The following is a 56,246-nucleotide window of genomic DNA, read 5'->3' on the forward strand; positions in this document are numbered from 1 at the left end:
GGCGGTGATGATCGAGTCAATCGAGAAGACGAGGTCGAGCAGCAATATCTGGAAAATCGCGCCGGCCAGCGAAAGCTGCAGCGTCTCGCCCATCATCGTGTCCTGGTGATCATCGAGATCGACCGTGTGGTGGATCTCCTTGGTCGCCTTCCAGACGAGAAACAGGCCGCCGGCGATCAGGATCAGGTCGCGCCATGAAAACCCGTGGCCGAAGGCGGTGAATATAGGCGTCGTCAGTTGGACGATGATCGAAATGGTGGCCAGCAGGATCAGCCGCATCACCAGCGCGGCGGAGATGCCGAGCCGCCGGGCGCGGGCTCGCTGCGCTACCGGCAATTTGTTGGTCAGGATCGAGATGAAGATCAGATTGTCGATGCCGAGCACGACCTCCAGCACGATCAGTGTCAGCAGCGCGACCCACGCAGTCGGGTCGGAGACAAAGGCGAAATGCGGCGCCAGGAATTCGACTAGCTGCATGGAGGTCGTCCCCTCTACGATCTAGAGCAGTTTCGCCGGCAATTGGGTATTGCAAGCGTCTATATCAATGTCACGACCAGAAGGATGGAGCCGTTTCCTCGAGCCGCGGGCCGCGGCGAAACGGCGCGATCCGTTCGGTCAGGCCGCTACGGTCGGAAATGTCGACGCCGACGCCGCACAATGTCGCAGGTCCCGTCGACGCCTCGAAGCGGCCCTTCGGCACCTTGGACAAGAACCGGTTGAGCGGCTCCTCCTTGTCCATGCCGAGCGAGGAATCGTAATCGCCGCACATGCCGGCATCGGAAATATAACCGGTGCCGCCATTGAGAATCTGGTGATCGCCGGTCGGCTGATGCGTGTGGGTGCCGACAACAAGACTGGCACGGCCGTCGACGAAATGAGCGAAGCACATTTTTTCCGAGGTCGCCTCGGCATGGAAATCGATGACGATTGCATCGGCCTGCTCGCCAAGCGGACAAGCGGCAAGTTCGCGCTCGCCGGCCTGGAACGGATCGTCGAGCTCGGGATGCATGAACACCCGACCCATGATGTTGGCGACCAGCACGCGCGCGCCGTTCCTGGCGATATAGACGCCTGAGCCGCGCCCCGGCGTACCCTTGGGGAAATTGGACGGGCGCAGGAAGCGCTCTTCGCGCGGCGCGAAAATCAGCGCATCGCGCTGGTCCCAGACATGGTTGCCGGTGGTGACGACATCGGCGCCGGCCGAGATCGTCTCGCGAAAAATCTCCTCGGTGATGCCGAAGCCTCCGGCGGCGTTCTCGCCATTGACGATGACGAAGTCGAGTTTGAAATCCGAGATCAGGCCGGGCAGTTGTTCCCACACCGCCGTACGTCCTGTCTTGCCGACCATGTCGCCGAGGAAGAGAAGTCTCATATAAGCGCGATCCCGAACCGAAGGTCAGCGAAGCAAAAAGCTGCATGACTTTCGGAAAAGACCATGCGTCCAGGAACTTATCTACAATTTCGGCGCGAACCGGCGCAACCCGCTCTCGGTGAGTATTTCGGGAATGATCACGTCATGCGGCTCGTCCGGCACCAGGGCCACCTCCTGGCAGTCGAAGGCAATGCCGATCAGCCGCGGCTGCTGGCCCTTGTCGGCCAGCCGCCCGATCGCCCGATCGTAATAGCCTGCGCCGTACCCGATTCGGTGCCCGCGCGCATCGAAGGCGGCAAGCGGCACCAGCATAAGCTGCGGATCGAGCACCTCGGCTTCCTCATGCGGCCCGACTGTGCCGAAACCCATGTCGATCATCGGCGCGCCGCGCACCAGTTCGCGAAAAACGATGGTGGTCTTGTCGAGGATGGCCGGCAGGCAGAGCCTTGCCCCCTTCTCGCGCAGGGCAAACATCAGCGGCCGGACGTCGACTTCCGAGCGCATCGGCCAGAAACCGGAGACGATCTGGCCCGGCTCGACGGTGATCCGGTCGCGCGCCGTCTCGGCCATTTCGAGTGCTGCCTCCACACGCCAGAAAGGATCGAGCGCATCGCGGCGCCCGAGGGCTTGGTTGCGGAGATTTTTTTTCAGGTCTTTTGGGGATGCCATGCGCCGACGGTAGCAAAGGTCCGATTTGGATGGAGTTTTACAAGCGACGTTTTGGAAGAGCGGGGCGAACTTGTCGTTCGTGAGCACCGCACAAAGCGGCGCGACGACAAGATCCGCCAGATGGCCTTTTCGAGAGGTGACGATCCACACAACCGGTGGAGAGAGCGATCCCGGGAACCTACAAAGTAGGTGGGCGCCGTATGAGAAAACCCACGGGTCTTCCCAGGGACAGCTCCCTAGGGATCATTAAGGCCCCGGGGAAAATGTTCTCCTGCCGGGAAGCGCAGACCGTCATGCCCAATATAGGCTGACGCCAGACCAAGCGCCAGAGAGGCGACATGTTTCGAGGCCTAATTCGACGCAGGACCCCTCGACGAGGGCCGCGCCGGCAAGATCCCCGCTTCGCCAGCGGCGCCTTGCGCAGCGAAGGCCGCGTCCTTAGGGTCGCGCGATGAACTCGGGAGCAAAAATGCGTTTCGAAGGCACGGCGGCCTATGTTGCCGACAAGGATCTGATGGTGGCGGTCAACGCGGCGATCGCGCTTGAGCGGCCATTGCTGGTCAAGGGCGAGCCCGGCACCGGCAAGACCGAACTTGCCCGTCAGGTGGCGGCAGCGCTCGGCCTGGATCTGATCGAATGGCACATCAAATCGACCACGCGGGCGCAGCAGGGCCTGTATGAATATGATGCCGTCTCGCGGCTGCGCGACAGTCAGCTCGGCGACGAGCGCTTCAACGACATCCGCAATTACATCAAGCGCGGCAAGCTGTGGGACGCCTTCGCCGCCGGCAAGAAGGTGGTGCTTCTGATCGACGAGATCGACAAGGCCGATATCGAATTCCCCAACGATCTGTTGCAGGAACTGGATAGGATGGAGTTCTTTGTCTACGAGACCGGCCAGACCATCCGCGCCACCGTCCGGCCGATCGTCATCATCACCTCCAACAACGAAAAAGAGCTGCCGGACGCCTTCCTGCGCCGCTGCTTCTTCCACTACATCCGCTTTCCCGACGTCGAGACGCTGCACAAAATTGTCGACGTGCACTATCCCGGCATCAAGCAGAACCTGGTACGCGCCGCACTCACGCAATTCTATGAAATCCGCGATGTGCCGGGCCTCAAGAAGAAGCCGTCGACCTCCGAGGCACTCGACTGGATCCGCCTGCTGGTTGCCGACGACATCGCGCCCGAAGACCTGCGCGCCGACCCGAAGAACGCGCTGCCCAAGCTGCACGGCGCCTTGCTGAAGAACGAACAGGACGTGCATCTGTTCGAGCGCCTGGCTTTCATGGCGAGACGGCAAGGGTGAGGGGCGGTCGACGAAAGCCGCCGGACAGCGCTTTCCCGTCGTTGGACCGTTGCCGCCAGCGAGGCGTGAAGGCAGCTTCGTGTTGCCGAGTTCAGAGGGAAATGAAATGACCGAGATCACCGTCCGCCCGCTTGCGCAATCCGACCATGCCGACTGGCGGCGTCTGTGGACCGCCTATCTCACCTTCTACGAAACCAAGCTGCCGGAAGACGTTTACGCCGTCACCTGGAAGCGGCTGTTCACGGCGGGCGAGTTCGAGCCAAAGGGTTTTGTCGCCACCCTCGACGGCAAGGCCGTCGGCCTGACGCACTATCTCTACCATCGCTCCTGCTGGTCGCAGATAAATAACTGTTATCTGCAGGACCTGTTCGCCGACCCCGATGTGCGCGGCAAGGGCGTCGGCGCCGCCCTGATCGAAGCGGTCAAGCAGGAAGCCGGCAAGATCGGCGTCAAGAACGTCTACTGGATGACCCACGAGACCAACACCACCGCACGCAAGCTCTACGACCACGTGGCGCGCAGGACCGGCTTTATCGAATATGATCTTCTATGATGAAGCCAACGATTGAAATAACCACCTGTGCGCAATATATTGCGCATAATCAGGGGCGACAGTGCCGCTGATCGAGGCCAACACGCGCAAAGATTGTCACGAGGCTTTTACGTGACGACTGGGTGAACGTACGCGGCGGCAAACACGAGAAGTACGAGCATCCGGAAAGGCCGGAGATCATGATCATTGTGCCGCGGCATCGCGAACAATCTCTGGGTGTTGCGCGGTCGATCGCCCGGCTTGCTGGATGGATTTAAGGACGAATCATGACGCACTATGTCGGAATTCTTGACGGCGCAGATGAAGTCTGGGGAGTGCGGGTGCCCGATCTTCCCGGATGTCACGGCGGTGGCGCAAGTCCCGAAGAGGCGATAGCCGATGCGACTTCTGCCGTTCGCGAATGGGCAGAGACACGAATGGCGAAGAACTTGCCCTTGCCCGCCGCGCGCACTGTGGCAGATCTGCTCCGACTGGGCGAAGTCGATAGCGCTGCCGGTGAATCCGCCGTGATGATCCCTGTGCTGATCGATTCCGGACGGCCTGTCCGGGCCAATCTGTCGCTCGACGCAGGTCTTTTGGCGGCAATCGACGAAGAAGCGGGTCGGCGTGGTCTGACGCGTTCCGCCTTTATCGCCAGCGCCGCACGGGAGAAGATCGAGGGACACAGATAAAGTTGGACCATGTTCTTCCCCTTCTTCCTTGAACTGAAAGCCGCGCGCGTTCCGGTCTCGCTCCGGGAATATCTGTCGCTGCTGGAAGGGCTGGAGGCCGGGCTGGTCGACTATGATGTCGAGGGCTTTTACTATCTCGCCCGCGCCGCGCTGGTGAAGGACGAGCGACACATCGACCGCTTCGACCAGGTCTTCTCGCACGTCTTCAAGGGCGTCGAAGCGCTGGCTGGCGAAACCCAGGTCGATGTCGCAAACATCCCGGAGGAATGGCTGCGGAGGCTCGCTGAAAAGCACCTGTCGGACGAGGAGAAAAAACTGGTCGAGGCGCTGGGTGGCTTCGAAAAGCTGATGGAGACGCTGAAGAAACGACTGGAGGAACAAAAGAGCCAGCATCAGGGCGGTTCGAAATGGATCGGCACCGGCGGCACCTCGCCCTTCGGCGCCTATGGCTACAATCCCGAAGGCGTGCGCATCGGCCAGCATGAAAGTCGCAACCGCCGCGCGGTAAAAGTCTGGGACAGGCGCGAGTTCAGGAATTTCGACGATGCCGTCGAGCTCGGCACCCGCAACATCAAGGTCGCGCTGAAGCGGTTGCGCCGCTGGGTGCGCGAAGGCGCCGAAGAGGAGTTCGACCTGCCCGGCACCATCCACGCCACCGCCGAGCGCGGCTATCTTGACATCAAGACACAACCCGAACGTCGCAATGCCGTGAAACTGCTGATGTTCTTCGATGTCGGCGGCTCAATGGACGACCATGTCAGCAGTGTCGAGGAGCTATTCTCGGCCGCCCGCGCCGAATTCCGCCAGCTCGAATATTTCTACTTCCACAACTGCCTCTACGAAGGGGTATGGAGGGACAATCGCCGCCGCCATGCCGAGGTGATTCCGACGTCCGATCTCCTCCATAAGTATGGCCCCGACTATAAGGTGATCGTCGTCGGCGACGCCTCGATGAGCCCTTATGAGATCGCCCAACCCGGCGGCTCGGTCGAGCACTGGAACAAGGAGGCCGGCGCCGTCTGGCTCGGCCGATTGCTGCAGCAATGGCCAAACGCGGTATGGCTCAACCCCGAAGCCGAAAAAAACTGGGGTTTTACCCATTCGATCGCCATGATCCGCGATATCTTTGGCGGCCGCATGTTTCCGCTGACGCTCGCCGGCCTCGAAGCGGCGACGAAGCAACTTTCAAGGAAGCACTGAATGGGCCCACGCAAAACAGGACGGTCGACCTGTTTCCTTTGCCTGCAATGCGGTGTCCAGTTCGCGGCGACAGCGACGCCGCCGCAACATTGCCCGATCTGCGAAGACGAGCGGCAATATGTGCGCTGGGAGGGCCAGGCCTGGATCACGCCGGAAGAGCTCGCGGCCGGCCATCGGATCGTGATGAGGGACGACGCCGGCGTGCTCGGCTTCGGCATAGAGCCGCGCTTCGCCATCGGCCAGCGGGCGTTGCTGGCGCAAACGCCGCACGGCAATGTGCTGTGGGACTGCATCTCGATGGTCAGCGACGAGGCGGTGGCCGAGATCAACCGCCGGGGCGGCCTGGCCGCCATCGCCATTTCGCATTGCCATTATTATTCGGCAATGGTCGAGTGGAGCGAGGCGTTTGGCGGCGTGCCGATTTATCTGCACGCCGATGATCGTCAGTGGATCATGCGGCCGCATCCGGCGATCATCAGCTGGGAAGGCGAAACGCGCGCCATAAACCCGTCGCTGACGCTCATCCGCTGCGGCGGCCACTTTGCCGGTGGCCAGGTGCTGCACTGGAAGCGCGACAGCGGCAATGCCATGCTGGCCGGCGACATCCTGCAGGTGACGCCGACGCGCCGTCATGTCACCTTCATGTACAGCTATCCGAACTATATCCCGCTCAACGCGACGAAAGTGCTCGGCATCAAGGCCGCGCTGGAGCCTTTCACGTTCGACCATATCTACGGCGCATGGTGGAACCAGAATGTCATCGGAGACGCAAAGGCGGCATTTTCAGCATCGGTTGCGCGCTATCTCGCGGCCATCGCCTGAGGAATTCGTCGCAGCAGGATAGGAAATACGAGCAAACGCCGTAACAAATGCCTATTTCAGGCGAAGTTGGGAAGGCAACCCAAATAGCGACATAAGCTAAGAGGAAAAAATGGACAGCCACACCTACCCCGTTACCCGCACCGATGCCGAATGGCGCGCCCGGCTGACGCCCGAGCAATATGCGGTGATGCGCAACCACGGCACCGAGCGGCCGGGAAGCTGCGCCCTGCTGCACGAGAAGCGCGCCGGCACCTTCTCCTGCGTCGGCTGCGACCAACCCTTGTTTGAATCCAAGCTGAAATTCGAGAGCGGCACCGGCTGGCCGAGCTTCAACGATCCCGTGCCGGGCTCGGTCGAGACCACCGTCGACCGCAGCTACGGCATGGTCCGTACCGAGTGCCATTGCGCCCGCTGCGGCAGCCATCTCGGCCATGTCTTCGACGACGGCCCGCCGCCGACCGGCCTGCGCTATTGCATCAACGGCGTGGCGCTCAAATTCGAGCCGGCCGCCTGATCGTCAGGCCACAACCACCAGGATCAGCCACAACGTCGCGCCAAGCGTCATCAGCGAGGCCTTGGCGCCACTCGAATTTCCGGCAGTTCGCCAAACGGCAAAGGTCAGGAAGATGTTATAGGGCACCGGCGCGAAATGCACCGCCAGGACTAGCGCAAGCGGCAGCTTCAGCCCAAGCAGAATGAGCGCCGCCACCGACAACGCGACGTTGATTGCTGTGCCGACAACGACCATATCGCGCCAGAACAGCCGATCGAGCGGCACGCCGCCCAGCCAGCGTGAGCGAAAGAAGGCGGCAACGCGCGACATGATCGTCATCGATCGACCGGCTCCCTCGCTCTGCTCACCAGAGCGGTTCGAAGGATTGCGTCTGGAAATCCTGCTTTATTCCTGACCCCGAACTTCGGCAATCGCGCGCTCGAAACGTGAGGCTTCCGTAACCAGCCAGTCGGTCATCGCCGGCCAATTGTCTTCGGCAAAACAATTCACCCGCCACATCGAATTGATGCCGAGGCCGTCGCAACTTTGTTCTGGCCTGAGCTTCAGCCTGTCTTCGATGGCCGGCTGGAACGGCTTCAACCGTGACCAGGCTTGCGTGGCACCGAGCTTCTCGTTGCGGCCGAAGAAGACGCCGACATGATTGTGCGCAGGCGCGACATACATGGAAATGACCAATGCGAAGTCGGGCAGCCCACGCTGCCAGAACCACGGTCCGCGCCTCGCCAGCAGAGCCCTTTCATCCGGATGCCGTTCCGCGAACAGCGTCCAGAAGCTGCGTTGGCGGAATTCAGAGGCGCGGCGGGCGCCAAAATCGAATTCGCTCATGGTTCGATGCTCGCTCCAGCATCAGGCCGAGACTGTTGCCGAGACGGTTTCGAAAATTCGCTCTGGCGGGTCGTATGGTGGTGGTTTCGAGAACCGGAGCGCAGCGGACTTTTAGGTCCGTGAGCATCGGAAGCGCCGGAAACACCATCGGATTGCCGCCGGAGTAGAATTTCCAGACAGTCTCTACACCATTCCAAGCGCGGCCTTGTAGAGGTCGAGAATGGATTCCTCTTCTTGCCGCTCGGCCTGGTCTTTCTTGCGCAGCCGGATGATCGACCGCATCGCCTTGGTATCGAAGCCGGTGCCCTTGGCCTCTGCAAACACTTCCTTGATGTCGTCGGCAATCGTCTTCTTCTCTTCCTCGAGCCGCTCGATGCGTTCGATGAAGGCGCGCAGCTGGCCGGCGGCAACAGTCTGGCTGGTCTCGGTGATGTCGTCGGCCATATTCTTCTCTCCGCATCGTTTCTCGCCGCGACTCGGGGGTGACCCGAGCGGCGAATTGCAGCGGTTCGATGCCCGACCGCGCGCGGCGGGTCAAGGTGCTATCGATGCGGCATGAAGGGGTTGGGCGCGCCTTAAGGTGTGTTGAGATTCAGGTCAGGCCGAGTCGAAAACGATGGCTGCCGAGAACCGGAGCAGAGCGTACCTGAGTACGTGAGCACCGGAAGCGCAGGAAGCCGGCGTTTACAGGCCGGCATCACCTGAATCTCAACACACCTTACCCGAATGCGATCAGCAGATCCTTGGCATCGATCTGGTCGCCGGCCTTGACCAGCACCTCGGCTATGGTGCCGTCGCGTTCGGCATGCAACGCCGTTTCCATTTTCATCGCTTCGATCGACAGCAGCACGTCACCGGCCTTTACCGCCTGGCCGGCAGCGACCGCAAGCGCCGAGACGACGCCAGGCATGGGCGCGCCGACATGCGCCTCATTGCCCGGCTCCGCCTTGCGCCGTACCTTGGCAGCGGAGGCGCCATGCGCCCGGTCCGGCACCTTCACCCGGCGCGGCTGCCCGTTGAGCTCGAAGAACACGGTGACCATACCCTTTTCGTCGACATCGCCCATGGCAAGGCAGCGCACCACCAGCGTTTTGCCTTTTTCGATATCGACGAAAATCTCGTCTTCCGGCTTCATGCCGTAGAAATAGGTCGGCGTTGGCAGCACGCTGACCGGCCCGTAGGTCTCCTGCGCGGCGGCAAAATCGGAAAACACCTTCGGATACATCAGCCACGACGCGAACTCGAACTCACTGAGCTTGCGCTCGAGTTTTTCCTCGACCTCCGTGCGACTGGCCTTGAGGTCCGCCGGTTTGAGCAGCGAACCTGGCCGCACCGTGATCGGCTTTTCGCTCTTCAGCACCTTCTTCTGCAATGACTTTGGCCAGCCGCCCGGCGACTGGCCGAGATCGCCGCGCAACATCGACACCACCGAATCCGGGAAGGCGATGTCCCGCGCCGGATTCTCGACGTCGGCGACGGTCAAGTCCTGGCTCACCATCATCAGCGCCATGTCGCCGACGACCTTGGACGACGGGGTCACCTTGACGATGTCGCCGAACATCAGATTGACGTCGTGATAGGTCTGCGCCACTTCATGCCAACGTGTCTCCAGCCCGAGCGAGCGCGCCTGTTCCTTGAGGTTGGTGAACTGCCCGCCCGGCATTTCATGCAGATAGACCTCCGATGCCGGCCCCTTCAGGTCGCTTTCAAAGGCGGCGTACTGGTTGCGCACCGCCTCCCAGTAGAACGAGATGTGCCTGATCCATTGCGGGTCGAGACCCGGGTCGCGCTCGGTGCCTTTCAGCGCCTCGACGATCGAACCCAGGCACGGCTGCGAGGTGTTGCCCGATAGCGAATCCATCGCCGCGTCGATGGCGTCGACGCCGCTCTCCACCGCCGCCAGCACGGTTGCCGCCGACAGGCCGGATGTGTCGTGGGTGTGGAAGTGGATCGGCAGGTCCGTCGCCTCACGCAGCGCCTTGAACAGCACGCGGGCCGCCGCCGGTTTCAAAAGCCCGGCCATATCCTTGACGGCGATGATATGGGCGCCTGCCGACTGCAGTTCCCTGGCCAGGCCGACATAATATTTCAGATCGTATTTGGCCCGCGCCGGATCGAGTATGTCGCCGGTATAACAGATCGCCGCTTCGATCAGCTTGCCCTCGGCGCCGACCGCATCCATGGCGACGCGCATGTTCTCGACCCAGTTCAGGCAGTCGAAGACGCGAAACAGGTCGATGCCGCCGGCAGCGGCCTGGCGGACGAAATGCTGGACGACGTTGTCGGGATAGTTGGTATAGCCAACGCCATTGGCGCCGCGCAGAAGCATCTGCAGAAGAAGGTTGGGTGCCGCCTCGCGCACTTTGCTCAGCCGCTCCCATGGGTCCTCGGTGAGAAAGCGCATGGCGACGTCGAATGTGGCGCCGCCCCAGCATTCGAGCGACAACAGCTGCGGCAGAGCACGCGCATAGGTGCCGGCAATTCCGGCGATGTCATAGGTGCGCACACGCGTCGCGAGCAAGGATTGATGCCCGTCGCGCATTGTCGTGTCGGTGACCAGCACCTCTTTTTGCTCGCGCATCCACGCGGCGAATTTCTCCGGCCCGAGCACGTCGAACTTCTGCTTGCTGGCTTGAGGCACATTGCCGTTGAGATATGGCACCACCGGCGGCGCCGCATCGGCCTTTGGCTGCGGCCGGCCGCGCGTCTCGGGATGGCCATTGACCGAAACATCGGCAAGATAGTTGAGCAGCTTGGTCGCGCGGTCCTGCCGCTTCACACTGGCGAACAGTTCCGGCGTCGTGTCGATGAACTTGGTGGTGTAGGAATTGTCGGCGAAGCTCGGGTGATTGATGATCGCCTCGAGGAAGGTGAGATTGGTCGCCACGCCGCGGATACGGAATTCGCGCAGCGCCCGGTTCATGCGGGCAATGGTCTCGGCCGGCGTCGGCGCCCACGCCGTCACCTTTTCCAGCAGCGGATCGTAGAAGCGGGTGATCACCGCGCCCGAATAGGCGGTGCCCCCATCAAGGCGGATGCCGAAGCCGGTGGCACCGCGATAGGCGGTGATGCGGCCATAATCGGGGATGAAATTATGTTCGGGATCTTCCGTGGTGATGCGGCACTGCAGGGCGTGACCGTTGAGCCTGATGTCCTTTTGCGCCGGCACGCCCGATTCCGCCGTGCCGATGGCAAAGCCGTCGAGTATATGGATCTGCGCCTTGACGATGTCGATGCCGGTCACCTGTTCGGTGACGGTGTGCTCGACCTGGATGCGCGGATTGACCTCGATGAAATAGAATTTTCCGGTGTCGGCATCCTGCAGGAACTCGACCGTGCCGGCGCCGATATAGCTGGTTTGGCGCGCAATTCTCAGCGCGTAGCCGCAAAGCTCTTCGCGTTGTGACATTTCGAGATACGGCGCCGGCGCCCGCTCGACGACCTTCTGGTTGCGGCGCTGGATCGAACAGTCGCGCTCGAACAGGTGCACGGCGTTGCCTTGGCGGTCGCCCAGCACCTGCACCTCGACATGGCGGGCGCGCTCGATCAGCTTTTCGAGATAGACCTCGTCCTTGCCGAAAGCCGCCTTCGCCTCACGCTTGCCTTCCATGACCTCGCGGGCGAGATCGGCCTCGGAGCGGATGGCGCGCATGCCGCGGCCGCCGCCGCCCCAGGATGCCTTGAGCATCACCGGGTAGCCGATCGTCTTGGCGAGTTCCCTTACCGCCGCCATGTCGTCCGGCAAGGGATCGGTAGCGGGAATTACCGGCACGCCGACTTCGATCGCGAGATTGCGCGCGGCGACCTTGTTGCCCAGCCTGCGCATCGTATCGGGTTTTGGCCCGATGAAGATGATGCCGGCCTTGGCGCAGGCCTCGGCGAATTCCGGGCTCTCCGACAGCAGCCCGTAACCCGGATGGATGGCGTCGGCGCCCGAAAGCCTGGCGACGCGGATAACCTCCTCGATCGACAGATAACTTTCGATCGGCCCCATATCCCTGGCCAGATGCGGCCCGCGCCCGACCTGGTAACTTTCGTCGGCCTTGAAGCGATGCAGGGAGTATTTGTCCTCCTCTGCCCAGATCGCCACGGTTTTAAGGCCGAGCTCATTGGCCGCGCGGAAGACGCGGATGGCTATTTCGGAGCGGTTGGCGACAAGGATCTTCGAGATTGCCAAGGACAGGGCTCCGGACGCGGGGAAGGGAACTGCCGGACATGATTACCGCGAAAATGCTGCAGTGCAAACAAAATCGAAAAGAGGGATTAAACCGATTTAGTATGGCCTAGTGTCGACCCGGACAACGCCTGGGGCAGTCCGGATCCAGGCATTTGGGAAACCCCCATGAAAAATGCCCGGCGCGAGGCGCCGGGCATTCTCATACAGCAACGTCCGGTTATTTGCCGGGTTCGTTCTCGACATAGGTGTACTTGCCGTCGTCACCCTTCTTCCAGGTGTACATGACGTAGTCCGGACGGGTGATATCGCCCTTTGCATCGTAGCCGATCTCGCCGATCGCAGTCTTCCAGGGGCCGGCCGACTTGATGGTCTCGGCTACCTTCTGAGCGTCATCGGCTGAGCCGGTCTTGGTGATGGCGGCCGCGATGATTTCCATCGCTGCGTAGGAGTAGAGGGTATAGGCCTCAGGCTCGAAGCCGGCCGCACGGAACTTCTCGACGAGTTCCTTGGCGTTCGGATTCTTGCGCGGATCCGGAGCGAACGTCATCAGCGTGCCCTCGACGGCGTCGCCGGCGATGGAGGCCAATTCGTTCGAGACGATGCCGTCGCCGGACATGAAGGTTGCCTTGAGGCCCTGGTCGGCGAGCTGGCGTATGATCAGGCCGGCTTCGGTGTGCAGGCCGCCATAGTAGACGACCGAGACGCCCGCATCCTTCATCTTGGCGATGAGGGCCGAGAAATCCTTGTCGCCGACATTGATGCCTTCATACATGGCCTCAGTCACGCCGTTGGCTGCGAGCGCCTTCTTGGTTTCGTCGGCGAGGCCCTGGCCATAAGGCGTCTTGTCATGGATGACAGCGATCTTGGCATCCTTGAAGTTCGCCGCGAGATAGTCGCCAGCGACCTTGCCCTGCTGATCGTCGCGTCCGCAGGTGCGGAAGGTGTTCCACATGCCACGTTCGGTGAACTTCGGATTGGTCGCGGCCGGCGTGATCTCGAGGATGCCGTTCTCGGCGTAGACTTCCGACGCCGGGATCGAGACGCCGGAGTTGAAGTGGCCATCGACGTACTTGACGCCGTCGGCGACGAACTTGTTGGCGACCGAGATGCCTTGCTTGGGATCGGAGACGTCGTCGCCGACTTCAAGCTTGAGCTGCTGGCCAAGAACGCCGCCCGCCGCATTGATATCGGCGACTGCCTGTTCGGCACCCTTCTGAAGCTGGGCACCGAACGCTGCGTTCGGACCGGTGATCGGACCGGCAACGCCGATCAGGATGTCAGCCCACGCGTTGCCGCTGAACGCGACAAGCGCGGTCAGTGCGACGGCGGACAAAAGTGACTTTTTCATTGAAACGCTCCCATTTACCGAGTGGGCGTGGATGTTGCTTTCATGCGATGCCCACTCTTGCTCGCAGAAAGAGTACTTTGCCGATTTTCAGGCACTTGTCACGCCGATTCATCCCTGAAACGCCGTTAATGATAAATGTCAACCTTTCGGTTTCCAGCTCAAAAGAGAGGCTCTTTCGTAAAGCCAATTATACTGCGTTACCATCTGGTTCGTGCGCGTGTATTGGTAGCCAATGAAGCCCAATATCATCAGCACGATGGTATCGACCACGTAGTAATGCAGCGAAAACATCGTTCCGCCGAACAGCGCATGATGGATGAATCTTACGCCGATGCCGAGCCCCAGCATATAGGCGAATAGCTGGGCGAAGCTGCGCCATGTCTGGGCACACGCCTTGCCCGTCATCCAGGCCGCCCAGCCGCCGAGCAGGCAGGTGACGAAAAAGAACTGCCAAATCGAGGGTTCCTCATAAAGAATGCCCTGCATGATGAAGACTCCTGAAACTCAGTGATGGCCGCCCTCGAGATAGGCGGCGCGCACTTCCGGATTGGCGAGCAGTTCCTTGCCGGTGCCGCTCATCGTCACATTGCCGTTGACCATGACATAGCCGCGCGTGGCGAGCTTCAGTGCGCCGAAGGCGTTCTGCTCGACCAGGAACACGGTCAGTCCCTGCGTGCGGTTCAGCTCGCGAATGGCGTTGAATATCTGCTTGACGATCAGCGGCGCCAGGCCTAGCGACGGCTCATCCAGCAAGAGCAGCTTCGGCCTTGCCATCAGCGCGCGGCCGATCGACAGCATCTGCTGCTCGCCGCCCGAAAGCGTGCCGCCACGTTGGCTGACGCGTTCCTTGAGCCGCGGGAACAGCGTAAAGACCCTTTCGACATCCTCGTCGTAATGCTTGAGACCGTCGAGGCTGGCGCCCATCTGCAGGTTTTCCATCACCGTCATGCGCGGAAAGATGCGCCGGCCCTCCGGCGACTGCGCGATACGCATGCGCGCGATCTCGTGGGTTGGCATCTGGGTGATATCGGTGCCGGCGAAGGTGATAGTGCCGGCACGAGCGCGCGGAGCACCGAAGATGGTCATCATCAGTGTCGATTTGCCGGCGCCGTTGGCGCCGATCAGCGCCACGATCTCGCCCTGTTTGACGGTGACGTCGACGCCGTTCAGCGCCCTGATGTTGCCGTAGTAGGTCTGGACGCCCTTGATATCGAGCAGCGTTGTGCCGGCCATTATTTCCGCCCCCCACGCCGATTAGAGGTGCCGGGAGTTTTCGACTTCGCCGGAGCCTTGCCCGGCTTTGCCGTGGAAGATTTCGCGGCCGATTTGGCTTTGGCCGGCGATCCGGACTTTGCAGCAGCAGCGCTCGACCTTGCATCGATCTGCCCGGCCTTCGAAGCGCCCTTTGACACTGTGACGCGTTCGCCCTCGCTATGGCCGACCGTGTCGGCCACCGGTCCGGCAAGATAGGAAGACGATGTGCCCGGTCCATGCGCGGCATCCGGACCCGTATCCAGTTGCTCGATGACGTCCTCGTCGCCGACTTCGGTCAGTACCGTCTCGACGTCCTCGTCTTCGACGCCGAGATAGGCGGCAATGACGCGCGGGTCGGTTCGTACCGATTGCGGGTTGCCGTCGGAGATCTTGCGCCCGTATTCGAGGACGACGACATGGTCTGAAATCTGCATGACCACCGCCATGTCGTGCTCGATCAAAAGGATCGAGGTGCCGGTGTTGTCCTTGATGTCCATCAGCAGCGCATTGAGCGCCGCCGATTCCTTCGGATTAAGGCCGGCGGCCGGCTCGTCTAGGCACAAAAGCTCAGGGCCGGTGCACATGGCGCGAGCAATTTCGAGCCGTCGCTGCGCGCCATATGGCAGATCGCCGGCAGGATCGTCGGCGCGGTCGACGAGATCGGCCTTCTCCAGCCAGTGCTCGGCGAGTTCAACGGATTCCGCCGAAGCCTGTCTGTATCCGCTATAACCGAACAGGCCGAGAACGGTATAGCCGGACGCCTTCATCAGTTTGTTGTGCTGGGCCACCAGCAGGTTCTCCAGCAGCGTCATGCCCGAGAACAGGCGGATGTTCTGGAAGGTGCGCGCCACCTTGGCCCGCGCCGGGATCTCATGGTTCGGCAGGCGTTCGAGCAGGAAGGTCGAGCCGTCGCGCCGGTTGAGCGTGATCATGCCTTCCGACGGCTTGTAGAAACCGGTGATGCAATTGAACACGGTGGTCTTGCCGGCGCCGTTGGGGCCGATCAGCGCGGTGATCTCGCCACGTTTGGCCTGGAATGACAAATCGCCGATGGCGATGAGACCGCCGAACTTCATCGACAGATGCTCGACCTGCAGGATGGCATCGTTCACGGAGGGGCTCGCGTTCATCAGCCGTGTCCCTCCTTGGTGAAGGACCCGGACACCGCCCTGCGCACCTTGAGGAAGGCTGTCGGCTCGCGGCTGCCGACGAAGCCACGCGGCTTCCACAGCATGACGATGACCATGGCCATGCCGAACAACAGCATGCGATAAAGCTCCGGCGTGAAGTCGGGGCCGAACCCGGGTATGACCTTGATGTTGCCCCAACTCAGGCCGGTCTTGAGGAAATCCAGTTCGCGCAGGATTTCCGTGCCGCCGATCATCACCATGGCGGCGACGGCAATGCCGACCAGCGAGCCCATGCCGCCAAGCACGACGATGGCAAGGATGATCGCCGATTCCAGGAAGACGAAGGATTCCGGGCTGACGAAGCCTTGCCGCGCGGCGAAGAACGAGCCGGCAAAGCCACCGAACATCGCGCCCGTGGCAAAGGCCGTGAGCTTGGTGGTGGTGGTGTTGATGCCGAGCGAGCGGCAGGCGATCTCGTCCTCGCGCAGCGCTTCCCAGGCGCGGCCGACCGGCAGGCGCCTGAGCCTCACCGTGACGAAGGCGGTCAGCAGGCAGAGTCCAAGGATCAGGTAGTAGAGGAAGATCTTGTAGTAGGCACCGGACTGCGCGATGCCGAGCACCTTGGAGATGTAGTTCGGGTCGGAGACGTTGAACGACATCAGGCCGAAGAACGAGACCTTCGGGATGCCGGAAATCCCGGCCGAGCCGTTGGTCACTTCGCGCCAGTTGATAATCACCAGCCTTATGATCTCGCCGAAAGCGAGCGTCACGATCGCGAGATAGTCACCGCGCAGGCGCAACACAGGGAAGCCCAGCATCACGCCCCAGAATGCAGCCATCAGGCCGGCGGCGGGCAGTAGGATCCAGAAGGAAAGGCCGTAATGCGTGCCGAGCAACGCATAGGCATAGGCACCGACGGCGTAGAAGGCGACATAGCCTAGGTCCAGCAGGCCGGCCAAGCCAATAACGATATTCAACCCCCAGGCCAGCATCACGTAGATCAGGATCTGGATGCCGAAATTGTCGACATACTTCAGCGAACCCTGGAAACCGGCCGCCATGGACCCGGCATATAGCGCCAGCACCAACACCACGATAATCGGGTAGAGCGCCAGTGCGGTTATGCCCAATGCCGAGAAATGAGAATGAATGAAGGCCCGGAACCGATATATCAGCCAGGCTAGCGCATAGATGATTGCAAGTGCCCGCAGGAACCGCACAAAATCGGAAAGTTCCGGCCCTAAAGCCTCGGTCAGGAAGCCCCTGAGCGCGAGCAGAATAACGGCGACGGCGAGCGCCACGATGAACGCGGGAAGGCGGAAGAATCGCGAAGCCAGGCTGACCGGCAGCAGGCCGGTAGCGACGTCGACGATCTTCTGGTTCGCCAGGAAGGGCTGGCCATAGGCGACATAAAGGAAGCGTCCGGCCATGGTGGCGATCACGACGCCGGCGAGCAAGCCCCAGCGCTGCACCAGGATCAGTTCGTTGGAGATGTTCTGGTCGGTCTTCAGGCCGATGAACAGCACGAACAGGCCAAGCGAGATGGCGCCGGCATAGAGCGCTTCGCGAAAAGCGCGCTGGACCGGGGTGGCGACGACGGTGCTTTCCGGAGACACGGTAACCGCCATGATCTCAGACCTTTTCGACTTCTGGCCGGCCGAGAATGCCGGAAGGCAGGAAGATCAGCACGATCGCCAGGATGGAGAAGGCGGCGACGTCCTTGTAGTCGATCGAGAAATAAGCCGACCACATGCTTTCGATGAAGCCAATCATCAGGCCGCCGAGCACGGCGCCGGGCAGTGAGCCGATACCGCCGAGCACCGCGGCAGTAAACGCCTTCACACCCGGCGTAAAACCGTCGGAAAACACCACCACGCCGTAATACATCAGGAACAACGTGCCGGCGACGGCGGCGAGGGCGGCGCCCATGATGAAGGTGATCGAGATGGTGCGATCGACGTCGACGCCGAGCAGTGCGGCCATCTTGCGATCCTGCTCGCAGGCGCGCTGCGCCCGGCCGAGCGAGGTCTTGTTGACCAGGTACCAGAACACCGCGAGCAGGACTATGGTGACCAGGACGATGATGATCTGCTTCAGCGAGACGCTGATGCCTTCGATGTTGTAGACCGTGGACACCATTGGCGGGACCGGCTTGTTGCGCGGCCCTTGCGTCACCTGGACGAAATTGGACAGCGCAATCGACATGCCGATCGCAGTGATCAGCGGCGCCAGCCGGAATGAACCACGCAAAGGCCGGTAGGCCACCTTCTCGATCGTCCAATTATACAGGCTGGTCAGCAGCATCGCGACGATCATCATGATCAGCAGCGCAACGACGATCGGCAGCGAATAGAACAACGCACCGAGGATAAGGAAAACGATGAGTGCGGTGAAAGCGCCGATCATGAAAATGTCGCCATGGGCGAAATTGATCATGCCGATGATGCCGTAGACCATCGTATAGCCGATCGCTATCAGCCCATAGATCGATCCCAGCGTCAGCCCGTTGATAAGCTGCTGGACAAAATACTGCATGCTGTCGTGGCTCCCCTGGAATGTCGCCCATGCAGACGCATTCCTTTTCGTATTTTCCCTAGTCGTAAAGTTTCGAGCCCGGATTGCAACGTGATTTTTCGATCATTACGCGTGTTTTCGCCGCACGCCGTCCGATTGCCCGTTTTGTTCCCGTCCGCCCCCTGGACCATCGCGGACCCTACCATTGGCCTAACGCAATGTCTTTGACGATTCAATCGCTCTATGCGCCCCATGTCGAAGAAATCGCCGTCAAAATAAGTTGATGGGCGGGATCGTTGCGCCGTCAAAGGCAATCCGTTTGCGCTCTCTGTCTTTCCCTAACGTCAGCGTTTTCTCTATTTGACGACGAAGCCGTGTGCAAACGGGTCGCGGTCGTCGATGAAGATCGTGTTCAATCCAGTCATCCGCGCCCACCCGCCGATCGACGGAATGATTGCCGGCTTGCCGGCGACGGTGACCTCTTTCTCCACCCTGCCCTTGAACAGCGACCCGATGATCGATTCATGGACGAAGTCGTCGCCGACCCCAAGCTTGCCCTTGGCGTGAAGCTGCGCCATCCGCGCCGAGGTGCCGGTGCCGCAGGGCGAGCGGTCGATTGCCTTGTCGCCGTAGAAGACGGCGTTGCGGGCATCGGCTTGCGGGTTGGCCGGCGCGCCGGTCCACAATATGTGCGACAGCTTGTCGATGCCGGGATTCTCCGGGTGGACGAAGGAATATTTCTCGTTGAGCCGCTGCCGCACCACCGGGCTCCAGGCGATCAGCTCGCCGGCCGAATGGTCGGCCATGTCGCGATAGTTCTTTTGCGGTTCGACGATGGCGTAGAAATTGCCGCCGTAGACGACATCGACGCTGACCTCGCCGAGCCCGGGGCATTCGACCGTCAGTCCCTCGGCATAGAGGAAGGAAGGCACATTGGTGATGCGCACCTCCTCGACATAATCGCCGACTTGGCTGTACTCGGCGACGACCACGCCCGCCGGCGTATCCAGCCTGAGCACGCCCGGCGTCTTCGGCTTGATCAATCCATTTTCGACGGCAAAGGTCACCGTGCCGATGGTGCCGTGGCCGCACATCGGCAGGCAGCCCGAGGTTTCGATGAACAGGATGGCGATGTCGCAATCTTCGCGCGTCGGCGGATAGAGGATCGAGCCGGACATCATGTCATGGCCGCGCGGCTCGAACATCAGGCCGGTGCGGATCCAGTCGTATTCGGCCAGGAAATGCGCCCGCCGCTCCATCATCGTCGAGCCGTTGAGCAGCGGTCCGCCGCCGGCGACCAGCCGCACCGGATTGCCGCAGGTGTGGCCGTCTATGCAGAAGAAGGAATGCTTGGCCATGCCGGCTCCCAACTGAATGTCTTCAATCTCAAAACCGTTGCGGGCTGAACGGACCGAGATCGAGCGATGGACTCTGCCCGAGAACGAGCTCGCGGATCAAGCGTCCGGTCGCCGCGGCCTGGGTCAGGCCGAGGTGACCATGGCCGAAACCGTACACCACCGACGGCGTTTTTTGCGACTGCCCGATCACCGGCAGCGAATCCGGCAGCGACGGCCGGAACCCCATCCATTCGCGCCCATTGGCCGGATCCAGTCCCGGCAGGAATTTCTGCGACTTTTCGAGCAGCGCTTTCGAGCGCGCATAATTGGGCGGCCTTTCAAGCCCGCCGAGTTCGACCGCACCACCGACGCGCAGACCCGTCTCGAGCGGCGTGATGACGAAGCCATGCCCGGAAAAGATCAATTGCCGCCTTACGTCGAAGGCAGTCTTCGGCAGCGTCGTGTTGTAGCCACGCTCGGTCTCCAGCGGGATTCCGTCGCCGAGATGTCTCGCCAACAGGTGCGACCAGGCCCCGGCAGCGATGACGAGATGCTTCGCCCGTCGCCTCGTGCCGTCGGCCATGGTCAGGATCGCGCCGTCCTGTCCCGCCTCGACACGCTTGATCCGGGCCCTTTCGAACCCGGCGCCCAACCTCTCGGCATAGGCCCATAACGCCTTTCCAAGCCGCTTGGGGTCGGCGACGGTTTTCCACCCCGGCACGAACGTTCCCTTGACGAAGCGCGGCGACAGACCGGGCTGCAAGGCGGCGAGAGCGCTCCCCTCGACATGGCTGAAGCCGATGCCGAAGCGCTGCCTTGCCGCCCAGCCGGGCAGTGAGGCCTTGAACTCGGCTTCGCTTTCGTAGAGTTCGAGCGAGCCGTCCTCATGCAGCATCGGCCGTGTGCCGGAACGGTCGAGCAAACCCATCCATTCCGCCTCGGCGAGCTTCATCATCCCGGCCTGTGCGGCAAGGCCGGCTTCATAGCGGTCGCTTCGGCCGGCGCGCCAGAAGCGGACCAGCCAGGGCAGCAGCTTCAGCAGATAGGCGGGTGGGATGCTGAGCGGGCCGAGCGGGTCGGCGAGCCATTTCGGCAGCTGCCTGATCATCCCCTTGTGGGCGAGCGGCAGCACGTCGGAGAAGGCAAAGGCGGCGGCATTGCCGGAACTGGTCTCCTCGCAGATCCCCGTCCGATCGAAGATCGTGACGTTTCGCCCCGCCTCGGCCAGAAATGCGGCAGCGCAGATGCCGATAATGCCGCCACCAATGATGGCGACATCGAGCGTAGCATTGTCATTCATTGGCGTGCGCCGCGCTGCACATCTGCAAACACCCTCGAAGGCACTGGATCAGAATGCCGGCAGTTGCGGCCGCACGGCCAGCGCATCCCTGACGACCTTTTCGACTGCCTTGCGCCGCTCGCCGGACAATGGCTGGCGCGGCATGCGCACGCGGTCGTTGGTGTTGATCGCCAAGACTTCGGCGAGCTTGATGTTCTGCACCAGATAGGTCGAGACGTCGAGGTCGAGCAGCGGCCGGAACCAGCGGTAGATCTTCAACGCCTCCTCGCGGCGGCCCTGTCTCATCAGCTGGTAGATGGCGACGGTCTCGCGCGGGAACGCGGTGACCAAGCCCGCCACCCAGCCGATGGCGCCGACCGACAGCGCCTCAAAGGCGAGATTGTCGACGCCGGTGAACAGGTCGTAGCGGTCGCCGAGGCGGTTGATGATCTCGGTCGAGCGGCGGATGTCGTCCGAGGACTCTTTTATGGCGACGAAGCGCTGGTCCTTGGCCAACTCCTCCATCTGGTCGACGGTGACGTCGACGCGATAGGCAAGCCGGTTGGAGTAGATCATCACCGGCAGGTCGCCGGCCGCGGCGACGGCGCTGAGTGCCGCGACCGTCTCCTCGGCATTGGTATGGTAGATTGGGCTTGGCACCACCATCAAACCGTTGGCGCCTTCCTTGGCGGCGCGGCGTGCGATCGCCGCCGCCTCGCGTGTACCGGCCTCGTTGACCGTCAACAGCACCGGTTTTTTGCCGGCGATCTTCTGGGCGGTCTTCAGCACCGCGATCTTCTCGTCATGCGACAGCATCGGGCCTTCGCCGAGCGACCCGCAGACGATGATGCCGTCACAGCCGGCCTCCATCTGCAGCGCAAAGCAGCGCTCCATCTCGGCATGGTCGAGGCCGTCGTCCTCGGTGAATTTGGTCGTAACGGCGGGGAAGACTCCGGCCCACATATCGATCGCTCCATCTGATATATCAGTCGTATATTTCTTAAGAAGCCGACTGTCAACGTTGAATCTGATATGATATATCAACAATATATCAGGAGAAGCCGCATTGGTATATGACAGGCCGGGCTCCGAGCCGGCAACTGCGAAGGCCTACCGCAGGCTCGAGCACATGATCGTAACTCTCGAGCTGGCGCCGGCGAGCTTCATCACCGAGGGGGCGCTGATCGACAGGCTCGGCCTCGGCCGCACCCCGGTTCGCGAAGCGATCCAGCGGCTGGCTTGGGAGGGGCTGCTCGAGGTCCGGCCGCGCGCCGGCATTGCCATTGCCCCGCTGCACCCCGGCGACTGGCTGCGTGTCCTCGACGCCCGCCGTGGCGTCGAGGTGGTGCTTGCCCGCTCGGCCGCTCGCTTCGTCACCCGCGAGGCCGCCGACCTGTTCCATGACGCTGCCCTTGCCATGCAAAAGGCGGTGATTTCGGAAAATGTGTTTTACTTCATCCAGGCCGACAAGGCGCTCGACGAGGCGCTGGCGCTGGCTGCCGACAACCCGTTCGCCGCGCGCCTGGCGGCGCCCTTGCAAACCCACAGCCGCCGTTTCTGGTTCCGCTACAAGGCCGATACCGGCTTGGCCGAATCCGCCGAGCATCATGTCGCGCTGATCCGCTCGATCCTAGCCGGCGACGAGGAGGCCGCGGCCAAGGACGCCAAGCGCCTGATGGCACTTTTGCGCGGCCATGCCGAGGCAGCTGCCACACGCTGAGCCTGTCATTTCGTCATGCGCCCTGGCCGGGCAGGGCCATCACGTTTTCCCAATTGTCGCCGGCCGCGACGATGCAGCTTCTGCCGGCGATATCGGTGACGACGATACTCCAGGTTCCGGTCTCGGCGACAAAGACTTCCATGACCGCCTCATGACCGATCAGCCCCAAAGCAAACTGCCTTTCCTGGAACTTCTCGCTCAAATGGGCGACGAGCTCGCCATGTTCAACGCAGTATTGATATTGCGCGCTTGCGGTGTTCGTACCCACCGCCAATGCGCCAGCAAGAACCAGGGTTTTCACCCATCCCAACAGCGATTTGTGTGCCATAGGCACCTCCTTTGCCATCGCGTTCCGGCAAAGGAGGGGTTTGACAGCCTCACTTTGCCGGAGCGATCCAGGCCGGTTCCGACGTCATCATCATCGCGTCGTTCCTTTCTGTGTTCCGGTCTGCCATCGGTGGGAACGATTCTAGATGTTCCCATTATGTTCTCGATATATGGTATCGGCAATGGAAAAGCGCAAGCAGGCGCCCAAGCGGGCGCCTGCAGATCCGTTTTACGGTTGTCGCCGAAAGAATGGGCCACCAGGCTGCGCGGCCATGCCGAGGCCGCTGCTACGCGCGAGCGTGGAACCTCATCAGGTGCCTGGCAGCGCCGCTATCGTCATCGCGCTCTCCCAGCCTTCGCCGACTGAAATCACGCAGCTTTGGCCTTTTGTGTCGCTGGCGAGGATGGTCCATGTGCCCTTGTCGGAAACGAAGACTTCAAGCACCACATTCGGATTGACGACGCCGACCGCGCTCGGGTTTTCATGAAACTTCTCGCCGAGCGCCTTCACCATATCGGCGCGTGCCGCACATTGCTCGGCAGCCATTGCCGGGACGGCGGAAAGGGCCATCGCAGCGCAAGCTACAGTCGCCATGAGACGTGTCATCTGACACCTCCTTTGCGCCGGACGATATCCCCGGAGCCGTCACCAGCGCCGTTGGTTGATCTGCCAGCGTCTGCTTCGCGGCAGGACTGCAACCTAAGAAGATTGCTGCCTTCTTGGTTCCATCACATTAGTGTTCATGCCGATGAAGACCGCGACGAAAAAAAGGCCCGGGTCGAGCCCAGGCCTTCTTTTTCCGCGACCTGGATCAGTTCATCGTCGGGATGACGAATTCGGCGCCATCCTTCACGCCGGCCCGCGCGCCCGAAGCCGAAGGCGAGGACGCGCAGACAGAAAACCGTCCGGCTAATTCATCGTCGGAATGACGAACTCGGCGCCATCCTTCACGCCGGCCCGCGCGCCCGAAGCGGAAGGCGAGGACGCGCAGACAGAAAACCGTCCGGCTAATTCATCGTCGGAATGACGAATTCGGCGCCATCCTTCACGCCGGCCCGCGCGCCCGAAGCCGAAGGCGAGGACGCGCAGACAGAAACCCGTCCGGCTAATTCATCGTCGGAATGACGAATTCGGCGCCATCCTTCACGCCGGACGGCCAGCGCGACGTCACCGTCTTGGTCTTGGTGTAGAAGCGGAACGCGTCCGGCCCGTGCTGGTTGAGGTCGCCGAAGGAGGACGCCTTCCAGCCGCCAAACGTATAGTAGGCGATCGGCACCGGGATCGGCACGTTGATGCCGACCATGCCGACCTGGACCCGCGAGGCGAAGTCGCGCGCCGCATCGCCGTCGCGGGTGAAGATAGCGACGCCATTGCCCATCTCGTGCTCGTTGGCGAGCCTGATCGCGTTCTCGTAGGTCGGTGCGCGCACCACCGACAGCACCGGCCCGAAGATTTCTTCCTTGTAGATGCGCATGTCGGCGGTCACATTGTCGAACAGGCAGCCGCCCATATAGTAGCCGTTCTCGTAACCCTGCATGGAAAAGCCGCGTCCGTCGACGACCAGCTTGGCGCCTTCCTTGACGCCGGTGTCGACATAGGACTTGACCCGCTCCAGCGCCTGCGCCGTGACCAGCGGGCCGAAATCGGCGGAAGAATCTGTCGACGGACCGACCTTCAGGCTCTCGACGCGCGGCACCAGTTTTTCCATCAGCCGGTTGGCGGTGTCGTTGCCGACCGGAACGGCCACCGAGATCGCCATGCAGCGCTCGCCGGCCGAGCCGTAGCCGGCGCCGATCAGCGCGTCGACGGTCTGGTCCATGTCGGCATCCGGCATGATGATCATGTGATTCTTGGCACCGCCGAAGCACTGCACGCGCTTGCCGGCCGCGCAGCCGCGCGAGTAGATGTACTGGGCGATCGGTGTCGAGCCGACGAAACCGATGGCCTTGATGTCGGGATCGTCGAGGATGGCGTCGACCACTTCCTTGTCGCCGTTGACGACATTGAGGATGCCCGCCGGCAGGCCGGCCTGGATGAACAGTTCGGCAATGCGCATCGGCACGCCCGGGTCGCGCTCGGACGGCTTGAGGATGAAGGCATTGCCGCAGGCGATGGCCGGCGCGATCTTCCACAGCGGGATCATCGCCGGAAAATTGAACGGCGTGATGCCGGCGACGACGCCGAGCGGCTGGCGCATCGAATAGACGTCGATGCCGGGGCCTGCGCCATCGGTGAACTCGCCCTTCATCATGTGCGGCGCACCGATGCAGACCTCGACCACTTCGAGGCCGCGCTGGATGTCGCCCTTGGCGTCGGCGATGGTCTTGCCGTGTTCGCGCGCCAATATCTCGGCCAGCGCGTCATACTCCTTGGCGATCAGCTCGAGGAACCGCATCAGGACGCGCACGCGCCGCTGCGGGTTGGTCGCCGCCCAGCCGGGCTGTGCCGCCTTGGCGTTTTCGACCGCCGCGCGCAATTCCGCCTGCGAAGCCAGCGCCACCGTGCCGCGCACCGTGCCGTCCATCGGCTGCATGACGTCCTGCTTGCGGCCGCTGGTTCCGGCGACGCGCTTGCCGCCGATGAAATGACCGTATTCGATCATGGTCTCTCTCCCTGGTTCGTGATTAGGCATTGTCCGCCTTTGCGAGAGCGATGGCAACGCGAGCGAAAACGCAACCGTTGTGCAGAAAATAGATAGCAGTGGGTGTCTGTGCATCAAATCGCGCAAATGATAGAGATGTGTGGTGTACGCCATGGGATAGAGAAATTGAGTTTCTTCGCCGTCGAGCGCTGCCGTAATCGTCATCATCCGGACCATCCCGATGAACTGGGATGATGCCCGCATCTTCCTTGCCGTGGCGCGGGCCGGTCAGATCCTCGGCGCCGCCAGGCGGCTGGAGCTTAATCACGCGACCGTCTCGCGCCGCATCGCCGCCCTCGAGGATGCGCTCAGGACAAAACTGTTTCGCCGGCTTACCACCGGCAGTGAGCTGACGCCGGCGGGCGAGCGTTTCCTCGAGATCGCCGAACGCATGGAGGGCGACATGATCGCCGCGCGCTCGACTGTTTCAGGCGAAGGCGACGACGTGTCGGGCACCGTGCGGATCGGCGCGCCAGACGGTTTTGGCGTCGCCTTCCTGGCCAGGCGCCTCGGCGCGCTGACCGCTCTGCACCGTGAACTCACCATCCAGCTGGTGCCGGTGCCACGCTCCTTCTCTTTGTCACGGCGCGAGGCCGACATTGCCATCACCGTCGAGCGGCCGACGGAAGGCCGCCTGGTGGCGGGAAAGCTGGTCGACTACACGCTCGGCCTGTTCGCGTCGCGTGCCTACGCCGACACGCATGGCCTGCCCGGAACCGCCGCCGAGCTAGCGCAGCATACGCTGATCGGCTACGTGCCGGATCTGATCGTCAGTCCCTCGCTCGACTACGCGGCCGAATTCAGCGCCGACTGGCGCACCAGCTTCGCCATTTCCTCCGCGCTCGGCCAGGCCGAAGCGGTGCGTTCCGGCGCCGGGATCGGCATACTGCACACCTTCGTTGCCCGCTCGATGCCGGAGCTGGTGCCTCTCGATATCGTCGCACCCATACGCCGCGCCTACTGGCTGGTCTATCATGAATCGGTCAGGCCGCTGCGCCGCGTCCAGGTCGTCGCGAGCTTCATTACCAAGGCCGTCGAACGGGACAGGGGTTTGTTCGCATGAGCCTGCCGGCCGCTGGCTGTCTTAGCTGGTGGGCGTCTTACTTGGCGTATCGTCCGGGCCCGAGATCGCCGACGTCGATGTCGGGCACCCGGCTGGAGATGATGTCGGCCAGAACCTTAGCCGAGCCGCAGGCCATGGTCCAGCCGAGTGTGCCATGGCCGGTGTTGAGATAGAGATTGGAGAAATCGGTGCGGCCGATCAGCGGCGGCCCGTCCGGTGTCATCGGCCGCAGCCCGCACCAGAAGGTCGCCGATCGCATGTCGCCGCTGCCCGGAAACAGGTCGCCGACCGAATGTTCGAGCGTGCGGCGCCGCGATTCGTGCAGCCGCAGGTCGAAGCCGGAAATCTCCGCCGTGCCGCCGACCCGGATACGATCGCCGAGCCGGGTGATCGCTACTTTGTAGCTCTCGTCCATCACGGTCGAGACCGGTGCGGCGGCGGCGTCCTTGATCGGCAGGGTGATCGAATAGCCCTTGACCGGGTAGACCGGGATGGGCCGCTTCAGCATGCGCATGAACCGCGCCGAATAGCTGCCCATCGTCATCACATAGGCATCAGCGATCATCCAGCCCTTGCTGGTGCTGATGTTGGTGATGCGATCGCGCTTCTTGACGACGCGCCGTATCTCCGTGTCGTATTCGAAGGTGACGCCGCGTGCCGCGCAAAGCTCGGCAAGCCTGTCGGTAAACATCTTGCAGTCGCCGGTTTCGTCGCCGGGCAACCGCAGGCCACCGACGAATTTTTCGCGCACGCCAGCCAGCGCGGGTTCGGCCGCAATGCAGCCGTCGGGGTCGAGGACCTCGTAGGGGACGCCATAGGTCTTCAGCACCTCGACATCGCCGCCGACGCCGTCGAGCTGCTTTTGCGTTCGGAAAAGCTGCAGCGTGCCCTTGGCACGCTCGTCATAGGCGATGCCGGTCGCCTCGCGCAGCGCCTTCAGCGTGTCGCGGCTGTACTCGGCCAGCGGCACCATGCGCGCCTTGTTCAGCGCGTAGCGTTCAGCCGTGCAATTGCGCAGCATCTTGACCAGCCATATCCACATATGCGGATCGAGGGCCGGTCGCACCACCAGTGGGCCGTGCTTCATCAAAAGCCATTTGATGGCCTTCAGCGGAACGCCGGGCCCGGCCCAGGGCGAAGCATAGCCGGGCGATATCTCGCCGGCATTGGCAAAGCTGGTTTCCAGCGCCGGGCCTTTCTGGCGATCGATCACCGTCACCTGATGGCCGGCCTCGGCAAGAAAATAGGCGGTGGTGACCCCGATCACGCCGCCGCCCAGCACGAAGATCTTCATCGTTTGGTTCTCCGCGGCGGCATCTCGTCGGGATTCGAGACCGGGATCATCGCCGCCTTCTGTCTGCCGGATTCTGTGGCGTCAGCCAAGTGCCGATGCTCAGGGAAAAGACATGCGTGAGGACAACAAGCTTGCGTCCTAGCGATTCACATAGCGCCGGTGGAAACGGTGGCCGAGGCTGGTCAAGACCTCGTAGCCGATAGTGCCGGCCTGGCCGGCTACCTGGTCCACCGTCTGCGACGACGGCCCGATCAGTTCGACGAGGTCGCCGGCCTTCAGCTTGCCGGGCGGCAGTGCGGAAATGTCGAGGATGATCGTATCCATTGAAATCCGGCCGACGAAGGGCAGCCGCACATTTTCGAACCAGGCAGCGGAAGCGGCGCGACGATGCCAGCCATCGCCGTAGCCGAGCGAAATCGTCGCCGCGGCAAGCGGGGCCTTGGCATGGAAAGTGTGGCCGTAGCCGACACCGGCGCCAGCCTCCAGCATCCGCACCTGGATGACCTTGGCCTGCAATCGCACCACCGGCAGCATCGGATTGTCCTTCGCCGGCGTCGGATTGATGCCATAGAGAGCGGCACCCGGACGAACGAGGTCGTAGTGATAGCGCTGCCCGAGAAAAATGCCCGATGAATTGGCAAGCGAAACCGACGCTTCCGGCAGCATCCGGCGCAGCCGTTCGAATTCCAGCCGTTGCTGTTCGTTGGCCGGTTGCTCGGGTTCGTCGGCGCAGGCGAGATGGCTCATCACGAAGGTCAGTTCGACACCGTCGAAGGCCTGTGGATCCCGCGCGACTGCCTTCACCTCGGACAGCGTCATGCCGAGCCGCGACATGCCGCTGTCGACTTGGAGGGCGGCCGGCAGCTTACGGCCCACCCGTCCGGCCATTTCGCGCCATGCCGCGAGTTGGCTGGCGCTGTTGAGTACGCTGCAAAGCCCTGCTGCAACCGCTTCCCTTTCCGCACCCGGCGGAATGCCGTTCAGCACATAAATGGCCGGGCCTGAGCCGAGCGCCTTGCGCAGCAAGATGCCGCCGGCCAAATGCGCAACAAAGAAGGTATTACAACCCTCAGCCATCAGTGCCGCGGCTACCGGCACCGCGCCAATCCCGTAACCGTCGGCCTTGACCACTCCAGCACAACTGACTCCGCCCAGCCGCGCCTTCAGCCGCCGGTAATTCTCACGCACGGCGCCGAGATCGATGGTCAGGATCGCCCCCGCCGCGGCTTCGCTGACCGGTTCGCCCAGGGTGGCGGTCGGCGGAAGAGATTTGCTGGAGATGTCGTTCATGCCGACCTGTTTTAGCGGAAGGCTGGCGGCTACGCCACCAGATGCCGGAACGCCGCCACCACGTCTTCGTAGACCTTGCGCTTGAACGGCACGATCAGGCCCGGCAATTCCAGCATCGGCCGCCACGCCCACCGGTCGAACTCGGCCTTGTGGCCACCCGGCGGCGGATTGATCGCGATCTCGCTTTCGTCGCCGTCGAAGCGGAAGGCAAACCATTTCTGCGTCTGGCCGCGATATCGTCCCTTGAAGGCGACGCCGACCAGATCGGCCGGCAGATCGTATTTGATCCAGTGCGGCGCCTCGGCCAACAACGACACCGAGCGCATGCCGGTCTCTTCGTAGAGTTCGCGCTTGGCCGCGAGCAGCGGCTCCTCGCCATCGTCGATGCCGCCCTGCGGCATCTGCCAGAGCTGTGTCGTTCCGGCGAACTCGCTGTCTGGCTCGGCAATGCGATGGCCGAGCCAGACCAGGCCGTCGCCATTGAGGACCGTCACCCCTACGCAGGGCCGGTAGGGCAGCGTCTCGGGGTCAACGAGCTTGTTCTTTGCCATCTCAGCCTTTTTCCGGATCTATTGCCACCGCCGAAATCGGCACGATCTCGATGCCGCGCTTCTTGGCCTCGGTCACCCAGGAAGACACGGTATCCACCGTCAGGTCGAAGGCCGAGCCGACGCCGACGGCAAACCCTTTCGCCCGCGCCGTCGCTTCCAGCCCGTCCAGTTTCTTCAATATGGCGCCGCGGTCCTGCACCGCGTCGATCGCCGTATCGCCGCCGACGAACGGCACGCCGTCCTTCAGCGCCAATTCGGGTGCCAGGCTGCGCGCTGAGGAACCGTCATCGACATAGGCGAGGCCACGCTTGCCAAGCTCGGCCATCAATGGCCCCATTGCCGTCGCGTCGGCCGAAAAGCGGGCGCCCATATAGTTCATGACGCCGGTGTAGTTGGTCGTTCGCGACAGCGCCCAGCGTAAATTCTTCAAATTCTCGTCCGGCGTCGCAGCCACGGTCAGCGTGTTGCGGCCAGGATTGACGTTCGGATAGTCGAACGGCTCGAGCGGCACCTGCATGATGACCTCATGGCCGCCCTGCCGCGCCACCTGCATCCAGCGGCCGATGCTGTTGCCTTGCGGCGCGAAGGCCAGCGTCACCTCCGCCGGCAGCTTGGCGATGGCTGCCTGCGTGCCGGTCTGCGACACGGCAAGACCGCCGATGACGAGCGCCACGCGTGCACCGCGCGCGCCGGACCACGGCCGCGCATAGACATCGAACGGGCGCCGGCCGTCGGCGGCGCGGATCGGCAGCGGACCGGTCTCGCTGGCCTCGATCAGTGCCTTGTCGGGAATGTGCGCGATCCTGAGGTTCTGGCCGATCGTCGAAGGGTCGCGGATGACGATGGCCGCCTCGGGTGGACCATCGCCCTCCTCGGTCTGGACATGGATGATCTGCGGACCGCCCGTCTTCGGCCCGGTTATGTTGGCGCCGCTTGCGTTGCTTGGCGCTGCCGTTTCGGGCGTCGCCTTGGCGGGCGCCGCGGCGGTATCCGCCGCCGCCGGCGTCTTCGGCGTCGAAACGGCTACTTCCTGCAGCTTCCGGAACGGCTTGTCGCGCAAGGCGATCGCGCTGGAGACGCCGACCACGGACAGCACGACAAGCGCGGCCGCGACCGCACCGGCGCTGATCCCGCTGCCCGAGCGCGACGGCCGGATCGCCTGTCCGAGAGGTCGTTCTATGTCCTTGCCGATATCAGCCAAGCCCGCACCCCCGGCGTGCGCCCCCGAAGTAAAACCTTCTCCGGAGGCGCAAGATCCAAAATGTCGGCGCGTCCCCTTGCTTCACTGGACGCGCAGCATGCCGGCCGCAGCCCCGAATCAAACTGCCGGAGCCTCGCGGCCCCGGCAGCATCGCATCGCTTCGCTCAGGCAGCCAGACCCGTTTGGCCCGGCTTGCCCGCTCTTACTGGTTCAACACGGCCTTTTGCGGATTCGGCGGGAACGCCGGATCGGTCTTCTGGCCGCGCAGCAGCTGCTCGGCATAGATGAGCTGCAAATCGTCCTTCGGCTCCGGCGGCACATAGGCCGCCGAGCCCGAACCGGTCGTGCCTTCGTCGGCGCCCTTGATATGGCCCTTGAGGTCGGATTCGCCGCGCGTCAGATCCCTGCCCTGCAGTTCCGCCGGCAGCGGCTGGTCGACCTTGATGTCGGGCGTGATGCCCTTGCCCTGGATCGACTTGCCGGACGGCGTGTAATAGAGCGCCGTCGTCAGCCGCAGCGCCCCGTTTTCGCCAAGCGGGATGATGGTCTGCACCGAACCCTTGCCGAAGGACTGCGTGCCGACCACCGTGGCGCGGCGCAGATCCTGCAGCGCGCCGGCAACGATTTCCGATGCGCTGGCCGAGCCGCCATTGACGAGCACGATCAGCGGCTTGCCGCCGATGTCGTCGCCGGCCCGCGCGTCGAAGCGGGTGACGTCCTTCGGATCGCGACCGCGCGTCGAGACGATCTCGCCACGGTCGAGGAAGGCATCCGACACGCTCACCGCCTGGTCGAGCAAACCGCCCGGATTGAGGCGCAGGTCGAGCACGTAGCCCTTGAGCTTGTCGTTCGGCACCTGCTTCTTGATGGTGTCGATGGCATTCTCGAGGTCGTCATAGGTCTTTTCGGTAAAGGAGGTGATCTTCATGTAGCCGATGTCGTTTTCGACCCGGAACTTGACCGCCTTGACCTTGATGATGTCGCGCACGACGGTCAGTTCGATCGGCTTGTCGGCGCCCTGGCGCAGGATGGTGAGCTTGATCGGAGTATTGACCAGCCCGCGCATCTTCTCGACGGCGTCGTTGAGCGTCAGGCCGCGAACCTCCTCGCCGTCGATCTTGGCGATATAGTCGCCGGCGAGCACACCAGCCTTGGCGGCCGGAGTATCGTCGATCGGCGTGATCACCTTGACCAGGTCGTTCTCCATGGTGACCTCGATGCCGAGGCCGCCGAACTCGCCCTTGGTTTGAACGCGCATGTCCTGCGCTTCTTCGGCGTTCATGTATGAGGAGTGCGGGTCGAGCGACGACAGCATACCGTTGATGGCATTTTCAACCAGCGACTTGTCGTCGGGCGGCGTCACATAATTCGCCCGCACCCGTTCGAAGATATCGCCGAAGATCGCCAGTTGCTTATAGGTCTCGGAGCCCGCAGCCTTCGCCGTCGAGCCGGGCGCGCCATAGACCAGGCTCATCGCCGATGCACCCATCAGCGCACCGGCAAACAGAAGCGACAGTTTCCGCATCATTCACGTCCTTCCAGAAAAACGGTCCGCCCACCATGGGGCCGGATCGACGGGTTTTCCATCCTTGCGGAACTCGACATAGAGCTCCGGCGTGGCATTTCCATTCTTCGATGCCGAGGTGCTCGCCACCCGGGCCTCTCCCATCGCGCCGACCGGCTCACCTGCGAGCACCGACTGGCCAGACGCGACGCTGATTCTGCTCATCCCCGCCAGGACGACATGATAGCCGTCACCCGCATTCAGGATCAAGAGTTGACCGTAAGAGCGGAAAGGCCCCGCATAAAGCACATTTCCATCCGCCGGTGCTGTGACGATGGCTCCGGATTGTGTCGCAACCATGTCACCGAGCATCACCGCGCCGTTACCGTCCTCGGCGCCGAAGCGCCGCTTGATCCTGCCGGTGACCGGCAGCGCGATCTGCCCTTGCAGCGCGGAAAACGGCGCGGCAGCGGTGAGCCTGTTGCTCTCCGGCACCGGCAGCGAGGCCAATTCCGTCGACGCCGCAGCCGATGCCGGGCCCTTGTCGGCGTCGGCCGTCTTTTGCTCGGCTGCCTTGGCCGCATCCGCCGCCTTGCGGGCCCTATCGGCCTCGAGCGAGGCGATCAGTTCTTTCAGGCTGCCGGCCTTGGCCGCCAACGTCGCGGACCGCTGCTTTTCGGCGGCCAGCGCGGTTTGCGTATCGGCGGCGAGCTTCTGCTTGGCTTCGAGCAGCATGCCGAGCCGCTTTTTTTCCGCCGCCTGCTCGCCGATCGCTGCCGTCAGCCGCGCCCGCTCGGCCTCGATCGAGGCCGTCACCCGCGACTGCTCCTTGAGGTCGGTCAGCAACATGTCGGTCTGCTGGCGCAGTTCCGGCACCACGGCACCGAGCAGGATGGCGCTGCGCACCGACGACAATGCGTCCTCCGGCTTGACCAGGATCGCCGGGGGCGGGTTGAGCCCCATGCGCTGCAGCGCGCCGAGCACTTCGGCCAGAACGTCGCGTCTGGCGGCCAGTGAGGCGCGGATCTTCTGCTCCTGCGCCTTAAGCCCTTCCAGCTTGCCGCCAATGTCCTCGATGTCCTGGCCGAGCTTCTGCTCGGTCATCGCCGACTGGATCAGCGCCGCGGTGATCGAGGCGTGGTCCTTCTTGACCGCCGCGATGTCGGCGGCGAGCTTGGCCAGCCGCTCGGACGACAGCGTGATCTCTTTCGATACTTTCTCGTATTCGGCGCGGCTCTGGTCCGGGTCGGGCGCCAGGTCGAGCGTGTTCTCAGCCCGCGCGACGCCGAGCGAAAGCGCGATCGCCGCCACGGCGATGCCGTAGCGCACGCGCCAGGAGCCCGTTCGTGATTTCCAGTCTTCAGACATTGAAGCCTAACTCTATGCGCGGCTTCGTTAACGAACCATCAACCATGTTCGAGCCCGGCCGCGATCCGCAAACCCCATGAGCCCAAACTGTCGATGAGCATTGGGGCAAAAATCCGGGCGGCTGGCATCAATTCGCCGACCGAGCCGACTTCATGAACGATGGTAGGGGTGGCCGGAAAGGATCGTGGCCGCCCGGTAAAGCTGCTCGCCCAGCATTACGCGGACCAGCTGATGCGGCCAGGTCAACGCACCGAGCGACACCGTCAGATCAGCCAGGTCGCGCAGCGACTGGTCATGGCCGTCGGCGCCGCCAATGGCGATCACCAGCGCCTTGCGCCCGCCATCGCGCAGCGAGCCTATGCGGCCGGCGAAATCCTCGGAGGAAAGGTTCTTGCCGCGCTCATCCAGCAGCACCAGCGCCGTGCCCGGTTGCAAGTGCGTCTGCAGCTTCTGGCCTTCCTCGCGCCGGCGCTCATTGGCCGTCTGCGCGCGGCCTTCAGCAATCTCGACGATCCCGGCGAATTCGAGGCCTACGGCAGGACCGCTCTTGGCAAAACGCTCGAAATAGCGATCGGCCAACTGCTTCTCGGGGCCGGCTTTCATTCGGCCCACGGCATGAACGGTAATCTTCATCCCTGCCTCGAAGAGCCGCTGATGCATGTCTGACAACGACATGCATCAAGACGAGTACGGCTCAGTGGAGGGTCTCCTCCTCGAGATCGGGCGCCTGCCACATCTTTTCGAGATTGTAGAAGTCGCGGACCTCGGGACGGAAGACATGGACGATGATGTCGCCCGAATCGATCAGAACCCAGTCGGCGCCAGCCAGCCCCTCGACGCGCGCCGTGCCAAGCCCGGCATCCTTGAGCGCCTTGAGGAGATGATCGGCGACAGCCGAGACATGACGGTGGGATCGGCCCGATGCGACGACCATGTAGTCGCCGAGGCTCGATTTCCCCTGAATGTCGATTGAGACGATGTTTTCGGCCTTGGAGTCTTCCAGACTGGCAAGGACTGTCTTGATGGCGCGGGACACGGCGTCGTGTACGCTGATCCCGGCCGGCGAAGGCACGATGTCGGCCTTCTTCCGAAGTGCTGTTCTCAGTGTATTTCCTTTCGCAGCAAGAACAACCAAATCACCTCTAAAATCAGGTGACATTGCTTAGATAGGCAGAGTTAGGTTGCAGTTTCAAGACATGGTTCGCAAGCAGGCGCCCGGCAGCGGCCGAATATGAGGCTTTCGAGCGAGAAAATCGGAACCGCCTCGCCCCGCAGCGGTTATCGGCTCATCCACGAACCGGAATCCCGACATGCCGATCGATCCCCAGAACGCCCTCCTCACCGTGCAATCCGGCCTGGCGCAACTCAGCACGCTGATCGTCTCCTACTCGCTTTCGGCGGTCGGCGCCGTCATCCTGCTGGTCATCGGCTACATCGTCGCCGGCCTCGCCGAGCGTTCGATCTATGCCGGCCTCGGCCATATCCATGGCTTCGACGAAACGCTCCGCCATTTCTTCTCGCAGGTCGTCCGATACGCCATCCTCGGGCTGGTCGTGATCATGGTTCTCGGCCAGTTCGGCGTGCAGACCGCTTCGATCATTGCCGCCATCGGTGCCGCCGGCCTGGCCATCGGCTTGGCGCTGCAAGGCACGCTGCAGAACATCGCCGCCGGCATCATGCTGCTGGCGCTGCGGCCGTTCCGCATCGGCGAATATGTCGAGGTCGGCGCCATATCCGGCACCGTCGAGGAGATCGGGCTGTTCGCTACAACGCTGAGGACGGTCGAAGGCGTCTACGTGCTTGCACCCAACTCGACCCTATGGAACCAGCCGGTCCGCAACTTCACCCGCAACGGTGTGCGTCGCGGCGACATCACGCTCGGCATCGGCTCGTGGAACGACATCGACTTCGCGCAAAAGACCATGCTTGGCGTTGCCGCCGCCGACCGGCGTGTCAGGCGGCAGCCTGCGCCGATCGCCTTTGTCGCGACCGTCGGCGACAGCACCGTCGCCATCACCTTGCGCTACTGGACGGCGGCTGCCGACTTCTTCGCCACCCAGATCGACCTCACCAAGAGTGTCAAGCAGGCGTTCGATGCCGAGGGCCTTTCGGTCCCGGCGCCGGCACCGAAAGCGCCGCAGGCGGATGCCTCAGCCACACGGCAATAGAGCATTTGAAGCCAGCTGGAGGGTGTTCAAATTTCTTCGCGCCCGCGTTGACCTTCGGGCGCGAAGGCGAGATCGACGGGCAACGGCGCCTGCGCCGTCATCGGCGCGAAACTGCCGGTCTCGGTGGCGGGCACAGGCCGCACCATAACGACTCGCCGAAGAACGAACAGGCAGTAGGCGGCGGCAATGACGATTGCCACATAGATGAAGGCCTGCGTGCCGTAGACGGCGGAAAGCCCGGTCACGACGCCGGGCACGACGAAGCCGGACAGCGACCAGGCGAACAAAAGCGAGCTCGACAGCGCCACCATGTCGTCCTTGCCGGCGCGATCGCCGGCATGGGCGCTGGCCAGAGAGTAGATCGATTCCGAGGCGCCGTCCCAGACCACGTAGATGACGAGCAGCGCCACCAGCGCGCCGCCATCGAAACCGAGGGCAAACAGGCCCGCCGCGGCGGCAAGCGCCGACGCCGCGATCAGCACGAAGCGCCGGTCGGTGCGGTCGGAAATCCAGCCGAGCGGGATCTGCAGGATCAGCGTGCCGACCGGCATTGCCGAAAGCAGCAAGGCGACGTCGGCCTGGCTGTAGCCCTTGGCCGTGGCATGGATCGGCGCAAAGCCCGAGATCGTCATCGACAGGCCGCCGACGGCAAGCATGCCGGCAACGCCGACCGGCGAGATCCGCCAGGCGCGGCCGAGCGCCACGGACGCCGCTTGCGGCGCCGGCGGCTGCGCAAGCCGCGTCAACCCGACGGGAAGGATCGACAGCGCGGTGAAGGCAATGCCGATCAGCGGCGCGTCGGCCGCGCGGATATCGATCAACGCCAGCGTCGAATAGCCGACGCCGAGTCCGGCGACATAGGCAACGTAGAAGATAGCCATGACCCGGCCGCGGATGGCGTTGGCAACGACATCGTTCAGCCAGCTCTGCGCGACGATGAACAGGCCGCAAATGGCAAAGCCGTAGAGCGCCCGTGCAGCGATCCACGGCAAGGGATGCGGCCCGGCGCCGACCGCGGCGTTGGACAGCACGATGAGTGCCGACAGCACCATGAACACGCGGGCATGGCCGACACGCCGCACCAGCGGCCCGGTCAGGATGCAGCCGGCGAGGCCGCCAGCCGAAAGGCCGGTGACGATCAGCCCCGCCCAAGTCGGATCGAAGCCTGCGGCGCCAAGCCGGACTGGGATATAGGCGAACATGAGCCCATTGCCGACGGCGATCAGCGCCATCGACAAGAGGATACTGACAATGGCGATCGACGGGGCCGGCTGCCCTAGACCGTTCTTGTCCTGGTCGCGCTCGAGAATCGTCATGACCGAGGATCGCCCATCAAGCACGTCAAGGCAGCGGCAAAAGCGACATCAGCGGTCTTGCCTTCCGTGTTGGCTCAGCCCCTTGCCACCTTGCGGATCGCGCTCGACGACAGCGACGAACGAGGGCCGTGGATGAAGGTCCAGGCCGGCGCGTCCATGCGGGCGAGCCGCGGCGCGTCGCCCTCGTCGACGCGGGCATAGTCGAACGTCTTGGCGACCACCGACGACAGGAACGACAGTGTCGCGCCCGGCCGGTCGACCACCGCGATCGGGAACGTCATGACGATGCGGCGCCAGCGCTGCCAGCGGTGGAAGTCGCGAAGCGAGTCGGCCCCCATGATCCAGACGAAATCGACACCGGGGTTACGCGCCTTGACCAGCGCCAGCGTATCGGCGGTGAAGCGGACGCGGTGGGCCGCCTCGAAGGCGGTGACCTTGATCTTCGGGTTCTTGGCGATCTTTTCGGATAGCTGCAGCCGCTCGGCCAGCGGCGCCAGGTCACCGGCATTCTTGAGCGGGTTGCCGGGCGTCACCATCCACCACAGCTGATCGAGCGCAAGGCGTCTGAGCGCGATCTCGGCGACCAGCGCATGGCCGGCGTGCGGCGGGTTGAACGAACCGCCGAACAGCCCGACCGCCACGCCTTTCCCGGCATGCGGCATCTTGAGGTAGCGCGGAGGGACGGGATGCTCGGAAGGGGATAGCATCGTGCTAAGCACCCCCCTTGCGGAGGAGATGTCCGGCAGGACAGAGGGGGATGGCTGGGCGCAAACTTCAAGCCCTAGCGGCGAAAAAGGTCAAGGCCTCACCTGTCCCGACCCGCGTACGCGGTATTTGAACGACGTCAGCTGCTCGACGCCGACCGGCCCGCGCGCATGCATCTTGCCGGTGGCAATGCCGATTTCGGCGCCCATACCGAACTCGCCGCCATCGGCAAACTGGGTCGAGGCATTGTGCAGAAGGATCGCCGAATCGATCTCGTTGAAGAACCGTTCGACGGCCTTTGCATCCTCGGCGATGATCGCCTCGGTGTGATGCGAGGAGAACGTCTCGATATGCTCGATCGCGCCGCCAATGCCGTCGACCAGCTTCACCGCAATGATGGCGTCGAGATATTCGGTCACCCAATCTGCATCGGTCGCGGGCTGGGCGTCGGAATAAAGCTTCAGCACCTCGGCATCGGCATGGATCTCGCAGCCTGCCGCCTGTAGGGCCCCGAGGATCGGCACCAGGTGCGTGCCGGCGACGGCACGGTCGACCAGCAGCGTCTCGGCAGCACCGCACACCCCGGTGCGTCGCATCTTGGCATTGACCGCGATCTTGACCGCCATGTCGAGATCGGCCGATCGGTCGATATAGAGATGGCAGATGCCCTCGAGATGCGCGAAGACCGGCACCCGTGCCTCGTTCTGCACACGCTCGACCAGGCTGCGGCCGCCGCGCGGAATGATGACCTCGAGATTGCCGGAAAGCCCTTTCAGCATTTCGCCGACGGCGGCGCGATCGGTGGTCGGCACCAATTGTATGGCATCCTCCGGCAGCCCGGCTGTCTTCAGCCCCTCGACCAGGCAGGCATGGATCGCGGCGGAAGAATTCGCCGAATCCGAGCCGCCGCGCAGGATCACCGGATTGCCCGCCTTGAGGCAGAGCGCGCCGGCATCGGCGGTCACGTTCGGCCGGCTCTCATAGATGACGCCGACGACGCCGAGCGGCGTGCGCACCCGTTCGATATGCAACCCGTTCGGCCGCTCCCAGGCGGCAATGACATTGCCGACCGGATCGCGCAACCCGGCGATTTCATTTATACCGTCTGCCATGGCGCGGATGCGGGCGGGATCGAGCTTCAGCCGATCCATCGACGCTGCCGACAGGCCAGCCTCCTTGCCGTTTCTGATGTCGATGGCATTGGCGTCGAGGATATCCTGCTCATATCGAAGGATCGCCTGAGCCATGCCGACCAGCGCCGCGTGCTTGCGCTCGGCCGCTGCGATAGCCAGCGGTCGGGCCGCGGCACGCGCGCGGCGGCCGATATCGGCCATCAGCGCCACGGTATCGTCCCGGGATTTTTCATGCAGCGTCAGCATGGCTCATCCTCCGCTATTCAACCTGATCACCGACTACTTGCTCGCCGCCGGCATGGCTCACCACAAGGTCGTCGCGGTGGATCATGGCCGAACGCGCCTCGTAGCCGAGCAGGGTTTCGATCTCGGTCGTCTTCAGGCCAGCGATCCTTACGGCATCGGCGGCATCATAGGCAACCAGCCCGCGCGCTATCTCGCGGCCCTCGGGCGACAGGATCGCCACCGTATCGCCGCGCGCAAAATTGCCGCTGACCAATTTGACGCCGGCCGGCAGCAGCGACTTGCCGGAGAGCAGCGCGCCGATGGCGCCGGCATCGACGGTCAGCCGTCCTGCAGGTTCGAGCTGCCCGGCGATCCAGGTCTTGTAGCCCTTGACCGGATTGGCACTCGGCCGGAAGAAGGTGGCGCGCTCGCCGCGCTCGATTGCCAGCAGCGGCGACAGCCGCGTGCCCGATGTGATGATCATGGCGGCGCCGGCGGCGGTGGCGATCTTGCCGGCGTCGAGCTTGGTGCGCATGCCGCCGCGCGACAATTCCGAAGCGGCAGCACCCGCCATTGCCTCGATGTCGGGAGTGATGCGGTCGACGACGGGAATGAACCGAGCTTGCGGGTCGCGCGCAGGCGGTGCCGTGTAGAGCCCGTCAATGTCGGAAAGCAGCACCAAAAGGTCGGCGCCCATCATAGTGGCGACGCGCGCCGCCAGCCGGTCGTTATCGCCATAGCGGATTTCCGATGTCGCCACCGTGTCGTTCTCGTTGATGACCGGCACTGCCGTCATCTTGAGCAGCGTCGAGATCGTCGCCCGCGCGTTGAGGTAGCGGCGGCGCTCTTCGGTGTCGCCGAGCGTCAGCAGGATCTGGCCCGATTTCAAGCCATTCTTGCCGAGCGCATCCGACCAGGCGCCGGCCAAGGCGATCTGGCCGACGGCAGCAGCGGCCTGGCTCTCCTCGAGCTTCAGCGCTCGCTTGCCGAGGCCGAGGATGGTGCGGCCGAGCGCAATCGCCCCGGAAGACACGACGAGAATTTCTGCGCCGCCATTGGCCAGCACGGCGATGTCGTCGGCAAGCGAGGCCAGCCAGTCGCGCTTCAGGCCCGTCGTGCGGTCGACAAGCAGCGCCGAGCCGATCTTGACGGCAATGCGCCGATAATTTTTCAGCGATTGCGCGGCCATGGCTATGTGTTCCAGCGCGTCTCGACCGGCGCAGCGACAGCTTCGCGGGCCTCCGCCACTACAGCCATCAGCGCGCGCAACACCGCCTCGACGCCTTCGCCGGTGACAGCAGAAAGCAGCATCGGCGCGCGGCCGGCGGCACGTTTCAGCGAGGCGGCCTTTTTCTTGCGTGCGTCGGCATCGAGTATGTCGACCTGGGAAAGCGCGACGATTTCGACCTTGTCGGTCAGCCCGTTGCCGTAAGCGTCGAGCTCGGCACGCACGGTCTTGTAGGCCTTGGCCGGATTTTCTTCCTGCGCCGAGACGAGATGCAGAAGGACGCGCGTGCGCTCGACATGGCCAAGGAAGCGGTCGCCGATGCCGACCCCTTCATGCGCGCCTTCGATCAGGCCCGGAATGTCGGCGATGACGAACTCGCGCCCGTCGATGCGGGCCACGCCAAGGCCCGGATGCAGGGTGGTGAAGGGATAGTCGGCGATCTTCGGCTTGGCCGCGGTGACCGCCGCCAGGAAGGTCGACTTGCCGGCGTTGGGCAGCCCGACAAGGCCGGCATCGGCGATCAGCTTCAGCCTGAGCCAGATGTTGAGCTCTTCGCCTGGCAGTCCGGGATTGGCGCGGCGCGGCGCCTGGTTGGTCGAGGTCTTGAAGTGCTGGTTGCCGAAACCGCCATTGCCGCCCTTGGCCAACAGGAAGCGCTGGCCGACGACCGTCAGATCGCAGATCAGCGTCTCATTGTCCTCGGCAAAGACCTGTGTTCCGGCCGGCACTTTCAGCGTTACGTCGGCCCCCTTGGCGCCGGTCATGTTGCGGCCCATACCGTGCGTCCCGGTCTTGGCCTTGAAATGCTGCTGATAGCGATAGTCGATCAGCGTGTTTAGTCCGTCGACCGCCTCCACCCAGACATCGCCGCCGCGGCCACCATCGCCGCCGTCCGGACCGCCGAACTCGATGAACTTTTCGCGCCGGAACGACACCGAACCGGCGCCGCCGTCGCCGGAGCGGATGTAGACCTTGGCTTGATCGAGAAATTTCATCGGATTGTATGGTTTCTGTTATTGGCTTTGCGGGATTGCTCTAAACCAAGGCGGGTCGAAGGGCGAGGGCCGTTTTTGCTACTGTAACGTCGCGCGTAGCTCTGGACGCGTAGCATTTGGTTGACCCTTGCCGAAAATCGATCCTCGGCTTTCCAAGCGCGAGATGTCGGAATGAAGCTGGTAACTTACAATATCCACTACGGCGTCGGCCTCGACGCCCGCTATGATGTCGGCCGTATCGCCGATGCCGTGCGCGGCGCCGACGTGATCGCGCTGCAGGAGGTCACCCGCGCTAACCCGAAGAATGGCGGCCGCGACATGGTGGCCGACCTCGGCGAGGCGCTGCCCGACTATTTTGCCGTCTACGGCAGCAATTTCGAAGCCGACGCCGGCTCGCGCCTGGAGAACGGCCGCGCCATCACGACCACCTTCCAGCTCGGCAACATGGTGCTGTCGAGGACGCCGATCCATCTGTCGCGCAATCTCCTTTTGCCGCGCAGCCGCAGTGTCGAGGCGATGAACTTCCAGCGCGGCGCGCTGGAGGCGCTGATCGAAACGCCGCTTGGTCCGATCCGCTTCTATTCCATCCATCTCGACCACCGCAGCCCGGTTGAACCGCCTGAGCCAGATCCGCTTTCTGCGCCAGCGTCTGTTGAAATACCCGCTCGAGGGCGGCGGGCTCTCCGGCGTCGCCGAGATCGGCTTGCCGGACCTGCCTTGTCCCGAAGCTTTCGTCGTCATGGGCGACTTCAACATGCTGGCCGGATCGCCGGAACATGTCGAACTCGCCGGCCAGCCTGACCATGAATTCGGCATGCCGGTGACCGCCGACCTCGCCATCGATGCTGCCACACGCCTCGGCGCTGCCGGCGCCGATCTCGTCACCTGGGTCGACCCCAAGCGGCCGGGCGATACCAGCCGCTACAAGCGCATCGACTACATCTTCACCAGCGCCTCGCTTGCCAAATCGCTGAGGCGCCTGTGGGTCGACCGGCAAGCGGCCGGTTCGGATCACTTGCCGGTCTGGCTCGAGATGACGTGAGCCGCATCCATCAAAAATGCACCCAGTTCCGCAGGCTGGTCCAGGTCTTGCGATCGAGGCGGTAGCGTTCGACCGGCACCTGACCGGCAACGATCGAATTCAGCATGCCCTGGCCGGCATACTGGAAGCCGCATTTGTGGATGACCCGGCGCGAGGCCGGATTGATAACCCGCGTCGAGGCGTGCAGCACCTGGATCGTGGTTCTCTGGAAGGCAAGGTCGACCAGTGCGTGCGCTGCCTCCGTCGCGTAGCCGCGTTTCCAGTACGGCTCGCCGATCCAGTAGCCGAGCTCCAGCCCACGATCCGTGGTGTTGAGCCCGGCACAGCCGACGAAGGTCTCGGTGCCGGCCAGCGTCAGCGCATAGGCGATTCCGGCCCGGCGCGATGCTGTCATGGCGAGGAAGGCGCGTGCCTCGGCCTCGCCATAGGGATGCGGCATGCGGGCCAGCATTTCCGCGACATGGCGGTTGTCGGCGAGCGCCACCAATTGCTCGATGTCGCTTTCACGCGGGGGCCGCATGACCAGCCGCTCGGTGACCAGGACCGGGCAATCTATCGTGTAACTTTCGTCGTCTGTCGCTTCCGCTTCGGCAACCATGTCAAAGTCTTCCAGGCACAAGAAAAAGGGGAGATGGAAACCCATCTCCCCTGATCCATTTCCTGGCTTGGCCAGACACCGGTTCCCGAGATGGGTGCCGGTGTTCTCTTGCGGAACCGGCTACTCCGCTGCCTTCGTCATCGGGTTCACCGATACGTAGGTTCGGCCATTGGCTTTTTTGTTGAAGGTGACTGCGCCAGCTTCCAGCGCAAACAGCGTGTGGTCCGTGCCAATGCCGACATTGGTGCCGGGATGCCACGTCGTGCCACGCTGACGAATGATGATGTTGCCCGGAATCACGGCTTCGCCGCCGAACTTCTTCACGCCGAGCCGCTTGGAATGGGAGTCGCGACCATTGCGCGACGATCCGCCAGCTTTCTTGTGTGCCATCTAACTACTCCGATGCGCCGCGAGGCGCCTAAACGATCTTATGAACGCGTTCGCGTTCCGTTTCAAGTCCGATCCGGCGACGATTGCGCCGGTTCGTTCTACTTCTTCGCCAATTCCTTGGCCTGCTCGCGCCAGTCCTTGATCTGGTCGGCGCTGAACGGCATGTGCTCGTCGATCTTGGCGACATCCTTGTCGGACAGCTTGGCGATCTGGGCGAAGGTGGTGATGCCCTGTTCGTTGAGCTGGCCGGCGGCGACCGGGCCGATGCCCTTGATCACGGTCAGGTCGTCCGGCTCGCCCTTCGGCGCCTTGAACAACGGCGCGGCGGCTTCGGCAGCCTTGTCCTCGGTCGTCTCGGCCTTGGCTTCCTTCTTCGGCGCAGCCTCTGCCTTCGCTGATGCCTTCGGCGCGGCTTCAGCCTTCGCCTTGGTCTTGGCTGCAACTTCGGCCTTCGCTTCGGTCTTGGCGGCGGCCTTCTTCGCCGGCTTGGCGCCACCCAGCAGGATCTCGGCAATCCTGACGGTGGTCAAAAGCTGGCGATGGCCGATCTTGCGGCGCGAATTCTGCCGACGGCGCTTCTTGAAGGCGATGACGGTACGGTTCTTGCCCTGCTCGACGACTTCGGCGGTGACCATCGCACCATCGACGAACGGCGCGCCGAACGTGACGTTCTCGCCTTCGCCATGCGCGAGCACGCTACCGATCTCGACGATGTCGCCGACATTGGCTTCGAGCTTTTCGATCTTCAGAAGATCGTTGGCGGCAACGCGATACTGCTTGCCGCCCGTTTTGATGACTGCGAACATTTTTTGCCTTTCGCTGTTCGGTCGGCCTTGATGAACCGCTTCAGGCGGTTCGGCCGTCTTTTTGTCAGTCTGCGGGTTCAAAAAACAAGCGGCGCGGAAGATCCCTCCACGCCGATTGCGCGCTGTCCCTAACCGAAGGTTCGGCTTGAGTCAAGGCAAGCGCCGCGGGCAAGCTGCGAACGGGTTGAGCCCAGACCTTGCAAATATCGAGCAGCGGCTGCCGGAGGCTCGAAGGAAGCAGGGACAGAAGCTGCGGCGACGGGGCAGATTGGCCCTTGTAACCTGCCTGTCCAGCCGTTATCTAGTGCGCCGCGCCGGCAACGGCGGACCATGACCGCGGAGAGGTGGCAGAGTGGTCGAATGCACCGCACTCGAAATGCGGCATGGGTGCAAGCCCATCGGGGGTTCGAATCCCTCCCTCTCCGCCACTTCGGAATGTGTCCATTCCGGACCCATAGGTAACAGCATCTCTCATCGCGCCGGCAATGGCTTAAGATCGCGGGCCTATGCAGCCTTCCGCCGCAATTGGCTCACGCTCAGCCACACCGCCGAAACCAGGAAGTAGAGGGCGCCTACTGCGGCATAGCCGGCCACGTTGGAGATCGATGGCGGCATCGGCATCCGCGTCTGCGCGATGAAAAACGTGCCTGCCAGTGCCGATTGCCCTCCGCTCAGGATCATCGCCCACTGCGCACCAGAGCTCTTCCAACGGCGGACGGCGGTGCCGAGTTGAAGCAGGCCGGACAGGATCGCCCATAGGCCGAACACGCCCAGCACCCAGTTCATGCTCATCTTCAGCGCAACGACGACCGCCAGCGTTGTCGCCACACTGACCACGACGTTGATGGTCTGGGTGCGATTCTGTCCCAATCCTCCGCTGCGCGATGCGTCGACAAAATTGGCCAGGGCATCCCATGCAGGATAAGCCACGAGCAAAACCGCCGCGACCACCCCGGAATGCTGTCCCATCGTAAAGGCAGCCGCCACCCAGACAGCCGAGAACGCCGTCCGAGCGAAGTAATAAAGCTTGAGCCATTGTTCCTGGCTGGCGCGGGAAAGATCGCCACTGTGAACCGTCATTGGATCGTCCTTTCGACTAGTAGGTAGGGACTCTCGACGAACGTCGCAGAGCGATTGCTATTATGGTTAGTCGAGATCTAGGCTCGTATCCGGGGGGAAGCGCGGAGCCGCTCCAGGAGCGGGCCCGTCACGACGGCGAATGCCTTCGGATCGCCATGGGCCCGTGCTGAAAGCATCGCGCCGTGAACGGTCGCCATGAACGCTTCAGCCTCGGCACGAGGGGTGCTCATCAGTCGAAACTGGCCGTGCCGCGCGCCGCGCTCCATCACCGATGTCAGCCACCCTGACAGCGAGCGGAAATGCGCCCGGACCTCAAGGCCAACTTCCTCGGGCAGCACGGGGAGCTCGCTTGCCAACAGCGCGCAGATACAAAACGGGGCGCTGGCGTTCGCGATGCAGGCTTCCCAATACCCGGCATAGATCCGCAACTGTTCGAGCGGATCGGATTCGTGAAGTTCGACATTTGCCATCCCCGCTTCAGTTTCTTCGCGATACCGCGCAACCAGCGTCCGAACCAGATCGACCTTGCTTGGGAAATGGTGATGGATGCTCGCCTTACGGATCCCGACCACTTCAGCAATGTCGGCATAACTGAAACCGTTGTAGCCGCCAGCGACGATCAGTGAACGTGCACAAGCCAGGATGTCATCAGAGGTGGTAGACAAGTTGCTCATGCTTCTACCTACCTTCTGGTAGGATGGCAGTCAAGCCTCCTTGCAACGCGAGTAGCGTGAAATTGCGTGGCTATGGCGTAGACGTCATTCGATCTTCATTGTTTTCGGCCCTCCAATTCAGAAAGTTCCGGGTGTTTGTCGACCGCTAGCCATCCCACTTCGAGGACGAGGCAACACCCTCCGGCCGACCGGACCACCGCCAATCGCCGTGCGGCACTAGGCGTTTGCACCGACTGCGCTATCTCCCCATCGTCAGCTTGTTCTATCGCTGGTTGAAGACTGGGAGGTTTCCATGGATCGGCGACTATTTTTGACAGGAATGTTTGGCATTGCCGGGGCCGCGGCCCTTGCAAGCACAGTTCGGCCAATCAACGCAGTGGCCGGCGTTCCAACTGCCAGAAGCGGCATTCTCGATGAACTCGAGGCGCCGGATGTCGAGACCTTCGACGACGACGAAACTCAAGCAGAGTTGCAACCAGTCTATCATCGCCGGTGGCACCGGCCGCGCCGGCGCCGCCGGCGCGCTTGGAGAAGGGTCTGTCGCGTTTACTGGCGAAACGGCTATCGGCGCAGGCGGTGCTTCCGCAGGCGCGTTTGGGTCTGGTTTCGATTCTAGCAACTGGCCGGCTTGAACCCTGGCCATCGCGGCCGGGGTTTTCGCCCCAGGCGGCCGTTAGCGCCCTTAGGGAGCTTTCCTAAGGGCGCGGAGGAGGCCGACGGTGTTTGCAGGTTTCAGAGCCACCAGCCTACGACTGGACGATACGACGATTTTCGCAAGGGTCGGAGGCACCGGTCCGCCGCTGCTGCTTCTTCACGGTTTTCCAGAAACGCATCTGATGTGGAGGGATATCGCCGCAGCCTTGGCGCCCCGCTTCACGGTGGTCGCCGCCGACCTTCGAGGCTATGGGCAAAGCGGATGTCCGATTTCCTCTGCCGATCATAGCCCATACGCCAAGCGCGCCATGGCCGGCGACATGGTTCAGGCCATGAAGCAAGTGGGGTTTGAGCGGTTCATGGTTGCCGGGCATGATCGTGGCGGGAGGGTTGCCTATCGCCTGGCGCTCGACCATCCCGACAAAGTGCTCAAAATCGCCGCCCTCGACATCATCCCCACCGCCGCAACATGGGATCGGGCGGATGCCAGACTGGCGCTTGGCTTCTGGCCCTGGAGCCTTCTTGCCCAGCCGGAGCCCCTGCCGGAGCGTCTGATCGGCGCGGCTCCCGATGCCGTCGTCGACGATGCAATAACGCAGTGGGGATCGTCGGCGAAAATGGTCTCCAAAGAGGTCAGGAACGCCTATGTTGATGCGCTTCGCGATCCCGCGCATATTCATGCCATCTGCGAAGAGTATCGCGCCGCTGCGACGATCGATCGTGAACATGACGCGTTGGACCGCGCAAACGGTCGTCGCATCGACTGTCCGCTACTGGCGCTATGGAGTGGCGAAGGCGCCCTGGAGAACTGGTATGCGCAAGAAGGCGGGCCGCTGGCCATCTGGAGGAAATGGGCCGACAGAGTGGCAGGACGCGCTGTCCAAGGCGGGCACTTTTTCCCGGAAGAGCACCCCGACAGGACGGCAGCGGCTCTCTCGGAATTCTTTGAAGACAAACAGGTCGGTCAGCACAGGGTATTGTAGAGGTCACATGCTTCAGTTACGCGGAACCTCGGGAGCGCTTCGCGGCCTGAGATCGAGAACCCTCCGGAAATCCGCCCGTCCGGCATCAATGTGCTTGATAAGGGAATGAAGGCGATCTCCACGTCCACGCCTCTGATATGCGGCCTCATGTTTGTCGGACGTTGCGCATCGCCTTTGCCGGCATCCTTTGATGCTGCGAAATACGACAAGATGAGTTGCGTCGAGCTCAACGTGGCGATCGGCGCTGTCGCCGACGAAATGTCGGCGACAGCCATCGCTCGTGGCAAAGTCGTCCACACCAACATTCCGGGCTGGTTGTTGGGAGGGCAGCATGTCGCCTCGACCGTGGCTGCCCGCCAGAGTGCGAAGATCGAGCGCTTGCGGCAGCAGGAGGCTGCGATTGCGGCGGCGAGACGAAGCCGGTGCTGATTACGTCACTGAAGTGGGTCTTCAGCCCGCCACACCAGATTGATGCGCAGCGATCGCGCCGAGGAATATCTCGCCGAAATCCTTGAGCTTGGCGGCGCCGACGCCGTTGACCGCGGCGAAGGCGTCCAGATCGCGCGGGCAGCGTTCGGCCATATCGATCAGTGTACGATCCGAAAAGATCACGAAGGCCGGCACCTGGCGTTCCCGGGCAAGACGCAGCCGTACAGCCTTGAGCGCGGCCAGCAGCACCGAATCCAGACCTTCCGTGCCTGCTGCGGTATCCTGTGCGGTCCGTATCTTGCCTCGCGATGGCTGGCGCGCGTCCACGCGATACCGGAACGAGGCCTCGCCCCGAGCCAGCGCACAGCCCTTCTCGGCAATGGCGAGGCCGCCATGGCCGGCTGAGTCCAATGTCAGGAACCCTCCCGCGACGAGTTGGCGGAGCAGCGACAGCAAGAAACTCTTTTTATGCGCCACACCGGTGCCGAAGCTGGCAAGCCTGTGGTGGTTCCTGTCCAGGACCTTCTCGGTCTCATGGCCGAGCAGGACATCGACGACATGGGCGACGCCGAAGCGCTCGCCGGTCTGTGCGATCGCCGCCAGGATGAGCCGTGCCTCCGCCTCGCCATCCGCATGCGGCGCCTGGTCGAGGCAGTTGTCGCAATTGCCGCAAGGCGAAGCACTTTCGCCGAAATAGCCAAGCAGGATCTGACGGCGGCACTGCGTCGTCTCGCAATAACCGATCAGCGTTTCGAGCCGGCCATGCGCGCGCCTTTTGTGCTCAGCCGGTGCGTCCTCGTCTTCGATGAAAAGCCGGCGCATGCGGATATCGCCGAGACCGAACAGCATATGTGCCTCGGCCGCCCGCCCGTCGCGGCCCGCCCGCCCGATTTCCTGATAATAGGCCTCCAAGCTGCCCGGCAGGTCGGTGTGGAAGACATAGGCGACGTCCGGCTTGTCGATCCCCATGCCAAAGGCGATGGTCGCCACCATCACCACACCGGACAAGGTCATGAAAGCGTTTTGATTCGCTTCACGCGCGTCCTTGCTCATTCCGGCATGATAGGCGAGCGCGCGTACGCCGTTCCGCTCGAGGAACGCCGCCATCTCTTCGGTCTTTTTGCGCGACAGGCAATAGACGATCCCGCTGCGGCCTGCATGGCGCTGCACGAAGTTTAGCAATTGGCGCTTGCTGTCCTGCTTGGGCTCAATGCCTAGCTTGATGTTCGGTCGGTCGAAGCCGAGCACCACCGTATCGACGCGCCCGTCGAACAGTTGCGCGGCAATGTCGGTGCGCGTCGTCTCATCCGCCGTCGCCGTCAGCGCAATGATCGGCACTTTCGGGAAGATATCACGTAGTCTCGACAATTCTTCGTATTCGCGCCGGAACGCCGGTCCCCATTGCGAGATGCAATGTGCCTCGTCGATGCCGATCAGCCGGACATCGAGCTTGGTCAACGCCTCGAGCATTCGCACGGTCATCAACCGCTCCGGTGCAAGATAGAGCAGGCGCGTCTGGCCTGCCGCGACACGGCGCCATGCAGCGACATTGGCATCGCGGTCGAGCGAGGAATTGATCGTATCGGCCGCCACGCCGGCAAGCCGCAATGCGGCGACCTGATCCTGCATCAGGGCCACCAGCGGCGAAACGACAATGGTGAGCCCGCCCAGCACCAGCGCCGGGACCTGGTAGCAGAGCGACTTGCCGGCGCCGGTCGGCATGACAGCCAGCACATGATGCCCGGCCAGAAGCGCCTCCATCACGGCCGATTGGCCGAGACGAAAATCATCGAAGCCGAATACATCCTTCAGGACGCGCCGCTTGGAATCCTCCACCGGGACGCTCGCCGCTATCTGCATTAGGGAACTTTCGGGGATACGACCTGCCGAAATTCGCCGGCGAATCGCCAGGTGATTGCCTGGACAGCAGATTCGAACATTTATCGACCCCTCTGGTCCTGTCCGCGGCACCGTCTGAGGCGAACTTCTCTCTCATTGGCCGATATCAGACCGTCGTTCCAGCCCCTATTCGCTTTGGCTGTGAATATCGCACCGCCTCGGAGCGGTTAATCCTATCTTCACCATCATTCGGCAGGTTCAGGTTCTGCGGTGATGTTTTGAGTACCGCGGCGCCACAAGCGCCCAGGCAACACGCCCGCGTCTCTCCGGAGGCGCGGGTTTTTTCGTTCTGAGAACCGGCTGCCTGATCTTCGGGCCCGCAGCTCAGTCGAGGAAATCGGCGCGGTGCGGCGTAAAGCTGTCGACCAGTCGTCCCGCCTGCAGCGCCTTGACGCCATGGACAAGGTTGGAAGGAACGATGAAGCTGCTTCCGGCTTCCAGGATCTCGGTCCTGCCGTCGATGGTGACCTCGAAGCGCCCTTCGGCGACGTAGCTCGCCTGGACGTGCGGGTGCGAGTGCAGCGCGCCGACGCCACCCTTGTCGAAACCGAACTCGACCATCATCAGCTCGTCCGTGTGCAGGAGCACGCGTCTGCGGTTGCCATCCGGCGTCGGCGTCCATGCGCCCTCACCGGCATGCGAGAAGATTTTGGTTCCGGTCATCGCCAAACTCTCATCTTTGGTTGTTCATCGCGCCAGCCAGCCGCCGTCCACCGGCATCACCGCGCCATGCATATAGTTCGACGCCGGCGCCAGCAGGAAGACGGCTGCGTCGCCGATGTCTTCCGGCGCGCCCCAGCGCCCGGCCGGAATGCGCGCCAGGATCGACGCGCTGCGGTCGGGATCGGCGCGCAGCGCCTCGGTGTTGTTGGTCTCGATATAGCCCGGCGCAATGCCGTTGACATTGATGCCTTTTGCCGCCCATTCGCATGCCAGCAGCCGGGTGATGCCGAGCACGCCGTGTTTGGAGGCTGTGTAGGAGGCGACACGAATGCCGCCCTGAAAGCTCAGTACCGAGGCGATGTTGACGATCTTGCCACGCCGCCCCGGCTCGGCAAGGACGCGCCTGGCAAAGCGCTGGCCGAGGAAGAACACCGTCTTGAGATTGACGCCGATGACGTCGTCCCAGTCGGCTTTGGTCAAGTCGACCGCATCGGCACGCCGGATGATGCCGGCATTGTTGACCAAGCCATCGAGCGGCCCCGTATCATCCCAGACGCGGTCGAGCATCGCCTGGGCAGCGGCATCGTCGCCAAGGTCGCAGCGGACTGCCTCGAAGCGGCCGCCGGCCGCCGCAATCTTCTCCGCCGTCTCGTCCATCGCCGACCGGCCAACGCCGACCACCGCGCCACCGGCGCGCGCGATCGACACGGCGATGCCCTGGCCGATGCCGGTATTGGCGCCGGTAACGAGGATGCGCTTGCCGGCAAGGCTGAACGCAGAGAGGTCGCTCACCTGAGCTCCTCCATCATTACCAGGTCAACGTCGGTATAGTCGACATTGTCGCCGGCCATCGCCCAGATGAATGCGTAGTTCGAGGTGCCGGCGCCCGAATGGATCGACCATCCCGGCGACAGCACCGCCTCCTCGTTTCGCATGACGAGATGGCGCGTTTCGTCCGGCTCGCCCATGAAATGAAACACCCGCGCCGCCTCCGGCAGATCGAAATAGAGATAGGCTTCCATGCGCCGATCATGCACATGGCATGGCATGGTGTTCCAGACCGAACCGGAGGCAAGCTGCGTCATGCCGACGACAAGCTGACAGGTCTTTACCCCATCGGCATGGATGAACTGGAAGATCGAGCGCTCGTTGGAGGTTGCCTGGCTGCCGAGATCGAGCCGCTTGGCATCGCCGATGCGGATCAGCCGGTTGGGATGGCCCTGATGCGCCGGCGCGCTGAGCAGGTAGAATTTAGCCGGCGCTGCCGGATTGGTCGCAGCGAACGATACCTCATCCGTGCCCATGCCGAGATAGAGCATGTCGCGCGCCTGCAGCTCGTAGGATTGACCGCCGGCCTTCACGATGCCGGCACCGGCGATGTTGACAATGATCATCTCACGGCGGTCGAGAAAATTCTTGGTCCCGGTCGGCTTGATCGCCTGCAGCGGCAGCGGCGTACCGGCGGGCATGGCGCCGCCGACGATCATGCGGTCGTAGTGGGTGTAGGTCAGGCCGATGCGGCCGGGCCGGAACAAGTCCTCGATCAGGAAATTGTGTCGCAGCTCGTCCGTTCCCATGGCAGCGGCAGAAACGGGATCGATGGCGAAGCGGGAGGTGAAATCCGTATGATTGTCAGTGTGATTCATTGCTGTCCCATGGGGCTGCCTCAATTGCTTATTCAGTTCCCGCGGCCTTGACCGAGTCGGCATAAAAAACCTGGCGCGCGTGCAGGCGCTCGCGATAGCGCTGCTGGCTGGCACCGAGATGCGCGCGCATCGCCTCCCGGGCCGCCTCCGCATCGCCTGCCGAGATGGCCTTGAGGATCACCAGATGCTCACGTTGCAGGCCGCGCTGGTAGGCGTCCGACTGGGCGATCTCGGTCGACCATGGCGAGGTGACGTCGCAAGGAATGGCGCGCCGGCCGAGCACGTCGAGCATCTCGACATAGAACGGATTGTTGGTGGCGCTGGCGATTGCGCGGTGGAAAGCAAGGTCGGCCGGTCCCGTCGGCTCGCTGTTGAGGAGCAGCCGTTCGAATTCGAAGAAGGCTTCCTGGATCGCCGCTTCCTGCGCGGCGTTGCGGCGGATGGCAGCGAGCCCGGCGGATTCGATCTCGATCGCCAACCTGACTTCGAGCACGTTGAGGGCGATCGAATCCTTGCTGCCCATCTCCGCCGCAAGAGCACCGAATGCTGTCGAGATATGCTCGGTGACGAAGACCCCGGCGCCTTGGCGCGGCTCGACCAGGCCGTCCGCGGCAAGTTTGGCCAGCGCTTCACGTATCACCGTGCGGCTGACCCCGAAGGTCTCGGTCAACTGGCCCTCGGTCGGCAGCTTCTGCCCTGGCTGGATCTCGCCCGCCTGCAGTTGCTTGCGGATCGCCGCAACGACGGTTTCCGAAAGTTTCGGTCTTCGTTCGACGCGGAGGCCGGCTGCGGTGTCTGAGGCCATGTCGCACCTCCTATTTGAAGACGCTCGGCAGCCACAGCGAAATGGCCGGAATGTAAGCGACGAGCCCCAGCACCACGAGGCCTGCGCCATAGAACGGCCAGATCGAGCGCATCGATTCCCAGACGGATATCTTGCCCACTGCGCACGCGACGAACTGCACCGCGCCCACCGGCGGCGTGTTCAGCCCGATGCCGAAATTGAGGATCATGATGACGCCGAAATGCACCGGATCGACGCCGTAGGCCTGCGCCACGGGCAGGAAGATCGGCGTGCAAATGATGATGGTCGGCCCCATGTCCATGAAGGTGCCGAGGAACAGCATCAGGAGGTTGAGCAGGAGAAGCACGACCAGCGGATCGTCCGAGATCGCGTTCATGGAGGCGATCAGCGCTGCCGGCACTTTCAGGAAGGCCATCAACCAGGAGAACGCCGCCGCCATGCCGATGATGAGCAGCACCATGGCCGTGGTGCGCACGGCGCCGTAGGTGGCATGAACGAAACCTTCCCAGGTCATCTGCCGGTAAACGAAGACGGTTACGAACAACGCATAGATGACGGCGATACAGGAACTCTCGGTAGCCGTGAACACGCCCGATCGTACGCCGCCGAAGATGATCGCGATCAGCAGCAGGCCGGGCACCGCGACGGCGAAGAGATGCGCAACGGCGGTGAAGCCCGGAAACGGCTCGGTCGGGTAGCCGCGGGAGCGCGCCACGAAATAGGCGGTGATCATCAGTGACAGGGCCAACAGCAGGCCCGGGATGATGCCGGCCGTGAACAGATCGGCGATGGAGATCTTTCCGCCTGCCGAGATCGAATAGATGATCATGTTGTGCGACGGCGGCAGCAGCAGCGCGATCAGCGCCGCCATCGATGTAACGTTGACGGCGTAGTCCGCTCCATAGCCGCGCGCCTTCATCTGCGGGATCATCAGGCCGCCTACCGCCGCTGCCTCCGCCACCGCGGAGCCCGAAATGCCGCCGAACAGTGTAGCGGTGGCGATGTTGACCTGCCCGAGGCCGCCGCGCAAATGACCGACGAGCGAGCCGGCGAAGGCAACGATCTTGCTGGCGATGCCGCCGCGCACCATCAAGTCGCCGGCGTAGATGAAAAACGGAATGGCCAGCAGCGAAAAGACGCTCATGCCGGAATTCAGTCGCTGGAATACGATGAGCGGGGGCAGACCCATATAGAGGACGGTGGCAAGGCTTGCGACGCCGAGGCAGAAAGCGATCGGCGTGCCGATAAGCATCAGCAGGGTGAAGACGCCGAACAGAATCCACAGTTCCATGGCGTCAGACCTTCACGTTCGCGGTGTCGAGTTCGGCCGCGACTTCGGCCGGCGGCAGTTCATCGAGGGTATCGTCGATCGGTGCGCCGGAGAGGCGAAGCACGATGCGCTCCAGCGTGAAGAGCACGATGAGCGCTCCTCCCGCGACAAGCGGGACGTAATCCCAGCCCCCCGATATGCCGAGTGACGGCAAGGTAGAGCCCCAGGTCAATGCGACCAGCTGGCTGCCATACCAGATCATGCCGATGCCGAAGGCGAGCGCGACGAGGTCCGAAATCATCCGCAGCCAACGCTTGCCGCCTTTCGGCAGCACGTAGAGCAGGACGTCGAAGCCAAGATGGTAGTTCTCGCGCACACCGACGGCAGCGCCGAGGAAAATGAACCAGCTCATCAGCATCACCGAGCCCGGCTCGGTCCAGCTGGGCGAGCGGTTCAGAACATAGCGGCCGAACACCTGCCATGCGACGAAGGCGGTCATCAGCACCAGCCCGATGCCGGCGATCGACAGCGCCGCCGTGCTGACGCGCGACATCACTTGCGCGACGCCGGACAGAAGCGGTCTTGGTTTTGGGCTGGAAGTCACCGGTTTTCTCCGCAAGAGGATGGCGGCGCGGAATGTCCGCGCCGCCGCTTGATCACTGCACGGCCTTGATGGCTTCGACCATGGCCTTCAGCTTGTCGTCCTTGACGTGCTTCTCGTAGACCGGCCCCATCGCGTCGATGAAGGGCTGCTTGTCCGGCGTCGTGATCTGCGAACCTGCCGCCTCGACCTTGGCGCGCGATTCCTTGACCTTGGCGGTCCACAGCTCGCGCTGCTTGGCGACGCTTTCTTTGGCGGCCGCCTTGAATATCGCCTGGTCTTCCGGCGTCAGCTTGTCCCAGCTCGACTTCGCCATGACGAAGGCTTCCGGCACCATCGTGTGCTCGTCGAGCGAATAATACTTGGCGACTTCCGCGTGCTTGGCAGTGTCGTAGCTCGGAAAATTATTCTCCGCGCCGTCGATGACCCCGGTCTCGATCGCCGAATACACTTCGCCATAAGGCATCGGTGTCGCGTTGGCGCCGAGTGCCGCCACCATGTCGACGAAGATGTCGGACTGGATGACGCGGAACTTCATGCCGGCCATATCGGCTACAGTGTTGATCGGCTTCTTCGAATTGTAGAAGGAGCGCGCACCGCCGTCGTAAAAGGCGAGCAACACCAGCCCGACCTGGTCGAACGCCGCCGCGATCTGGTCGCCGATCGCCCCGTCCATGACCTTGTGCATATGCTCTTCCGAACGGAAGATGTAGGGCAGCGAGGGCACGGTGGTCTCGGGGATGAGCCCGTTGAACGGCGCCATCGAAACACGATTGAGATCGATCACGCCGGTGCGCACCTGCTCGATCGTGTCCTTTTCCTCGCCAAGTTGCGCGGAAGGATAGATCTCGACCACATAGCGGCCGGCCGTGCGCTCCTTCACCAGCTCGCCGAAATATTTGACCGCCTCGACCGTCGGATAGCCATCCGGGTGGGTGTCGGACGAGCGCAGGACCGTCTGGGCGCTTGCCGATCCGGCCAGCAGTGCGGCGGCAACTAGCG

General features: G+C 63.0%; 57 protein-coding genes, 1 tRNA gene, 1 other RNA gene and 1 pseudogene (2 of these 60 running past the window's edge). 14 read left to right on the plus strand and 46 right to left on the minus strand.

The genetic code is table 11. The annotated features are described in order from the left end of the window. The 4 genes from NKH80_RS09750 to ssrS form a co-directional block, all read right to left on the minus strand. On the minus strand, positions 1–477 hold the 5' portion of the coding sequence (locus tag NKH80_RS09750) for a TerC family protein (protein WP_254816433.1). The gene continues 288 nt to the left of window position 1, outside the view; the window shows 477 of its 765 coding nt (coding positions 1–477); its start codon is at positions 475–477; the stop codon falls past the left edge of the window. A gap of 70 nt (positions 478–547) precedes the next feature. Further along, on the minus strand, positions 548–1,372 hold the full coding sequence (locus NKH80_RS09755; protein ID WP_023678036.1) for a TIGR00282 family metallophosphoesterase: 825 nt from the start codon (positions 1,370–1,372) through the stop codon (positions 548–550). 81 nt (positions 1,373–1,453) lie between these two features. Next, positions 1,454–2,041, minus strand: a complete 588-nt coding sequence (locus NKH80_RS09760) for a 5-formyltetrahydrofolate cyclo-ligase (RefSeq protein ID WP_254816432.1) — start codon at positions 2,039–2,041, stop codon at positions 1,454–1,456. Positions 2,042–2,178: 137 nt separating this feature from the next. Further along, positions 2,179–2,334: non-coding RNA, 6S RNA (gene ssrS / locus NKH80_RS09765), on the minus strand. A 176-nt stretch (positions 2,335–2,510) separates the two neighbouring features. Here ssrS and NKH80_RS09770 point away from each other — a divergent pair. From NKH80_RS09770 to msrB, 7 genes are all read left to right on the plus strand, one after another. Beyond that, positions 2,511–3,350, plus strand: coding sequence for an AAA family ATPase (locus NKH80_RS09770; protein WP_352991278.1), 840 nt, complete (start codon positions 2,511–2,513; stop codon positions 3,348–3,350). Between the two features lie 106 nt (positions 3,351–3,456). Next, entirely contained in the window at positions 3,457–3,903 is a 447-nt protein-coding gene (locus tag NKH80_RS09775; RefSeq protein WP_352479624.1) for a GNAT family N-acetyltransferase, read from the plus strand. Positions 3,904–3,995: 92 nt separating this feature from the next. After that, positions 3,996–4,160, plus strand: a complete 165-nt coding sequence (locus NKH80_RS09780; protein WP_352991395.1) for a type II toxin-antitoxin system HicA family toxin — start codon at positions 3,996–3,998, stop codon at positions 4,158–4,160. A 9-nt stretch (positions 4,161–4,169) separates the two neighbouring features. Then, a complete protein-coding gene (locus NKH80_RS09785; RefSeq protein ID WP_254816428.1) occupies positions 4,170–4,574 on the plus strand; it encodes a type II toxin-antitoxin system HicB family antitoxin in 405 nt (134 codons plus the stop codon). A 9-nt stretch (positions 4,575–4,583) separates the two neighbouring features. Continuing rightward, positions 4,584–5,774, plus strand: a complete 1,191-nt coding sequence (locus NKH80_RS09790; RefSeq protein WP_352991280.1) for a vWA domain-containing protein — start codon at positions 4,584–4,586, stop codon at positions 5,772–5,774. Continuing rightward, positions 5,775–6,596 (plus strand): MBL fold metallo-hydrolase, encoded by an 822-nt coding sequence (locus NKH80_RS09795; RefSeq protein ID WP_352991283.1) that lies wholly within the window; start codon positions 5,775–5,777, stop codon positions 6,594–6,596. 109 nt (positions 6,597–6,705) lie between these two features. Continuing rightward, on the plus strand, positions 6,706–7,110 hold the full coding sequence (gene msrB, locus NKH80_RS09800; protein WP_352489224.1) for a peptide-methionine (R)-S-oxide reductase MsrB: 405 nt from the start codon (positions 6,706–6,708) through the stop codon (positions 7,108–7,110). Positions 7,111–7,113: 3 nt separating this feature from the next. On the opposite strand, the gene NKH80_RS09805 is transcribed toward msrB, so the two are convergent. The 13 genes from NKH80_RS09805 to NKH80_RS09865 form a co-directional block, all read right to left on the minus strand. Then, a complete protein-coding gene (locus NKH80_RS09805; RefSeq protein WP_352991286.1) occupies positions 7,114–7,428 on the minus strand; it encodes a hypothetical protein in 315 nt (104 codons plus the stop codon). 66 nt (positions 7,429–7,494) lie between these two features. Then, positions 7,495–7,935, minus strand: a complete 441-nt coding sequence (locus tag NKH80_RS09810; RefSeq protein ID WP_352991290.1) for a hypothetical protein — start codon at positions 7,933–7,935, stop codon at positions 7,495–7,497. 183 nt (positions 7,936–8,118) lie between these two features. After that, positions 8,119–8,379, minus strand: coding sequence for a DUF2312 domain-containing protein (locus NKH80_RS09815; protein WP_023719653.1), 261 nt, complete (start codon positions 8,377–8,379; stop codon positions 8,119–8,121). A 274-nt stretch (positions 8,380–8,653) separates the two neighbouring features. Then, complete coding sequence (gene pyc / locus NKH80_RS09820) at positions 8,654–12,112, minus strand: pyruvate carboxylase (RefSeq protein WP_352991293.1); 3,459 nt, start codon at positions 12,110–12,112, stop codon at positions 8,654–8,656. A gap of 217 nt (positions 12,113–12,329) precedes the next feature. After that, positions 12,330–13,460, minus strand: a complete 1,131-nt coding sequence (locus NKH80_RS09825; protein ID WP_254816422.1) for a branched-chain amino acid ABC transporter substrate-binding protein — start codon at positions 13,458–13,460, stop codon at positions 12,330–12,332. A 138-nt stretch (positions 13,461–13,598) separates the two neighbouring features. Further along, positions 13,599–13,946, minus strand: a complete 348-nt coding sequence (locus NKH80_RS09830; protein ID WP_254816421.1) for a DUF6867 family protein — start codon at positions 13,944–13,946, stop codon at positions 13,599–13,601. A gap of 18 nt (positions 13,947–13,964) precedes the next feature. Continuing rightward, positions 13,965–14,693 (minus strand): ABC transporter ATP-binding protein, encoded by a 729-nt coding sequence (locus NKH80_RS09835; RefSeq protein ID WP_352991296.1) that lies wholly within the window; start codon positions 14,691–14,693, stop codon positions 13,965–13,967. After that, the gene (locus NKH80_RS09840; protein WP_352504919.1) at positions 14,693–15,844 is read right to left on the minus strand and encodes an ABC transporter ATP-binding protein; all 1,152 of its coding nucleotides are present in this window, start codon (positions 15,842–15,844) and stop codon (positions 14,693–14,695) included. Before NKH80_RS09840 ends, NKH80_RS09835 begins: the two co-directional genes overlap by 1 nt. Next, positions 15,844–17,472 carry a high-affinity branched-chain amino acid ABC transporter permease LivM gene (gene livM, locus NKH80_RS09845; protein WP_352504918.1) on the minus strand — a complete coding sequence of 543 codons (1,629 nt, stop codon included), beginning with the start codon at positions 17,470–17,472 and terminating at the stop codon, positions 15,844–15,846. The genes NKH80_RS09840 and livM overlap by 1 nt, the downstream gene beginning before the upstream one ends. 4 nt (positions 17,473–17,476) lie before the next feature. Further along, positions 17,477–18,379 (minus strand): branched-chain amino acid ABC transporter permease, encoded by a 903-nt coding sequence (locus NKH80_RS09850; protein WP_254816418.1) that lies wholly within the window; start codon positions 18,377–18,379, stop codon positions 17,477–17,479. A 335-nt stretch (positions 18,380–18,714) separates the two neighbouring features. Continuing rightward, positions 18,715–19,716 (minus strand): 4-hydroxyproline epimerase, encoded by a 1,002-nt coding sequence (locus tag NKH80_RS09855; protein WP_352991301.1) that lies wholly within the window; start codon positions 19,714–19,716, stop codon positions 18,715–18,717. A gap of 28 nt (positions 19,717–19,744) precedes the next feature. After that, positions 19,745–20,995 carry an NAD(P)/FAD-dependent oxidoreductase gene (locus tag NKH80_RS09860; RefSeq protein ID WP_352991304.1) on the minus strand — a complete coding sequence of 417 codons (1,251 nt, stop codon included), beginning with the start codon at positions 20,993–20,995 and terminating at the stop codon, positions 19,745–19,747. A gap of 48 nt (positions 20,996–21,043) precedes the next feature. Continuing rightward, positions 21,044–21,937, minus strand: a complete 894-nt coding sequence (locus NKH80_RS09865) for a dihydrodipicolinate synthase family protein (protein ID WP_352504915.1) — start codon at positions 21,935–21,937, stop codon at positions 21,044–21,046. 166 nt (positions 21,938–22,103) lie between these two features. Here NKH80_RS09865 and NKH80_RS09870 point away from each other — a divergent pair, with 166 nt between their 5' ends. Next, positions 22,104–22,694 (plus strand): GntR family transcriptional regulator, encoded by a 591-nt coding sequence (locus NKH80_RS09870; RefSeq protein ID WP_502895519.1) that lies wholly within the window; start codon positions 22,104–22,106, stop codon positions 22,692–22,694. A 13-nt stretch (positions 22,695–22,707) separates the two neighbouring features. Here NKH80_RS09870 and NKH80_RS09875 read toward each other — a convergent pair whose 3' ends face one another. From NKH80_RS09875 to NKH80_RS09885, 3 genes are all read right to left on the minus strand, one after another. Then, positions 22,708–23,040, minus strand: a complete 333-nt coding sequence (locus NKH80_RS09875; RefSeq protein WP_352479613.1) for a hypothetical protein — start codon at positions 23,038–23,040, stop codon at positions 22,708–22,710. A 291-nt stretch (positions 23,041–23,331) separates the two neighbouring features. Then, entirely contained in the window at positions 23,332–23,628 is a 297-nt protein-coding gene (locus NKH80_RS09880) for a hypothetical protein (protein WP_352479612.1), read from the minus strand. A gap of 499 nt (positions 23,629–24,127) precedes the next feature. After that, on the minus strand, positions 24,128–25,624 hold the full coding sequence (locus NKH80_RS09885) for a CoA-acylating methylmalonate-semialdehyde dehydrogenase (RefSeq protein ID WP_352991308.1): 1,497 nt from the start codon (positions 25,622–25,624) through the stop codon (positions 24,128–24,130). Between the two features lie 220 nt (positions 25,625–25,844). On the opposite strand from NKH80_RS09885, the gene NKH80_RS09890 reads away from it, so the two are divergent. Further along, on the plus strand, positions 25,845–26,726 hold the full coding sequence (locus NKH80_RS09890; protein ID WP_352504913.1) for a LysR family transcriptional regulator: 882 nt from the start codon (positions 25,845–25,847) through the stop codon (positions 26,724–26,726). Between the two features lie 37 nt (positions 26,727–26,763). Here NKH80_RS09890 and NKH80_RS09895 read toward each other — a convergent pair whose 3' ends face one another. The 8 genes from NKH80_RS09895 to rsfS all read right to left on the minus strand — a co-directional run bounded on the left by NKH80_RS09895 (position 26,764) and on the right by rsfS (position 35,006). After that, entirely contained in the window at positions 26,764–28,092 is a 1,329-nt protein-coding gene (locus NKH80_RS09895) for a D-amino acid dehydrogenase (protein WP_352505150.1), read from the minus strand. A gap of 66 nt (positions 28,093–28,158) precedes the next feature. Then, complete coding sequence (alr, locus tag NKH80_RS09900) at positions 28,159–29,310, minus strand: alanine racemase (protein ID WP_352504912.1); 1,152 nt, start codon at positions 29,308–29,310, stop codon at positions 28,159–28,161. Positions 29,311–29,339: 29 nt separating this feature from the next. Next, positions 29,340–29,861: an RNA pyrophosphohydrolase gene (locus tag NKH80_RS09905; RefSeq protein ID WP_352504911.1), complete on the minus strand. Its 522-nt coding sequence runs from the start codon at positions 29,859–29,861 to the stop codon at positions 29,340–29,342. A 1-nt stretch (position 29,862) separates the two neighbouring features. After that, positions 29,863–31,062: a divergent polysaccharide deacetylase family protein gene (locus NKH80_RS09910; protein WP_352991312.1), complete on the minus strand. Its 1,200-nt coding sequence runs from the start codon at positions 31,060–31,062 to the stop codon at positions 29,863–29,865. 202 nt (positions 31,063–31,264) lie between these two features. Then, positions 31,265–32,590 carry a S41 family peptidase gene (locus NKH80_RS09915; RefSeq protein WP_023719673.1) on the minus strand — a complete coding sequence of 442 codons (1,326 nt, stop codon included), beginning with the start codon at positions 32,588–32,590 and terminating at the stop codon, positions 31,265–31,267. Further along, positions 32,591–33,934 carry a murein hydrolase activator EnvC family protein gene (locus tag NKH80_RS09920; protein WP_352701339.1) on the minus strand — a complete coding sequence of 448 codons (1,344 nt, stop codon included), beginning with the start codon at positions 33,932–33,934 and terminating at the stop codon, positions 32,591–32,593. A gap of 150 nt (positions 33,935–34,084) precedes the next feature. Further along, positions 34,085–34,567 (minus strand): 23S rRNA (pseudouridine(1915)-N(3))-methyltransferase RlmH, encoded by a 483-nt coding sequence (gene rlmH / locus NKH80_RS09925; protein WP_352701338.1) that lies wholly within the window; start codon positions 34,565–34,567, stop codon positions 34,085–34,087. Between the two features lie 61 nt (positions 34,568–34,628). Beyond that, a complete protein-coding gene (gene rsfS / locus NKH80_RS09930) occupies positions 34,629–35,006 on the minus strand; it encodes a ribosome silencing factor (protein ID WP_352701337.1) in 378 nt (125 codons plus the stop codon). Between the two features lie 238 nt (positions 35,007–35,244). Here rsfS and NKH80_RS09935 point away from each other — a divergent pair, with 238 nt between their 5' ends. Continuing rightward, positions 35,245–36,102, plus strand: a complete 858-nt coding sequence (locus tag NKH80_RS09935) for a mechanosensitive ion channel family protein (RefSeq protein ID WP_254816404.1) — start codon at positions 35,245–35,247, stop codon at positions 36,100–36,102. A 26-nt stretch (positions 36,103–36,128) separates the two neighbouring features. Here the strand turns inward: NKH80_RS09935 and NKH80_RS09940 are convergent, their stop codons facing one another. From NKH80_RS09940 to obgE, 5 genes are all read right to left on the minus strand, one after another. Then, positions 36,129–37,418, minus strand: a complete 1,290-nt coding sequence (locus NKH80_RS09940) for an MFS transporter (RefSeq protein WP_352737822.1) — start codon at positions 37,416–37,418, stop codon at positions 36,129–36,131. Positions 37,419–37,492: 74 nt separating this feature from the next. Further along, positions 37,493–38,080: a nicotinate-nucleotide adenylyltransferase gene (locus tag NKH80_RS09945; protein WP_352687105.1), complete on the minus strand. Its 588-nt coding sequence runs from the start codon at positions 38,078–38,080 to the stop codon at positions 37,493–37,495. A 135-nt stretch (positions 38,081–38,215) separates the two neighbouring features. Then, positions 38,216–39,502: a glutamate-5-semialdehyde dehydrogenase gene (locus tag NKH80_RS09950; protein ID WP_352737823.1), complete on the minus strand. Its 1,287-nt coding sequence runs from the start codon at positions 39,500–39,502 to the stop codon at positions 38,216–38,218. A gap of 13 nt (positions 39,503–39,515) precedes the next feature. Further along, complete coding sequence (gene proB / locus NKH80_RS09955; RefSeq protein WP_352991319.1) at positions 39,516–40,670, minus strand: glutamate 5-kinase; 1,155 nt, start codon at positions 40,668–40,670, stop codon at positions 39,516–39,518. A 2-nt stretch (positions 40,671–40,672) separates the two neighbouring features. Next, positions 40,673–41,704 (minus strand): GTPase ObgE, encoded by a 1,032-nt coding sequence (obgE, locus tag NKH80_RS09960; protein ID WP_352737825.1) that lies wholly within the window; start codon positions 41,702–41,704, stop codon positions 40,673–40,675. A 171-nt stretch (positions 41,705–41,875) separates the two neighbouring features. On the opposite strand from obgE, the pseudogene NKH80_RS09965 reads away from it, so the two are divergent. After that, positions 41,876–42,746: pseudogene (locus NKH80_RS09965) on the plus strand (endonuclease/exonuclease/phosphatase family protein). Positions 42,747–42,756: 10 nt separating this feature from the next. Here NKH80_RS09965 and NKH80_RS09970 read toward each other — a convergent pair. The 3 genes from NKH80_RS09970 to NKH80_RS09980 all read right to left on the minus strand — a co-directional run bounded on the left by NKH80_RS09970 (position 42,757) and on the right by NKH80_RS09980 (position 44,540). After that, positions 42,757–43,344 carry a GNAT family N-acetyltransferase gene (locus NKH80_RS09970; protein ID WP_352696895.1) on the minus strand — a complete coding sequence of 196 codons (588 nt, stop codon included), beginning with the start codon at positions 43,342–43,344 and terminating at the stop codon, positions 42,757–42,759. A 120-nt stretch (positions 43,345–43,464) separates the two neighbouring features. Next, positions 43,465–43,734, minus strand: coding sequence for a 50S ribosomal protein L27 (gene rpmA, locus NKH80_RS09975; protein ID WP_023678077.1), 270 nt, complete (start codon positions 43,732–43,734; stop codon positions 43,465–43,467). Positions 43,735–43,832: 98 nt separating this feature from the next. After that, on the minus strand, positions 43,833–44,540 hold the full coding sequence (locus tag NKH80_RS09980; protein WP_352991324.1) for a 50S ribosomal protein L21: 708 nt from the start codon (positions 44,538–44,540) through the stop codon (positions 43,833–43,835). Positions 44,541–44,878: 338 nt separating this feature from the next. Here NKH80_RS09980 and NKH80_RS09985 point away from each other — a divergent pair. After that, positions 44,879–44,968, plus strand: a tRNA-Ser gene (locus tag NKH80_RS09985). A gap of 76 nt (positions 44,969–45,044) precedes the next feature. On the opposite strand, the gene NKH80_RS09990 is transcribed toward NKH80_RS09985, so the two are convergent. Further along, entirely contained in the window at positions 45,045–45,620 is a 576-nt protein-coding gene (locus NKH80_RS09990; protein WP_352991327.1) for a DUF308 domain-containing protein, read from the minus strand. Between the two features lie 77 nt (positions 45,621–45,697). Then, positions 45,698–46,294 (minus strand): TetR/AcrR family transcriptional regulator, encoded by a 597-nt coding sequence (locus NKH80_RS09995; protein ID WP_352991330.1) that lies wholly within the window; start codon positions 46,292–46,294, stop codon positions 45,698–45,700. 719 nt (positions 46,295–47,013) lie between these two features. Between NKH80_RS09995 and NKH80_RS10000 the strand changes: the two genes are divergently transcribed. After that, a complete protein-coding gene (locus NKH80_RS10000; protein WP_352991332.1) occupies positions 47,014–47,931 on the plus strand; it encodes an alpha/beta fold hydrolase in 918 nt (305 codons plus the stop codon). Between the two features lie 210 nt (positions 47,932–48,141). After that, positions 48,142–48,360: a hypothetical protein gene (locus NKH80_RS10005; RefSeq protein WP_352991335.1), complete on the plus strand. Its 219-nt coding sequence runs from the start codon at positions 48,142–48,144 to the stop codon at positions 48,358–48,360. Between the two features lie 21 nt (positions 48,361–48,381). Here NKH80_RS10005 and recQ read toward each other — a convergent pair whose 3' ends face one another. The 8 genes from recQ to NKH80_RS10045 form a co-directional block, all read right to left on the minus strand. Next, positions 48,382–50,220, minus strand: a complete 1,839-nt coding sequence (gene recQ / locus NKH80_RS10010) for a DNA helicase RecQ (RefSeq protein ID WP_352991339.1) — start codon at positions 50,218–50,220, stop codon at positions 48,382–48,384. A 363-nt stretch (positions 50,221–50,583) separates the two neighbouring features. Further along, on the minus strand, positions 50,584–50,922 hold the full coding sequence (locus NKH80_RS10015) for a cupin domain-containing protein (RefSeq protein WP_254820465.1): 339 nt from the start codon (positions 50,920–50,922) through the stop codon (positions 50,584–50,586). Positions 50,923–50,946: 24 nt separating this feature from the next. Continuing rightward, positions 50,947–51,714 carry a 2-dehydro-3-deoxy-D-gluconate 5-dehydrogenase KduD gene (gene kduD / locus NKH80_RS10020; RefSeq protein ID WP_352504895.1) on the minus strand — a complete coding sequence of 256 codons (768 nt, stop codon included), beginning with the start codon at positions 51,712–51,714 and terminating at the stop codon, positions 50,947–50,949. Beyond that, positions 51,711–52,568: a 5-dehydro-4-deoxy-D-glucuronate isomerase gene (gene kduI / locus NKH80_RS10025; RefSeq protein ID WP_352504894.1), complete on the minus strand. Its 858-nt coding sequence runs from the start codon at positions 52,566–52,568 to the stop codon at positions 51,711–51,713. The genes kduD and kduI overlap by 4 nt, the downstream gene beginning before the upstream one ends. A 28-nt stretch (positions 52,569–52,596) precedes the next feature. Then, positions 52,597–53,373 (minus strand): FadR/GntR family transcriptional regulator, encoded by a 777-nt coding sequence (locus tag NKH80_RS10030; RefSeq protein ID WP_254820462.1) that lies wholly within the window; start codon positions 53,371–53,373, stop codon positions 52,597–52,599. A gap of 10 nt (positions 53,374–53,383) precedes the next feature. Beyond that, the gene (locus tag NKH80_RS10035; RefSeq protein WP_352991343.1) at positions 53,384–54,664 is read right to left on the minus strand and encodes a TRAP transporter large permease; all 1,281 of its coding nucleotides are present in this window, start codon (positions 54,662–54,664) and stop codon (positions 53,384–53,386) included. A gap of 4 nt (positions 54,665–54,668) precedes the next feature. Next, positions 54,669–55,196, minus strand: a complete 528-nt coding sequence (locus NKH80_RS10040; RefSeq protein ID WP_352505148.1) for a TRAP transporter small permease — start codon at positions 55,194–55,196, stop codon at positions 54,669–54,671. A 103-nt stretch (positions 55,197–55,299) separates the two neighbouring features. Beyond that, a protein-coding gene (locus tag NKH80_RS10045; protein WP_352479586.1) for a TRAP transporter substrate-binding protein crosses the window boundary here: on the minus strand, positions 55,300–56,246 show its 3' portion. Its footprint extends 31 nt past the window's final position; the window shows 947 of its 978 coding nt (coding positions 32–978); its start codon lies off the right edge, out of view; its stop codon occupies positions 55,300–55,302.

The sequence above is a fragment of the Mesorhizobium sp. M0904 genome (genome assembly GCF_040319475.1).
Lineage (GTDB): Bacteria > Pseudomonadota > Alphaproteobacteria > Rhizobiales > Rhizobiaceae > Mesorhizobium.

Bases quoted from the DNA above. Each gene is read 5' to 3' on its own strand.
- NKH80_RS09755 (WP_023678036.1), bottom strand. From the start codon at position 1,372: ATGAGACTTCTCTTCCTCGGCGACATGGTCGGCAAGACAGGACGTACG.
- NKH80_RS09760 (WP_254816432.1), bottom strand. From the start codon at position 2,041: ATGGCATCCCCAAAAGACCTGAAAAAAAATCTCCGCAACCAAGCCCTC.
- NKH80_RS09770 (WP_352991278.1), top strand. From the start codon at position 2,511: ATGCGTTTCGAAGGCACGGCGGCCTATGTTGCCGACAAGGATCTGATG.
- NKH80_RS09775 (WP_352479624.1), top strand. From the start codon at position 3,457: ATGACCGAGATCACCGTCCGCCCGCTTGCGCAATCCGACCATGCCGAC.
- NKH80_RS09785 (WP_254816428.1), top strand. From the start codon at position 4,170: ATGACGCACTATGTCGGAATTCTTGACGGCGCAGATGAAGTCTGGGGA.
- NKH80_RS09790 (WP_352991280.1), top strand. From the start codon at position 4,584: ATGTTCTTCCCCTTCTTCCTTGAACTGAAAGCCGCGCGCGTTCCGGTC.
- NKH80_RS09795 (WP_352991283.1), top strand. From the start codon at position 5,775: ATGGGCCCACGCAAAACAGGACGGTCGACCTGTTTCCTTTGCCTGCAA.
- msrB (WP_352489224.1), top strand. From the start codon at position 6,706: ATGGACAGCCACACCTACCCCGTTACCCGCACCGATGCCGAATGGCGC.
- NKH80_RS09805 (WP_352991286.1), bottom strand. From the start codon at position 7,428: ATGACGATCATGTCGCGCGTTGCCGCCTTCTTTCGCTCACGCTGGCTG.
- NKH80_RS09810 (WP_352991290.1), bottom strand. From the start codon at position 7,935: ATGAGCGAATTCGATTTTGGCGCCCGCCGCGCCTCTGAATTCCGCCAA.
- NKH80_RS09815 (WP_023719653.1), bottom strand. From the start codon at position 8,379: ATGGCCGACGACATCACCGAGACCAGCCAGACTGTTGCCGCCGGCCAG.
- NKH80_RS09825 (WP_254816422.1), bottom strand. From the start codon at position 13,460: ATGAAAAAGTCACTTTTGTCCGCCGTCGCACTGACCGCGCTTGTCGCG.
- NKH80_RS09830 (WP_254816421.1), bottom strand. From the start codon at position 13,946: ATGCAGGGCATTCTTTATGAGGAACCCTCGATTTGGCAGTTCTTTTTC.
- NKH80_RS09835 (WP_352991296.1), bottom strand. From the start codon at position 14,693: ATGGCCGGCACAACGCTGCTCGATATCAAGGGCGTCCAGACCTACTAC.
- NKH80_RS09840 (WP_352504919.1), bottom strand. From the start codon at position 15,844: ATGAACGCGAGCCCCTCCGTGAACGATGCCATCCTGCAGGTCGAGCAT.
- livM (WP_352504918.1), bottom strand. From the start codon at position 17,472: ATGGCGGTTACCGTGTCTCCGGAAAGCACCGTCGTCGCCACCCCGGTC.
- NKH80_RS09850 (WP_254816418.1), bottom strand. From the start codon at position 18,379: ATGCAGTATTTTGTCCAGCAGCTTATCAACGGGCTGACGCTGGGATCG.
- NKH80_RS09855 (WP_352991301.1), bottom strand. From the start codon at position 19,716: ATGGCCAAGCATTCCTTCTTCTGCATAGACGGCCACACCTGCGGCAAT.
- NKH80_RS09860 (WP_352991304.1), bottom strand. From the start codon at position 20,995: ATGAATGACAATGCTACGCTCGATGTCGCCATCATTGGTGGCGGCATT.
- NKH80_RS09865 (WP_352504915.1), bottom strand. From the start codon at position 21,937: ATGTGGGCCGGAGTCTTCCCCGCCGTTACGACCAAATTCACCGAGGAC.
- NKH80_RS09870 (WP_502895519.1), top strand. From the start codon at position 22,104: ATGATCGTAACTCTCGAGCTGGCGCCGGCGAGCTTCATCACCGAGGGG.
- NKH80_RS09875 (WP_352479613.1), bottom strand. From the start codon at position 23,040: ATGGCAAAGGAGGTGCCTATGGCACACAAATCGCTGTTGGGATGGGTG.
- NKH80_RS09880 (WP_352479612.1), bottom strand. From the start codon at position 23,628: ATGACACGTCTCATGGCGACTGTAGCTTGCGCTGCGATGGCCCTTTCC.
- NKH80_RS09885 (WP_352991308.1), bottom strand. From the start codon at position 25,624: ATGATCGAATACGGTCATTTCATCGGCGGCAAGCGCGTCGCCGGAACC.
- NKH80_RS09890 (WP_352504913.1), top strand. From the start codon at position 25,845: ATGAACTGGGATGATGCCCGCATCTTCCTTGCCGTGGCGCGGGCCGGT.
- alr (WP_352504912.1), bottom strand. From the start codon at position 29,310: ATGAACGACATCTCCAGCAAATCTCTTCCGCCGACCGCCACCCTGGGC.
- NKH80_RS09905 (WP_352504911.1), bottom strand. From the start codon at position 29,861: ATGGCAAAGAACAAGCTCGTTGACCCCGAGACGCTGCCCTACCGGCCC.
- NKH80_RS09915 (WP_023719673.1), bottom strand. From the start codon at position 32,590: ATGATGCGGAAACTGTCGCTTCTGTTTGCCGGTGCGCTGATGGGTGCA.
- NKH80_RS09920 (WP_352701339.1), bottom strand. From the start codon at position 33,934: ATGTCTGAAGACTGGAAATCACGAACGGGCTCCTGGCGCGTGCGCTAC.
- rlmH (WP_352701338.1), bottom strand. From the start codon at position 34,567: ATGAAGATTACCGTTCATGCCGTGGGCCGAATGAAAGCCGGCCCCGAG.
- NKH80_RS09935 (WP_254816404.1), top strand. From the start codon at position 35,245: ATGCCGATCGATCCCCAGAACGCCCTCCTCACCGTGCAATCCGGCCTG.
- NKH80_RS09940 (WP_352737822.1), bottom strand. From the start codon at position 37,418: ATGACGATTCTCGAGCGCGACCAGGACAAGAACGGTCTAGGGCAGCCG.
- NKH80_RS09945 (WP_352687105.1), bottom strand. From the start codon at position 38,080: ATGCCGCATGCCGGGAAAGGCGTGGCGGTCGGGCTGTTCGGCGGTTCG.
- NKH80_RS09950 (WP_352737823.1), bottom strand. From the start codon at position 39,502: ATGCTGACGCTGCATGAAAAATCCCGGGACGATACCGTGGCGCTGATG.
- proB (WP_352991319.1), bottom strand. From the start codon at position 40,670: ATGGCCGCGCAATCGCTGAAAAATTATCGGCGCATTGCCGTCAAGATC.
- obgE (WP_352737825.1), bottom strand. From the start codon at position 41,704: ATGAAATTTCTCGATCAAGCCAAGGTCTACATCCGCTCCGGCGACGGC.
- NKH80_RS09970 (WP_352696895.1), bottom strand. From the start codon at position 43,344: ATGGTTGCCGAAGCGGAAGCGACAGACGACGAAAGTTACACGATAGAT.
- rpmA (WP_023678077.1), bottom strand. From the start codon at position 43,734: ATGGCACACAAGAAAGCTGGCGGATCGTCGCGCAATGGTCGCGACTCC.
- NKH80_RS09980 (WP_352991324.1), bottom strand. From the start codon at position 44,540: ATGTTCGCAGTCATCAAAACGGGCGGCAAGCAGTATCGCGTTGCCGCC.
- NKH80_RS09990 (WP_352991327.1), bottom strand. From the start codon at position 45,620: ATGACGGTTCACAGTGGCGATCTTTCCCGCGCCAGCCAGGAACAATGG.
- NKH80_RS09995 (WP_352991330.1), bottom strand. From the start codon at position 46,294: ATGAGCAACTTGTCTACCACCTCTGATGACATCCTGGCTTGTGCACGT.
- NKH80_RS10005 (WP_352991335.1), top strand. From the start codon at position 48,142: ATGAGTTGCGTCGAGCTCAACGTGGCGATCGGCGCTGTCGCCGACGAA.
- recQ (WP_352991339.1), bottom strand. From the start codon at position 50,220: ATGCAGATAGCGGCGAGCGTCCCGGTGGAGGATTCCAAGCGGCGCGTC.
- NKH80_RS10015 (WP_254820465.1), bottom strand. From the start codon at position 50,922: ATGACCGGAACCAAAATCTTCTCGCATGCCGGTGAGGGCGCATGGACG.
- kduI (WP_352504894.1), bottom strand. From the start codon at position 52,568: ATGAATCACACTGACAATCATACGGATTTCACCTCCCGCTTCGCCATC.
- NKH80_RS10030 (WP_254820462.1), bottom strand. From the start codon at position 53,373: ATGGCCTCAGACACCGCAGCCGGCCTCCGCGTCGAACGAAGACCGAAA.
- NKH80_RS10035 (WP_352991343.1), bottom strand. From the start codon at position 54,664: ATGGAACTGTGGATTCTGTTCGGCGTCTTCACCCTGCTGATGCTTATC.
- NKH80_RS10040 (WP_352505148.1), bottom strand. From the start codon at position 55,196: ATGTCGCGCGTCAGCACGGCGGCGCTGTCGATCGCCGGCATCGGGCTG.